Source organism: Patiriisocius sp., assembly GCF_051252435.1.
Classification (GTDB): domain Bacteria; phylum Bacteroidota; class Bacteroidia; order Flavobacteriales; family Flavobacteriaceae; genus Patiriisocius.
Genome location: NZ_JBPOFW010000001.1, coordinates 115,343 through 173,013 on the forward strand (window position 1 = coordinate 115,343; position 57,671 = coordinate 173,013).

Sequence of the window (57,671 nt, forward strand, 5' to 3'; positions counted from 1 at the left end):
TTCATGTTCATATTCGAAAACAGGACCACTAACTCCACTATCATAAACAGGACTCCCAGAATCATCGTTTCCAACGAAAACTTGGAAATTTATTCTAGTTGTGTTACCTGCTTGTCCTGGGTTATTGATGATTTTAAATTCAAATATTGTTGTTGTGGTAATTGAAATTCCAACCCCATCAACACCTATTGGGCCAACAGATGTATAATTTGAATTACATGGGTCTCCACCAACATTTATTATTCCTGGAACATCTTCATAGAACAAAACGAATAACTCTTCTTCGTTTTCAGGCATATTTACTGTAACAAAGAAGCACTTTCCACAAAATCCTAAGCCAGTTGTACCTATACCAGAACCATAATCTCCTATAGTAACATCAGTTTCACAATCACAATCAGGAGGATTAGGACATTCGTTTGCACAAGGGTCCCAGTCATCCACTTCCACTTCTACTGTTGCTTGGCTACAATTAAATTGAGATTGACTATCGCAAATCTCATACGTTATTAAGTAGGTTCCTGGAGGTGTGTTAATATCTATATTTACGGTGCCATTGGAATTTACGGTTAGTGGTCCACTTGAATTTGGAATATCAATAGTTACATTACCTACTGCACTACCCCCATTAAAAGTATCATTGTTCAAAATATTTGAAACAAACGTTCCACTTTCTCCTGCTTGTGCTGTTACCGTATAATAATCGTTATTTGCTATTACTATATTAGGGTCCGGTGGATCTGTACAGTCTGGGTCTATATAATTGGATGTATAGCAATCGTCCTCATAACTTCTTGTTATGGAGGTTTCTCCGGTTACCGCTAGGCTACTTCGCCCACTGTGTGCGGTCGTATTATCCGGAAGTGCTGTACTACTATAAAAACTAAAATGGGCATCCGGGTCTTGCTGGTTAGGATTTTCATATTCATAATCTTCAAAACCGTCAAACCCCATTTCCCTATACTGGCTATTAGAAGCAACTGCTACCGGCAATGTGCTGTTATAACCGTACTGCGCAGACGAATAACGGTTTAAGGCATCCTTATTTTCTAATTCTGCACCGTAAGGGCTGTATTGTGTTACTTCACTCGCTGAAGTCCAATTACTTGTGTCTATCTGCCAACCGCCACTATTGTTATGTTGGTAAAAAGGTTGAAACGCTTTAAAAAATCCTTCGTAACGGGGAGAGGCATCGCTATTAGTTAGGGAGGCTCTCCCTGTTAAATATGCATACGATTGTTGTGCTCTCCACTCGCCCCTCACATTATACAAATATGGATTGAAGCCATAACTTTGCGGAGGTATTGGGTTCGAGTTAGGGTTTGCGTAATCTATGTTATTAAACAAGTCGTTCAATGCGTGGGGAAAAGGGGGTAATCCTTCTTCCCATTGCATTCCCCAAGCTTCTCTATATTGAATAGCGCTTGCGTTTACAATACGCGGGTTTTCATTAGAACTCCCCTCAGCAAATTGATATGATTCTGTAATGCTACTACCATTAATAGGGTTCACCATTCCAGTAACAGAAGCCATTGAAGCATTCTGCTGGTTTCTAAATCCAGACCGTACAACTTTGAAATTAATCGTACTTGGATTACAATCATCATTAAGTAACTCCCCATCACTATTCATCAATACAACGTTAGTATTAGATACACTGGCTACCCAAGCTTTTCTTGAACCAAAAAATCTATTTCCAGTAATCAAAAGCTCATCACCAACAGTTAATAGTGAGGTTACGTTGCTGCCACTACCACTTAGTGTATATTCATGTAAATCGACCTGTTTTGATAAAGTGCCTTGAACACCTATGTTATTGGTAGCCAAACCCATCCCATCATAGTACCAATAACTAGGATAGTTAAAATTATAATAATAATCATCATATTCATTAATGGTTTCAGTGAGTAAAACCTGTCCAGTTACTGCATCCCAAGCTAAATTTTTTGTTGTCACTTTTGAACCTAAGTCAAAGGCTGTTTTTTCTGTCATGACAACAGATCTATTTATAACTTTTGTTGTGGAAGCTGTTCTTAATTTTGTCTCGTGATACGCCAAAGTAGGAATGGGCATCGGTATAATTACAGGTATTACAAATATTACAAATCCGGCTGTGTTAAAATCAAAACCTACTGTTCTCGAATCTGAGTAATTTTCTCTAAAATCATTATAGACATCATAGGTAAGGCCCATTTCGCTATCTGTTCTTACAACACTATTTTTATCGATAGTTGTAATTTGATTTGATAAGTTTCCTTCGTCATCGATATTATATTTATAATCTACCCCAGATATAAAAGCATCTTGGTCTTCAGGATATACTCGTGTTGATTTTGGCCTTCCATCCATGTCGTTGGTTTCTACAACAAATCCTTGTGAAAATGTAAGATGGTTTTTTACTGAAATATCAAGAATATTGGCAAGTGTTCCAGGAGGATCGAAATTCATGGAGATATCAGTATAATCGGTCTTTGTTGGAAAGTCTTTTGATGTGTAGAATTCGTTGACTACCTTTCCTGTTGCGTGTTTCTTTACAACCTCTCCATTTTCTTCTCGTTCTAGGTTTTTTACTTCCACTCTGCTGTAGGTGATTTTTGCCGCAGGGAAAAAAGATTCTCCTATCGGCTTTTCTACGTAGTTGGATTCTTTAGGAGCTACTAATTTATCTTTTGCTGTGTCTGCTGTATCATAAAAGGGTTCTACAAAAGGGTTTTCTTTACTCGAATTAGGTTCAAATGTAGCTACACCACTAGAGGTCATTTTTTCATCATCGAGCACATAACTATATTCTTGACCATAAAAGTTATTGTAAAGTGGGTTATCTGTATAGCTTGAACCTAGATGCATAGCACCCCATTGGTCAAACATCTGAATTTTCTTTACCCTACTTCCACCACCATATTTTCTTCCGTCTGGATTTTCTAGTCGTACCCAAGATTTATTGGCAATGATATTTCTCGCACATTGTCTTTCCTGTAGTTTGAGATTAGGACCTGTAAAAATGTCAAAAACTCCACTAATACTAGATACTAAATCATTTACTATTGACCCGAAATCATCATTGGTATTATCACCACTAATACTGTAGACCACCCTGTTTAAATTTGTCCTTCCAAAATACCAACCTGCCTTTGCGATAGGATTAACATCGCCTCCTCCGGGAATCCACCCACCTTCTGCTTCGAGCATGAGTAATGGTATGGAAACATAGGTTCCTGTAGAATTTGCCTCAACACTAAAATCATCTCCCGTAATGCCTCCATCTTTAGGGTCTATCTCAAAATATCCAGAAACATAATCATATTGTGTATTGGTATTTTTAACCATATTCAACAAAGCCCTAAAATAAATGGGCTTATGCGCATTTTCTTTTAGGTAGTCATTTAAGAAATTGCTGCCAGTATAGCTACTGCCATTAATAGAATCTAGATTTTCATTACTTATTTTAATATTAATATATTCCTTGTGGTCACCGCCATTATAAAGTGTAGTACTTTGCCCAAGGGGGTCAGGTGGTGTATCTGAGAAACCGGAAACCTCAAACATTTGCATTGCCTTTCTATCTTGAACAAATTGATAATCATCTGATTCTGTTTCAATCTCTAATCTCCCTCCAGAAGGTAAATCAATAGACGTAAGTGCCCAAGCGGCTGTATTAACATCTGCTATTTCCTTGTTCTGCTCAACAAATGGAAATTCAGAAGTGGTTAATGCACCATTGATATCGTTACAATTTACATCCCCTTTATTCTCTTTATAATTTCCCCAAATATCATAACCTTTAATATTATAAGACGGGTTATTATCTATGGTTCCGTTTTCATCAAAATCTTTTTCATAGTTAAATGTGTAGGGGTTATACCTACCCATTTTTGAATCTCTGTATGTAAAGTAAAGCGTTTTTAGAGTAAGTTTTCCTTCTCCTTCTATGGAAGTGTTTTGTATTCCCCTACATAATTCATTACTGTAATTAAAGTGAGCCGTTTTAATAGCGTATGAAGACAATATATTCTCATCCTCATCTTCAAGATTTTCTTCGCCTCCAATTTGGTCTACCAATTTATTAAATTCAGGTCTGGTAAATAAATATATGTTATCGATTTGCTTGGTATGGTGGCCTACTCCACCTTTGGCCTCAAGACCATCTTGTCTCGATGATAATTTGAAATAAGCTACGTGTGTTTTTGTTTCAATGGTCCTTAAGTACTTTAGTTCCTTTTTTCCTCTAATAATACTTCCCTTTTGATCATTGTCAACAGATTTTAATCCTTCATTAAAATTTGCAACTCCCGCATCACTGTTTTTACTGTAAGGTGTTCTCCAATTATATTCTGGTATATAATGGTCTTCATCCTCACCATATTTAAAGAGGGTATATGAACCCAAATCATCAATCGAAGGTCCGTCTTGACTTATATCTTCATAATCTGATGACAAAATTGAACTTAACAAGAAAGTATGCGCATATGCTGGGGTTATGATTCTGTTTAAATATCTATCACTACTATTACTTGATGCTACTTCACCGTTATTATCAACCAGGCCCGTTGAGCAATCTGATGTGTTAGTTGCACCAGTCACATCTACTGTAACCTCTTCTTTACTCCAGTTATATGCTGTCTCACCATATATATAAGTACTTCCATCAGTAGAAATAGATTTGATACCAGCTGTATGATGTGGCTTTATAATTTCTGGAGCACCTGCTCTGTTTGAAATAAATTTATCATCTTCAGACTCGGCATGCGTAACTTTAATGATTGCGGAGTTTCTAACATCTCTTTTACTCCTCTTTATTTTTGACGAAATAGAAGCTATTTCATTATAATTGGGAACACCGTTGTTATCATAATTTTTTAATTGATAGCTTTGTTCTAGCTTCCTATTGAAATTGCTACCACCCAATAGAAATCTCATGGGTGTGTTACCATGTACTTTGGTATTGAAAATCTCTTCTTCCGGATCTATATTTAATTCCCCTACTTTTTTAAAGTATGTTTTTTCATATAGAGCTGGGGTATTTTCGGTACTACTTTCTTCAAATCGACTTAACGCATAATTGTTATCTTCCCAGCCCCCAGAATAACTATAAGATGAAGATATTCTCGTGTCGGCCCCTACATGGACATTCCATCCAAGACCTAATTCTCCGCCCAAATTTCCCCCATCACCATTATCCGAAACTTTATTATCTATCATATAACCAACTTGACTTCTATGCGGTCTGAACATACCTGATATTCCTTGACCATTAATGGCATAAATATCATACGTTTGATTCACTATCGGCAGTACTGTTGTGTTTTTTGTAAAAGTCCTGTCCTTCTCTCTATTAAAATCAAGAATACTGTTTCCTTTGTTTGCATATTCATCAAAGTCGTAACCAAAAGACGGCACACTTTTGATTTTCTCATCATTCCTTATTTGTTGGTAAGAACCGTATCCATAAATATGACCATCAAGTTCGACACTTAAAACCTCTGCCCCAATTGCCGCATTAAACGAAAAGTTTCCATTAACAATACCAGCTCTTTTTTGAGGAGTATATAGATTATTAGTGTTGAAAGAAATCGCACCACCAGTACCTGCAGTACTGGAGCTGGATCTTGTTGCACCAGTAACATCTCTCTTGGTTATGGCAGTCGAAGTTGATGTTGACATAGAAAAACTTTCGAGTCCCTTTCTAGAGTTTGTAGTCAAACCAAAGCCAATCCCCATACTTCTATCTCCTTCTTTTACATCTTGCTTTCTATTATTAAAATTCACCCTTGGAGATGCTGTTGCCCCTTCTGCCGTAGACGAAGAGATATTCATTCCAACCTGCACATTATCGCTAATCCCAAATGAAACTCCAAAAGAGGGTTTAAATGTAATTCCCTCATAATTGTTGTATTGCACACCCATACCCATATTTAATCCAAGCCCTACTGGAAAACCTGCCAATGCAGCTCCAACGCCTACATTAGTCCCAACGGTAATATTTCTTTTCATATCATTTTCATAAATGATTTCATCACCTTTAAAATCATCAGGAATCCCTCTAACTTGGCGATTAATTTGCCCAACATTTAAGTTCCATCCTAAACCCACCCAAGAAGCTTCTTGGTCCATAGTTACACCAGAGTCATAGGATAAGTTTAATGGATAGCCCCCAACATCCATGATAGGGATATTATAGTTAAAATCTCCCGTGGCGAGATTCACCATATCTGATGTGCCAATAGGTGTAAATGAGTTGAACTCAGGCTGGGATGGCCCACTTGTCAACGCATAGATGCTGCTAGGTTGTATGGTTGTCAAAACCATTTGTATAGCCAAATAACTGGCGATAACTTTTGATACTTTACTGTTTTTGATGGTACGGATCATATTCAAAAAAGGATTACATTTTTAATGGTGTTTCTTCAAATTTAAATTTGAAGATTCCATTATTAAATAGTTGGTCTTGGTATATCAATTGGATTGTTTCATCTGGGTCGATACCGTTGAAATAGAGTAAAACCCTTTTAAAAGGACTTATCTTAAAATGGCGTTCAAAATGTACCCCAGCGCAGGGAATGGTATCGTTTGCGGAAGTAATGACCTTGAAATCTTTCTCTATCTTAAATGCCATATATTCCACAGCTTTATCATAATCGAGCGCAGTAAATTCTTCCGTCAAAAGATCATATTCGTTAAAATGCTCAAATTCAAATTCAATAATCCTCTCTTTCTCGCTTGCTTTCATTATAGAGTCAAATGACTTTCCTAACACATCCTTCTGCTTTAATAGATAATATGCGTTTGGTACCTCTGAAGCCCTATAGTATATATCATTTGAAAAATGAGTCCTAACCTTTGACTTCCATTGCTGTCCTTCTAGATTATATGTTTTGGCTGAGGATCGACCAGCATTCTCACTTCCCTTATTACAGGAAGCAAGTATGCAACTCATGAACAAACAAATACCATATATCAATATCTTATTCACCTTCATATTTTTTATTTGCAAATGCCAAAAATGCCTCTGTCACATCGAGTGAATTTTTTGCGTACATCAAATTTCCATTACCTGTGGTTCCCAAGATCATTTGATAATCATTTTGTTCCCCAAATTCTTTTGTATATTCATTGATACGAGACCATATTTGATAATTTGCTTGATTTGATATTTCTTCGCTCATCCTTTTTAAGTTCTCATTTGCAGATACAAACTCACGTTGAAGAGCCTCTTTTTTTGTGTCATTTATTTCCTGTTGAAGAAGATTGACAATACTATCCACCCTTTTTTTCTGAATGGTAATTGTGTTCATTCCTTGTTGAGACAATTCTTTTGAATAATTGAACTCTGAAAAAACTTTGGCGTTGTCAAAATGGACAATTTCTTGTTTATCTTTTTTCCATAAGAAATGAATAGAAATTATTATCGCTAAACATAGCAGGAGAATAATGTTGATGATTACGAGAAGGTTTCTTTTTAACATTTGGCATTATCGTTTAACAAATAATTGGCTCAAATCTAAATCACATTAATTTGAACGCCAACATTAATAACTGATTATTAGATACTTAAAGGTCTTTGTTCTCGAACAAAGACCTAATACTTGAATAACATACTTATTATAAGCCTATTACGATTTGGTTTGATTTTGATACTTTTAAGAGAGTAAACTCCCCCTTTACTACTAAATCAAAAACTTTTTAGATCATCCACATATAGTGTTCACTCATTATAAATTTTAATAGTGGTATTTGACGGATAGATTTGACTGAAACACATAATATTCTATGTGATTTTTAATATTTGGTTGAATAAAAGATTTAGAGTATCTATTTAATATTAATAATCAAGCCCTCGGAAAATGCAGTTTACATCCCTAAACGGAGTTTATCTTAGTATAAACCATTGTAATTCGTTACATAAAGCGAATAACCAAAAACCAATTACTAACCCTTTTAAAATCAATGGCGGGAACGTGAGCGCAGATTCTCTCTATATGGATCCAAACCTACTATTAATAGTTTCGCTGCTGCTGTTTGCTATACTTTTGATCTGTCTAACAATATTCCTAATTCGATATATTGTTAAAACAAAACCCGACACCGTAACAATCCAAGCGTTAAAAGCAAATAATGATTTGTTGATTTCAAGAATGATAACAGAAGTTTCAATCATAAACAATAATGATTTAATCCCAAAAGAAAAGAAAGAGACCAGAAAAAAAGAAATAAAAATTCCATCGAGAATTGTATCAAGACTAAAAAAACAATTAGATCAATTTGAAAAAAAAGAAGATTACTTAAATCCAGAAATAAAATTGACCAATCTGTCGGAGCGTTTTGATACAAATACAAAATACCTAGCCAGGATAATTTTAAATGAAAAGGGCAAGAATTTCAAAGCTTACATACGAGACCTGAAAATAGCATATGCCAAAGAAAAAATTGACAGTAATAGAAAATTCAGAAGGTATAAAATTGAAGTAATCGCTGTTGAATGTGGTTTCAAAACAGCCGAGTCATTTTCCAAAGCATTTAATAACATGTATGATATCTATCCCTCTAAATATATTAGAGATATTGAAAATGGAAAAGGTTAATACGCAGTTCTTGAAAAGGTCTTAAGCTCTTTACCTCTTTTTAAAATAATAGAATCATTATACACTTCTTTAAAAAATATATCTTCTATTCTCTTGCCTTTTCGCACTCTATTTAATTCTCCGTTAACTTTAACAATTATAAGGGGGTTTTCTTTTTTTTGGTTTTTGACAAATCCAAAAAATTCTATACTCGGCCAATTTTTTGATTTCTTTGGTTGAACAACTGCCTTCTTAGAACTGGGCTTCGATTTAATGGATGAAGCATTTAGAGGTCTATCTAAAAATGGATCTCTATTCGAATCAACAAATTCAAGTTCCTTTTTATTTGGATAATCAAAACCTGTCCCACTATATTTTTCAACGGCATGGAGATTGTCATTCCCTTTTGCATTCTTTCGAACGAGGCGGTATCCTATTGCAGACCAAATAAAGACCAACAGAAAAATCAAAATGAGATTTAATCTTTTCTTATTCATTAACGATCAACTTTCCACTGGCATTAAATCCACCAATATTTCCTACTTCATCTTCTGCTCTTACCCTCCAATAATATGTTCCAATTTCCTGGAATCCATAAGTAAAACTCGTTATTGTTGTAGATTCTGAAACAAGTATATCTGTAAAATCTGAATCACGAGCAATCTCGTAATAACTGTTTACAGGACTCATTACATTTCCCGAATCCTGCCCCAATTCCCAAGAAAATAAAATAAGATCGGTCAAAATAAATTCCTCTTCAAAAGTGGGTGTTACGAGTATGGGAGGCTGTGGTGCTATTGTGTCAATAAATAAAGTTCTTGAAAAAAACTGTGTTTCACTCGTCTCATTCAAAGCCTTTACAGACCAAGTATACTCGGTATCACCGTCCAGGGTTGTTGCGTCTAAAAACAATGAGGTGTCAACAATATCGTTTTCAACTAAAATAATTACGCTTCCTGATGTAGACACCCTACTCAGTTCAAATTGATATGTTATGGCAAATGGCACTGAGTTCCACACGAACAATATTTCCTGGTCATTTGTATACAAATTATCACTGGGACTATTTAAAACAACTGTTTGGTTTGTCAAATCTTCCGTTTCTGTGACTGAAAAATTGATCGGGAAATTAAATGGTGTCTCGTAACCATTATTCTGCGCTTTGATTCTCCATTCATATTCTCCAGTAGCCAAAACCCTTGTATATTGATTTGTTGTTATAACCGTATCTTCAACAAGTGTATTTGTATCGTATACCTGGAGCGTATAGTCTTTAGCCCCTTCCAAACTATTCCAAAGAAAATCGACGGTATTCCCTTCAACTATAGCTCCGTTTAAAGGGGTTATTGTATCAACTTCTAAACCTGAAATATCTTCTTCAAATATATCATCACACCCTTTAATGCAGAGGGCAGTAATCACTATCAGCATAATCTTAATCAATCTTTTCATAATTCTGAAATATTATTTTTGTGAACAATTCTTTTTCTCTTGTTTTTCGGTTCTTTTCAGTATAAAATTTAATATTTGCTATTCGTGCATACTCAAATTTTGTTTCAAAATCGTATACAGCTTTTGATAGAGCATTATAGTTTCCTTCTAATATTAGTGTGTTTGAATAAATCCTGAAATATTCATCTTCCGAAACATGTATTTTATCAATGTTAGCCACTCTAATCTTTGAATCCGAATCACTCAAAAAAGCTAAAATTTCATTTTGAACTAACTCTGGTTTTTCGACTTGCTTCCCAATACTTATATCTAACTCCTCTGTTTTTCTTGAAAATTCTCTTAGCTCCTGTGCCACTTCGTCAGTATTTCCTATCATCTGTTTTGCTGAAATATATTCAGCTATCGTATTGTAGGTAGGTTTAAATGACTTCATGAATGCCAATATCAACAGTATGAAGATTCCAATAACAACTGCATTAAATTTTTTCTTTTCTGATAAATTGCTAAACATCATTCTAAAAAAATTTTGAGCGTAAAATTGAATTCTCCTGAATTCGAATCAAATGTTTCAATTTCAATTTTATGAATCCACGATATGTCATTCAATATTTCGATCCACCGATTTAAACCATACTGCATTTTAGTGACCCCATCTACACGTATAAAATCTGTATTCACTGTTATTTTGTTCTTATTCTTTCCGTCCTCTTCTAAGGGCGAAATTTCGAATGTACTTATGTTGATTTCCTCTGGAGTTTTATGGAGCACATCTACAATATATTGACTCATGAAGAATTGATTATCCAACGCATTTGACTTGATAACTTTTTGTTTATAATCAATACCCTTTTTTACCTCGTCCCTTTTATTGACAAGAGCGTTATGATCTTTTAGTGATGCATCTATTGCAATACGTTTGTCACCATAGAAATTTGAAAGTAGATAACTTATAACCATCAAAGTAAAAACCGCCAAAACTCCTGCATAACCCAATACTTTTATGCTTTTTCTATAAACATAATCTTCTTCAAGACTATGGGCATATCGATCATAATTTTTGGTGGAGTGATCTTTTATAAGAAATGAAATAAAGCTCGCAAAACACAACAAAAAATGGCTGTCTACATTTTCGGTAAGAACCTGAACTTCTTTCGATTCAAATTCATCTTGATGGTATGACAACACATTCGATACAAAGTTATATTGGTAAAATTTTGTGTTCAATGTTGTGATGTCAGGGTCTATTTGTCTTAAATCGTCAAGTATAAATGCCCCAATATTAAAATCTATAACTTGAATTTTTTTTTCAGCGAGTATCTTCAAAAAAACATCAATATTGGATCTTCTCGTGACTGAGACCAACATTTGATTTTCTAATTTTCTTTCAGAAATATAGAATTCGTCCACATCCTTATTGAATAGGATCTTCGATAAGTATCCATCTTCCGCAGTTACATTCTTTTCGATTACAGTAGCGCCACTAAAATTTATTATACAAGGAATCGATTTGTCAATTTCAACAAGTAAGGAATCTAACGATACAAAAAAATTACTGCTTTCAATCTCTAAAGCGTTATTCTTGTTTTTAATAACAAGGACATGGCACTCCTCTCCTTCTGAGGAGATATGGATATTAACAGCATTAAACCGTTTGAGCAATCTTTTATGTAAAAATTTATAGACCATTAATAGACGATAGTTGGCTTGATAAAAACATGCAATTTGGATTTTGACTTTGCCTTTCGCTTACTACTGAAAAACCATTTTATTATTGGTATTCGCGACAAAAATGGAGTCCCTGTTCCAGAATTCTGTCTGTCAAGTTCGTCAAGGCCTCCCAGCAATATCATTTCGTTATTCCTTACCCTAACAAGGGATTCAAATTTTTGGGTAGCCTTGTCAGGCGGTGCATTTTCTCCGGCCCTACCTAAAAAGGCACTTTTTTCAACACTGATCTCTAACGTGACTTGCTCATCCTTTGAAACAAAAGGCTTTATAAATACCCCTAGATTTGCTTCGGTAGGTTTCCATTGTCCAGACTGTAATATATTATCGTTTACTCCTGTGTTTATAAGCCTATTGGTCTGTTCAAAATAATAATTAGTTTCTCCAATGGATATGCTGGCCTCGTGCCCATTGAGTGTAGCGATCTTTGGCGTTGATTGTATATTTACGATTGAATTGCTTTCCATTGCTGTTAAGTTTGCATAGAAATCCTTTGTCACTTTTCCAAGATTAAAAATCCCGAACCCATTAAAGCTCTCTATCAAATCGTTAATGGTGTTTGAATTTACCACAACATCTGTTGTTGGGAAAATAACACCTCCCGTTTTTACATCGGCACCCTGTTCGCCCAGTATTGCTTGTAATCCTGTCTGTATATCGTATGATTTTTGATATTGAACAATAAGCACCTCTATTTGAATCATGGGTACGACTTTATCAATTTCGCGTATATAAGCTTTCACTTCTGCCAATCTCCTTTTAGAACCTGAGACCATAATCCCATTTAACTCTAGGATTTGCTTCACATCCAGTCCTTCAATTAAATCTTTAGGTAATGTTTCCAGGACCAATTCAACAGTCCTGTTCTCAAGTTGGATAAGTTCCGTCACCCTTAGGCCCTCGGTATTCTGCTTGCCTAAAAAGTATAGGTCATCGACTTTGTTATATGCGAAATCTTTTCCCTTAAATGCATTTTCCAATAGTCCGTCAAAGTCGATTTCCTTTGCGAACAATGTTGTTATCTCGTCCTTTGGCTTATCGTAGAAGAAGTAGTTGATATTTAATTTTTCCGCAGCTTCCATAATGAGACTTGTAAGATCTGTTTCATAGGCCTGCACGTTTAAATATCCATTTTCATTTACCGAGATTTGAAGTTGCCCCTTACTTTTGGGAACCGAAACTTTACCATTATTTCTCTTAGTGTCATTTTTGAGGGCGGCAGTTTCTACCGTCATCTTCTCTAGAAAGTAAAAATCGTTTTCGTCCCTTGTTACGATAAGGTCGTTCGATTTCGCCAACATCTCAATGACCTGATCAAATGGTCTATTCAACATATAGCCGGAAACGTTCATTGTCTTTATATCTGGTGACAAAACAACATTCTTATTTGAAACCTCTGTAATTTTTTTTGCTACCAGTGGTAAAGAATCATTTTTTAATTTTAATGACAGAAAATCATTTTGTGGGTTATAATTGATGTCGATTGTTTTAACAACGGGAGGGGGGGGCTTGACTTCTTCAGGTTTTTTTCTAGAGAACGATATGATTCCATTAATGATTTCAACATCCAAGTCATATTTACGTATGAGGAACAAAAAAACATCTTTGACGTTCACATCAAAAAAATTGCTGGATACAACATCGTTTAGTGATGAATCCACGCTTACATTCAACTCATGTTCCTCTGCAATTGCAGAGATAAAATCATATAGTGTTAATCCAGAGATATCGATACGAATAGCTTCGTTGAGACCTTTTCTACTCTCAGCAATCTGTTCAAATCTAGAAGTTATTGTCTCTTCATTGCTCTGAGCCAGGATTTGGAACGAGATCAAAAATGTGATTAATACAAAAATTAATTTATTCATAGTTTATTGTTCTATCAAAATAGGATATACTTCCTCAAATGTAGTTTTGCCTTGTTGCACAAGCAATAAAGCCTGTGCGGCTAGCGTCTGAAAATCTTTCTCTCCAAACTTGTCCATTCTTCCCTGTTTGATCTGATCTACAATCGCTTCGGTAATTGGTATCATTTCATAAATAGCCGTTCTTCCAGAATACCCAGTATGAAAACAATTGTTACACCCGTTGGCCTGATAATGCGTCGATATATTTCCGAATTTCTGAAACCGAACCTCTACCTTATCTGACTTTATTTTACATTTCTTACATAATTTTCTAACGAGTCTTTGTGCAACAGAAATCTTGAGGGTTTCAGCAATCAAGAAAGACGGGACACCCATATCCAATAATCTAGATATTGTACCAATTGCAGAATTAGTATGTATCGTAGACAACACCAAGTGTCCTGTCAGACTTGCTCTAATTGCCATCTGTGCTGTTTTTTCATCTCTTATCTCACCAAGCATGATAATATCAGGGTCTTGACGAAGGAATGTCTTTAATGCACTTGTAAAGGTTAGCCCTATATCTTCTCTCAATTGTACCTGATTGATTCCCTTTAATGTGTATTCAATGGGGTCTTCAATTGTTAGTATGTTTGTTTTTATTTCATTGAGCAGTTTTAAGGTAGCATATAATGTTGTTGTCTTGCCCGAACCTGTGGGTCCGCTAATAAGTATTATCCCCCTTGAGGCATGGATTGCCTTTAGATAAATTTCTTCTTGATCAGCTTTCATTCCCAAAGCTTCAATGCTTAGGTTTGAAGTATCCTTTCCTAAAATTCGCATCACGATTTTCTCTCCGTGCAACGTGGGTAATATTGAAACCCTTATATCAAAATCCTCATAATTTATCCTACCATCCTGCGGAAGTCTTTTTTCTGAAATATTAAGGTTTGCCTCTATTTTTATTTTATTGACCAACTCGGGAAAATCTTCTTTATCAATGACATATCTTTCTATCAAATGTCCATCGATCCGGAAGCGTACCCTTGCCGTATCTTTAAAAATTTCAAAATGGATGTCACTGCTCCCTATGCTTTTTGCATCCCATATTAACTCTTTGAGAAAATCATTTTCAAGCAAAAACTCCTTCCCCTTTTCCGTATTGTTGCCACTTGCCCTGTAATACGTTGAGAAGGCTCTTTCAATAGAATTTTTGGATGTTCTTACAAAAGAGATTTTTTTATCTAAGACCAATGAAAGTTCTTCAAAAAAAGAGGGATGACTCAATTCTTCATCGATATACACCGTAAGTACATTTTCTTGAATACATTTTGGGACTATCCCATAATGGAAGGCTATATCTGCATTTACTAATTGTAGTGCGTCTTTATCTACCTCTATAAGTGTTTCAGTTTTCATCTTTTAGAGCTTGAGTAAATTAGAGCAGAACACATTACTATCCATGCTCAAATTAACAATACATATTATCATTAGATACCCGGCTAACATACCTGCAAAGGGTATTGAATCTTTATGAATAAATCGTTGTAATATCAGCGTTCCTATAAGCGTTAGAACAATACCACTCACAAAAAAGAACATGAAATTAGAAATATGGAACAAAGGGCTTACCGCGAGAATAAATAGGATGTCCCCAAGCCCAATATATTTTTTACAGGGATTAATAATGGCATTGTTTTTAATACAGAGATATCCCCATAATACCGTAAATAGTATCACCGTATAAATAAGCGTTGGCTTATTGAATACCATACCTGTCCTTAAATAAAAAATCGCAGTCGTAAGTATAGAAATTGCAATCAGAAGAAATATGTGTACCGCACGATATTTAAAATCCTGTAATACGATTGCCCCTAAAAAAGACACTAACAGTATGTTGAATAGTAAACCCATATTTTAATCCTTGACCACTTCCTTAAGTTCCTTTTCTTCATTGATCTCCCAAACATTGTATATCCCATCACCATCAAAGTCCGATAGAGAAGTTGCCCTGGCTACAAAGCTATTGCTGGCTGCTTCAGTAATGCTAATTTCATAAACCGCTTGCCCTCCGTCGTTTATAGACTTCTGTGATTGAAACCCAATATCCTCTAAACTGTTTGAATATTTTGAAAATTTATAAAAGTGACTCTTCTCTAAAGCGAAAACCTGATTTAGCATACTTTGGGCCTCGATCGCCTTGGCCTGACCTACTACTGCACTTTGGTCAGGAACGACCAATAAATACAATATACCTATTATGCATAGTACAATGAGTATCTCTGTCATTGAGTAGGCTTTTAAATACCAAATTTTCGTTTTACTATTATTGCTTAATTTTATTTTCATCATCTGTTGAATTAACCATTACCTATTACTTTACTTAGATCAAACATTGGAGCGTACATCGCAACCATAATAACTCCAACAATGCAGCCTATAAAGACAATGAGTAAAGGTTCTATGATTGTACCCATTACCTTTGTTTTGTGTTCTACCTCTTGGTCATATTGATTTGCCAAATTCAGGAACATGGAATCTAATTGATTCACTCTTTCTGCGACCTGCACCATGGACACTAGGTTGCCGTCAAAGACCTTGAATTTTGACAAAGAATCTCCCAAGGTTTTTCCCTTCACTATATTCTCAGAAACTTCATTCAATGCTATCTCAATAGGGTAAAATCCGATCATTTTCTCGATCAACTTTATAGAAGCTACCAAGGATGTCTTTGAAACCAATAACAGGGCCATGGACTGACAGAATCTGGTAAGATATATTTCTCTAACAAGCTTGGAAAAAAATGGGATTTTCAATATAAATCGTGAAGTAATATTCCTGAATTTTATAGTGTGCCTTACTTTCTGAATAAATAAATAGAGCAATACCAGCACCCCGATAAAGATCGCCAACAACATATTGAAATTGTCCGAAAGTTTGATTATGTATTTTGTCAGTACGGGAAGATCTTTACCGAATTGATTGAAGACAGTTTCAAACAAAGGAACAACGTACGTAAGCATAAAATATAGAGTACCAAAGGTAAGGATCAATATAAAGGCTGGATAGGTCAAAATCGAGACAATCTGTTTTCTTAATTTTACTTTTCGTTGAAAATAGTGTTCGAGCTCATTACTGATAACATCAAGTTTTCTTGTGTTCTCTCCTATTTCAATACTGAATATTTCATAAGGAGAGAAAGCCCCTGTATTTTTCATCGCTTGATGTAGTGACTTTCCGCTAATGACTTGGATAAGGATTCTATCTAAAATTTCCTTGATATGCTTATTGGGTTGCTGGTCTCTAATGATGGTGAGTGCGGTCTTAAAGTCAATACCTGCTTTTAACAATACATTTAAATCTTTATAAAATATTGTCTTTTTTTTATCATCCATTTTTTTGGACACAAAGATATCTTTCAGAAAAAATGAAGATGTTTTTTTTTCTTTCAGGGCTATTTGAGCTTTGTTGTTCTGAATATGTGTTATATCTATCCCCATCTTTATCACCAAATTCTTGAATAATAATCTTTAAAAACATACAAGGGAATGTCTTTTCCAAAGAGAGTTGCATTTATAGAAATCCTAGATATAATTGACTTTTCAATTTCTTCCTGTCCTTTAACAAAACCTAAAACAATTTCCTTGACCAAAATAGAGTCTCGTTGTTCATCTTTAATTCTAAACAAATAGTCGCCAGAATGTTGATAATTGATGTTGGAACCGTTATAAAATATAACAGAAAACTTATTGGGACCAGTACTTGTTAATTTATCCGCATCATAAACGTCTTTCCGAAGTAAAGACTGAAATTGTTGTAGACCGACATCTTCTTGTGTCAAATTCATATAATCCCTAGTGTTCTTTGACATATGATCAAAAATGACATATACCATGCTAATGATCATGCTCATCAATAACAAGGTTATGACCATTTCTAAAATCGTAAAGGCACCTACCTTCATATTGCTTCTTTCTTTACAAATAAAGGAGTGACAAAGGTATCTTGCCCTGATGTCACGATAATCTGTATATACTCTAATCCATTCCGTTTATTGATTACCTTAGTTTGTATCTCAAATGATTTAAAAGTCTCCTTGGTCTCATTTATATCACTCGTGAGAATGATTTTCTCTAATGACTTTTCAGTTTCTGCTTGATAATTATATCGAACCACTGGAGGAATGGTTTTAATTATACTGCCATAAATTAAAGTGCCCACTAGAGTGCACAACGTAACTATACTCATTGCCATAACGGTTTCGATCATTGAAGCTCCTTTTAAATAGAATAAATTTTTCATAATTGTTTAATAGCTATCAAGTTGCTATCGCTAAAAAAATCTGCTATTGACAACTCAAAAAAATCATCTGGTAATTTATTGGCAACTATCTTCCCACCATATATTAAGTTTGAATATGTGGCGGTTTTGGTTTCATGTTTAAAACTTGAGGCTACGATACTTCCTTCCACGGTACCATATACTGATAATTCCCCATCACAATAAACATCTCCCCTAACCAAGGCATCCTTATCAATGACAAGTTTTTTATTCTGCTCTGAAATGAGACCGTTACCATCCATTATGACCACTCCCTCGACCAAAGCTCTTTCCCTGATCTCAATGGATGACTTTTCATCAATATTTCCAGCTACAAACAAGACCGACGGGTATTGAAGGTGTGCGTCTTTTTCTATCAGAATTTCGGATGTAGCAAAAGACTGGGTGTTTCCCATAAATCCAGATTCGTAAATTATTTTAGGCGCAATTATTATGACATCTTCTAAGTAGGCTGTCTTTTTAATAAACAACGTATCGTTTGACCTCACTATAAGATTTCCCTTCATGGTAATATCGGCAATCGAATTGGTAGCATTGATCATAATAGTCTCATTACTAAAATCATTAAAAACATTAATCTCCTTGATCTTATCATAATCCAGATCGGTAATGACTTCGGGCGCTTTGAAAAAAGATAGGTCAAGTGATGGAAGTTGCTTATTGGATTTAAGGATTTTTCCGCTATGCTTAGGATTATTCGTGATAGAATTACCTCCTATGTTCACTTTCGAAATACCCATTTCTGAAATATAAATATCCCCATCTATCAAGGTCTCTCCTGAAATCTTTAACGCCTCGTCATTGTTCCTGAGATATAAAACTGGTTTATTGTTTGATTGACCTCTTCCTATCAATAAACACTTTGAAACCGTATCGTTCTTGATAGTAGATTCTACACAACTAATGGAAAAAAGCCCCCACATTTTGTTTCTATGTGTTGTTTTCAATAAAGAGTTGCCATCGCTCAATTCAGCGCCATTCACAATGTGACTAATAGCAGATCGATTGTATTGAATCAAATCATTCTGTGTGTTGAAATGTGTATCCAAATTCAACTTAAAGTTGAATATCAGCAATACCCCAAGACACAAAATCGAAATAAAGAGCGCTATGAAAATAGCATATAAAAGTGATGCTGCTTTAACCATTATCTTTTTCTGCTCTTTTTTTCTTCGAAAAGAATCTTTTGATAAAACCTGGTCTCTTTTTATTTTTGGTAGAGGGTCTCTTCGAGAAAATTCTTTTAAGCAAGAATTTCTTTCCTTTAATAGAATCCTCCCGCTTTTTTAGATTCCTTGGATTTTCATTAAAAGGAACACCCCTTTTGTACCAGGTCGTATCATTTGTTTTATAATTGATCCATGTTCCATGTGGTGTATTGGACTTAAAATATCCTTTTACCTCTAAAGCACCATTCTCATCGTAGGCTGAATACATACCATATTTATTCCCTTTGTTATATTTTTTTATATCTTTTAACTTCCCATTTTTATACCAGGTTTTCCATTTACCGGTCTTAACACCATAATCAAAATTCCCTTTCTCCGCAATTTGATTGTTATTATAATACTTAACAAATTCCTTATGGAGGAGCTGTCCTCCGGCATCACCAAATGAATTGTGGACCTCACCTGATTTATACCAATGGTACATTTTATCTTTTGTGGTATTTCTATTTTTCATAGAAACAAAAAAATAGAGATCAAAATCTTTGGTACGTATTATTTTCTTTTGAATTGAACTATTCACAAACGCCGTAGAAACGATCAAAGAGACAGCCAAGAAGAATAATTTTAAAAAACCTTTCATTTTCATACCATGATCTTTTTTCATAAAAGTAAGTGAATGACCCTAGGCTATAAAGTTTATGAAGTCGTCGTTCGTGAAATGAATAGTTCAAATGATTTTTTAGTGCTGATTTTTAGGACCTTATAATCTTCACAATATTTGTAATTCCCTTGATGAGTAATGTGGGATATTTAATGCAACCTAATTATGGCTCAAAAAAAATCTCTCTATGAAAACCATCTGGGATAATATATATCCATAAAGAATTAATCATATGGGTAAATCAAGAAAAGACAAATTAGAAAGTTTTCTCAAGGATATCAAAAGCTTCGGCACAAAAAGTATATCAATCAAAAGTTTCTCAATAGAGGAATTTGAGCAGGGACAGAAAAAGATCAGAAACCGAAATGAAGGTAAAAATAAATAGGTATTATAATGGAGAAAGAGTATTTTCTATGTGGGAGCTTTCGGAAATACTCTTTCTCCCTAAATACGAAATCAAGAACAACATAAACTCTTATAATCTAAAACCAACTATCATCGAGAATAGGGTTGGATACTATGGGGTTTCAAATTTGTGTGAGTTTATTGAATACCTTATTCTAAAAGAAAATTTGAGATTGATAAAATACCGTATCAAAAAGTCTCAGACCTAAAATTGAAAATATGTCCATATTTCTTGTTGCAATATTCCATGCACGCTGGAAGGTCTTCTGTACGAACCAATAAACTGTCATGGATTGTCAAACAGAAGCCTAAATTAATATTTGATAGTAAGTCATCTATAAAGATTTTTGATTCCATACGGGTGATTATTTCACATATTTTTTTATGCCCTTTTGTCTTTTTTATTTTCCGTATGTAATCAGTAGAAATCTTAAAGAAATTCTCAAAATTACCCTCAGTATCATGATATCTTCCATTCTGCCATTTAGTATATCTTGATTTAGCGTCATTTCTATCAATTGACAAACCCATATCAGCTAAATATTGGTAAAAATCAAGATTGTTTTCAAATGGATAATTGAAATTAGGGTCAATTACTCCTTTTGTTTTTAATTGTTCATACATTATTGTTGGTTGACAACAACTAGCATCAACCACGGCATAATTTCCTTTAAAAAAATTTCTTAAATATTCTTTATAACTTTTAATTTCAATTGATGATTTTTCAGTTTCTATTTTGGCACCAATATTCATTGTGACCCTAGTGTGTAATCTTCTGCCAAAACCATCCCTCTTTATTATTCCATCAAGACCGAGTTCCTTTAACGAATCACGGGTGATTTTGTACCAATTCTTATTGTGGCTTGACTTTAGATTTAAAAAATTTTGATTTTCACTTTGATCAATATCAATTAAAAATCGATACTTTATACATTGGTTGTTATTGGTATCATAGTAAGGAATTCTATCTATGACATCATCTTCAAAAAGATTTCTTTCTATTATCCTTTCATTCTTTGAGTAGTAGTCTATAATTTTATTTTCCAACAATATATTTACATATTGCTTATATCTTGAATTGGTTCCTTTTAAATAATCTGAGGGAGCATCGAAATATGAGTAACGGGATAATCCTCTCTTAGAGAACTTCCATTCGGGTTTGGTCTTCTTTAGAAATACTAATGAGTTAAAAACTTCAATTAGAGATTTTTTAAAAGTCTTGTTTCTATTAATTGAGTTTATTAGGTTTTCAATTTCTATCGGTAAAATTGTTTCTTGTTTCATTTTTCATTTTTGTTTTTTTAGTCTTGAAATCTTAAAAAGTTTAATTTTTTAAGATTTAAATGACGATTAATTTATTTTTTATAATATTTAATTATTATATATATCATGTTTCTCTCGCTCACTTTTTAGAAAATTGATAGTGACAGACTAAAAAATTAATTATAAAATGGAAAAACTCGACCAAATATTGAATAGAATTTCACGAAATAAGAAGTCATTTCAAAAGCTTCAAAAAAAGGTAAAAGGGGTTTTCTTGGGGAGTCAACTATATCTCATAGAAGAAAATCTTTATGATGTAGATTTCGTATTTGAAAAATTTCTTGAAGTTGATGGAACTTGGATTTCAGATATTTCAATTAACCATCCTGATAAAGTGAAGAAAGCCATTTTCGACAATGACCTGAAAGAATTAGTAAATGAAAGAATTTTCGAGGTATTGATTCAACTAACCAAGACCGAAAATGTATTCAAAATTATCAATCGATATTAATTGTAATTTCCCTCATAAATTGAAAAATCAATTAATTTTTTGGCAAGATTAGGTATTCATAGTTGGATATATTCCAGAAATACGGATTATATCCTTAACTTTGTGTTCGGCTAAAATTCTATTTTATGGAAATTGATTACGATCATTTGCTAAATTCGGTGATTAATAGTATCGAAAATCACCAGAGAACATTCAGACAACTGGAAAAAGAAATAAAACATATTCTTGTTTTTTCTGTGCAAGAACCATCTCCATTTTTAGGAGAACCTCCCATAGAGGTTAATTTTCACTTTAATGGATTTAGAAAAAGTAGAATTAAAATCAACCATTGGGATTTCAAATTCTACATGTATTCCAAAGAAAGAGGGATGAGATATATACCAAGACATGAACACTATCCAGAACTAATTAAAAGTTTATATGAGAAAATTCAGGATATTGCTCGTGTGGATCAGACTATGAGGATAATTAATTCTTAACTCAATAAATCGTAGGTAAACACTTCGTTTGTTTCTCTCACTTGATCGTGTAATATTTTATCATCAATACCTTTTAAATAGCTCTGGGTTGTTTTAATGTTTTTGTGTCCCAAGAGGTTCATAATATGTATTAAATTCATATTAGATTTTACACACTTATGAGCAAAGGTATGTCGAGCAGTGTGACTACTTATAGTGATACCTGAGTTCATTAATTCATCCAGATTTTTTAAAGACTTATTGTAGGGTACCTGACGACTTTCAAATTGAGATCTTTGGCTTTTAGTAAATGTTCTTTTCATATCAAATTCAACATTTTCAAACACTTCATTATCTAAAAAATCTAAAATAAAATTATTTAGATTAGATTTTCTTTTCTTTTTAAAACATCTAATTTGTCTCTCGTAAATATCTTTATAAACATTCTTTAATTTTTCCTTAATCCAAATATTTCCCTCGTCTTTTGAAGAATCTCCTGTTGTTGATATGGAATAAAATAAATTCTCTAAACCACTAATTGACATTGATCCCAAATTCGTTTCAATAGGTTTTTCATCATAATAGATTTTATAGAATTCATCTTTATCAACAAAATAAAATAGATACTTTAATAATTCTTTTATAATATGTATTCTAAGTGGCGTCTTTGTTTTAAATTGAATAATGTCTATTTTATCACCTTTCTCATCAAAGAGTAAATTTTTATACCTAATTGTCATCAAATCACTAATTCTTATTCCCTGAGCAAAAATTTGAACAAGAAATCTAATACGAGTATTTTCAATTTTTGAACCTCTTTCAAAACAATTAAAATTTAATCCTTGAATATGACTGATAGTTAAATACTCTTTTATACTCTCACCATTAGGGATTTTGTAAATATTGTAAGGATCTTTTTTTGGAATAAATAGGTATCTTTTTACCGCCCTCCTGTAAATTGATTTTTGAGATTTTATATATTTATTTTGAGTGGTCAAAGACAATTCTTTTGATAATAAATGATCTTCGAAATCCTCCAAAAACTGAAAATCTATTTCATCGAAATATAGGTTTGTTTTACCTTTTTCTTTTAATAAAGACTTTAATTGGTTAAATGAAGAATTATAGCTTTTTTTAGTTCCCCTCTTTTTTCGTTGTTCATATTTATCTATCCAAGTCTGAAAGTAATCTACAAAGGACATTTTTTTATTAGTTACATTTTTTTCGTTTTCGGAAGTTTCATTTTTTAACTGATTAATTTTAGATTCAATCATATTATTTAATTCAACACTCCGAGGATGATTTGCTCTTACTTCTCTTTTGTTTTTATTCCAAAACTTAACTTCAATCGTTTCAATTTGATTGTCACTGATATTATCGTATGAATAAGTTCTATTATTGTTGTAATATTGAACTTTTAAATTTCCTATTTTTTTATTTCTTTGATTTACTCTTAAAAATCCTTTCATAACTGAGTGTTTTGAGAATTTATAAAGATATGTGTAAAACATGTGTAAAACAATTTTATAAAGTGATAATAAAAACAACCATATAAGTCGTTATAAAACAGGAGTTAATATATATAAATCAAGGACTTGGGTTTTTAAAGTGGTTCTGGAGGTACCACAAAAACCCACTATCTCACGATTGTGGGTTTTTTGTTTGATTTCTTTTTACATATCAACTATGAAAAAATCGAATTTTAAAATATTAATCTGGTTCACTCTTTCTAGCTTTATTATTAATGCTCAAGAAGACCTTGATATTGATACAGATATTGATTCTGTTTACTTCAAAGACGGCTCAGTAGAAACCGGAGAAGTATATTTTAAAGAATACATATTAGAAATTGATATGTTTGACGAACCTACAAAAAGGTTTGACTTAAATAAAGTCGAGAGAATTGTTAAAAGAAGACGAGGTGAAGAGACAACTTTCGAAGTTATTTATTATGAGAAAAGAGACAGATATTTAGTTTTACAAAAAGTACTTGAAGGTTATATGACGCTCTATAGAACTACAATAGATTACACTACCAATATTATTGGATTTGGAAATACTTCATCCACCTCAGTAATTTATTATTACAAGAAAAAAAACGAACAGAATCTGGAGCACATTGATCTAAAGGGATTTATAGGCATGGGGATAAGCGTAAAAAAATCCGTTGCTTTTTTTAAAGATTGCCCTAAACTTGTTTCAAAAATTAACAATGATGGGTTTGGAGATAATTCAATTGTCAAGTTTGTTGTTTTCTACAACAACAATTGCAACTAATGCATCTATTTTTATAATTTTACTACCAAAACCCAAGCATGGTTTTGAATACAAAAACACTTTATTTTTTACTCTTTTCTTGTTTAAGCTTCTATTCTGTTTCCGCACAAATCCTCAACGCAGAATCCCTTCGTAAAGTAACCGACACCTCTGGATACTCTGGCGCGGCGAGTTTAAATTTTGCGTTAAAAAGAAATACAAACGATTTCATTACACTTTCAAACAACATTCATCTACAATACAAGATGAACAAACATTTGGTGTTGTTTAAAAATGACATTGCATTTCAGAAAATAGAAGGAGATGATTTTGAAAACAGCGGCATACAGCACCTGCGCTACAACTACAAATTAGTGCCTAAAATTGCTTGGGAAGCTTTTGCACAGGCGCAATACAATAAAATAAACAAAATAAAATTTAGAGGATTGTTGGGGACCGGGCCGAGGTTTAAAATTACAGATTCAGATAAATACCGATTTTATCTTGGCACACTCGCAATGCTCGAATATGAAGAAGTAGACGATGGCGCGACACCTTTGCAAAGAGATTTTAGAGGAAGTACGTATCTCTCTTTTAGTTTGTATCCTGCCGAAAATATTTCAATCGTGAGCACTACGTATTTCCAACCATTGCTGAGCGATATTTCAGACTATCGCATTTCGAGTCAAAGTGCGCTTTTGGTTTCGGTGTTTAAAAATTTCGGCTTAAAGATTTCTTATACTTTTATATATGACGAACGGCCGGCGATAGGGATTCCAAATTCGCAATACGATTTTACCACAGGTATTAATTATTCTTTTGATTGAAATGACAATTAAAAAGACGGCGCAGCAAATTTCTGCGGAAATGTAACTGCATCTATTTTCTCTTTGATTCTAATAAAAAGGGGGTAAACCAATCCCAAGAAATTCCAAAAGACATTCTAGGAAAACTATCCACAAATCGATAATTATAATCATCGAAACCAAAATCAAACTGACCAAAAAATCCCAAATCTGTATTCCAAGGATGTACAATCATCCTAGTCTGGGAACGATATGGCGTCACTGAAGGATGCGCACCCAATTGAAGAAAAACATCCTGTCCTGCCGCAACTCGCATACCTTTCCAATAAAATGTAAACTCATATTGCGCCTCAATACGATGACGGCCGTAGATGCCAATATCCTCTGGATTGTAGCCTCCAAAATCAATAAATCCAAAAAACTTATCGTGATATAATTGATAACTCAATGTATATGAGTGAATGCGTTTAGGGATAACCTCATCTGTAAATTTGTTTTGGCGATAGTTGAAAGAAATTCGAGTGAGGTTTGTTGAAAAATTACCCGTTCTCCTATTTAAAATTTCCGAAAGGTCTGTATCATCATTTATAGTTTCGTAAACCGCTTGTCCTTCTTCACTACCATCTTCAAATGCATCACTAAAGGCACTATTGGATTGACCATTTGAATAATGACCAGACTCTACAGCAAGCGTTAAAAAATTGTTGTTTGTGGTAACTATAATTGGTTGCCAACCCGCTAAAATTTTATAAGAAGGGGTTTTAACAGGTTTTGACTCTTCATTATAAATCCTAAACTGTGGTTGAAAACTCAAATAAACCGCATAGCCCGGAGTTCGCTCATCTGCAGTTACAGATTCTCTAATGTCATTATAAAAACTATAATATACGGAGGGTTTTGCATCTAGAAGTATTTGTTCATATTCATTATTACCAAATCCACCCGACAAATAAGAGCGCTGTGCAATGGGATAATATTCTTTAAATGATGAAGGCGTTTTAGGGGTTTTGTCCGTTTGAGCGTACGCGTTTTGTAAGCTACCCAAAAAAACAAGTAGACTAAAAAATGCTCGGAACACAATAGAAATATTCATTAAAAATTTTTACTGCAAAAATACGAGATTGCTCCTTTAGCCCAACCCGTTACACCTTATTTAACAAAGGTTTACAATAAAGACTCTATCCTACAGTAAGTCCTCCATCAATAACGTATGTTGCACCTGTTGTATATCTTGCTTTATCGCTCAAAAGAAAAAACACAGTATCTGCAATTTCATCTTCTTGAGCATACCGTCCTAAAGGCACTTGACTTTTAAAACTTTCTTTTACTGCATTTTGATCATCTCCAAGTCCTTTTTCAAGCGAATCCATCATACGACTATCCACTACTCCCGGATGTACTGTATTTACTCTAATTGAGTTAGGCGCACCCTCTAAAGCAGCAGTTCTCATTATTCCCACTACAGCGTGTTTACTAGTAATATATGGCAACATACCCGCTGTTCCTTGAAGTCCAGCCACAGAAGATGAAATAACGATGGAGCCACCCTTTTTTTCCATTGCCTTCATAACGTGTTTCATTCCGTAGTAAACACCATATACATTTACTTGCATTACGGAATCGAAATCGTTCGCTGCCAAATCTGTAATTGGGGTCACCCCACCCTCAATACCTGCGTTGTTAAAAAACATGTCAATTGTTTTAAATTTTTTTACCGTAAAATCAACATATTTTTTAACCTCAAGCTCATCGGTAACATCTGCCGCAAAAATTTCAACGTTCTTTCCGCCTAGAGATTTTTTCGCTTTTTCAAGTGCTTCTTGATTTAAATCAACGAGCACCACATTACTTTCGGCAGCTACAAATAATTTTGCTGTAGCCATTCCTATTTCGCCAGCGCCACCTGTTATAATAATTGTTTTGTCTTTCATAGTTTTCATATTTGTTTTTTTATTAAAAATAGTGATAGACTTATGTTATAATAGTTAATCGGTTGTTAAATGATGTAAGCATTTTGTTAATCCCACAACTACTTTGTTATATTTACGGACTTATACAATCGAATTGAAAACCAAAACGTCGTTCAATTCGTACTTTTTATATATCATTTTATGGCATCAAACAATTATTACGACCCAGCAGATTTGAGAAAATTCGGTAAAATCACCGAATGGAGTGAAGAATTAGGTACCAAGTTTTTCGATTACTACGGAAAAGTATTTGAAGAAGGCGCTTTGACAGCAAGAGAAAAAGCATTAATCGCATTGGCAGTGGCGCACACCGAACAATGCCCTTATTGCATCGATGCGTACACAAAAGACACCCTGCAAAGAGGCGTGACCAAAGAACAAATGATGGAAGCCATACACGTAGGTGCAGCCATAAAAAGCGGCGCAACCTTAGTACACGGAACCATGATGATGAACAAAGTAAACAAGTTGGAAATGTGAGTTGGACGTTAGTTTTGCATAACAAAACTGTACGTAGCACTCATCCCGCCTTTTTTGTGGGATACATCCAAAATTAAATTGAAAAGAAATTAACTCAAATTCAATATTTCTTCGGAAATTTTAAAAATTTGAGAATTGAATTTGACAAAAAAACATGTTTGAAACCAAAAAGAAGAAACAACAATCCCTTCAAAAACGAGACAACGAACTTGCAAACGCAAAACGTCAAGTCGAAATTTTAAGTAATGGGATTTTCGCAAATGGTGAACTTCCCACATTTGCAAAAAAAATAAAAGAAACAAATCAACTTCCTCTAAGACCAAAAAAACTTGAAATCCTTCAAATCAACGTTGGGTATATGTGCAACCAAGTTTGCGAGCATTGCCACGTAGATGCAGGACCTGACCGTAAAGAAATTATGACATGGGAAACCATGGAATTAGCACTTGAAGTAATAAAAAATACCGAAGCACATACGCTCGATTTAACAGGTGGTGCACCAGAGATGAATCCTCATTTTCGTCGTTTTGTAGAAGAAGCAAGCAAAGCTGGAATTAAAGACTTTATCGTTCGTAGTAATCTAACAATAATTAGAGCCAATAAAAAGTATCACGACTTACCTCAATTTTTCAAAAAGCACAATGTCCACGTAGTGAGTTCAATGCCCCACTGGACAAAAGGAAAAACCGACAAGCAACGTGGCGAAGGAGTTTTTGACATGTCCATTACCGCACTCCAGGAATTGAATGCAGTGGGCTATGGAATGCCAGATAGCAGTTTGCGTTTAGACTTGGTGTACAATCCCAACGGAGCGTATTTACCAGGCGACCAAGCCAGCATGGAAAAAGAATTTAAGCACGCATTAATGGAAGATTTCGGAATTCAATTCCATAACCTTTTTGCCATTACAAACTTGCCAATTGCACGTTTTCTAGACTATTTAATTGCCAGTGAAAACTACGAGGATTATATGTATCAACTAGTAGAAGCATACAATCCTGCCGCGGTTAAAAATGTAATGTGTACAAATACTATTTCAATAAGTTGGGATGGATATTTGTATGATTGCGATTTCAACCAAATGCTCAAATTACCCGTTGCCAGTAAAGTAAAGCACTTAAAAGATTACAACGAAGATTTATTGAACGATAGAAATATAGTAATTTCACAACATTGCTATGGTTGCACGGCAGGCGCAGGAAGCAGTTGCCAAGGTGCAGTAGCAGAATAAAAAAATTGACTAATAAAACAGCCATATTAATCTTTGCCAATTCGGCAACTCGCGAAGGGGAAATCAAATCCTTTCGGGAATCGGCCGGATTATTTGATGCTCTTAATGAACAAGTAATCAATAAGGTTGAAAAAACGGGACTTCCCTATTTTCATATTTCCGAAGCCCAACAAAAAGGGGCTACCTTTGGTGAACGCTACACAAATGCCATTGAACAAGTCTATTTAAAGGGCTTTGATAATGTGATTACTATCGGGAATGACACGCCTCTTTTAAAAACAAGCCAACTCATTAAAGCCGCTGCGCAGCTTGAGGAAAACAAGATTGTTTTGGGACCTTCTATTGACGGTGGATATTATTTATTGGGTCTCAATAAATCGCAATTCAACAAAGAGAAATTTTTACAACTCCCGTGGCAAACTTCAGCATTGACAAGTAGTTTGACGCGATTGCTCTCGTTTAAGAAAATCGAAGTTTGTTTCTTAAAAACGCTTCGGGATATTGACTCGATTACAGATGTCAAAAAATTGATTGACGGTTTTAAAAATCTTTCAGAAAAACTACTAAAAATAATACTTGCTATTTTCTCTTCGGAAATAGTAATCATTTTAAACATAAGCCTTTTCATTTCCTCTTTTCAGAAGAAAAACTGCTTCAATAAAGGCTCCCCTATTTTGCTTCAATAGTCGATTTTAATGACGCTTCACATTTCCGAAGAAATCAAAACTCCGGAAACCTTTAAGCTGTCAAATCCATTTTATTTCATTTAAAAACCAATCATTAATGAAGCAATTATATATTGCCTTATTGCTGTGTTTCACGGTCGTAGGGTATTCACAAACCAGTATTTCGGGGAACGTAAAAAACGCAGAGAACAACGAACCCATTCCGTTTGTAAACGTAGTGGTAGCTGGAACTACCACAGGAACCACGACCGATTTGGACGGAAATTTTTCTATGGTCGCCCCACCCGCCGGTACCGTTTTAGAGTTTTCGTCTATTGGGTTTACGCCTTTAAAATACACATTTAATAATGAGACCTCCATTTTCGTTCAACTCATACCATCTGCAGAAGGACTGGACGAAATAGTAGTGACCGCCCTTGGTATTAAACGCGAAGAACGCGAGTTGGGCTATACCGTACAGACCATAAAGGCCGAAGAAGTAAACGAGGTAAAAGCGGTCAATTTTTTAGATAATCTTTCGGGTAAATTAGCTGGAGTGACTATCTCGCAGGGAGCCACGGGTGTGGGTTCTTCGTCAAAAATAACCATTCGTGGCGAAGCATCTTTTAGCAATAACAATCCGTTATTTGTTGTTGACGGAACTCCTATTAACAATGAAACGGTATTCAATTTTACCAATGAAGCTGCGGCAGGATTTCAGGAAATTGACTTCGGAAACGGAGCCATGGAAGTCAATCCGGACGATATTGAAAGCGTAACAGTCCTAAAAGGCCCAAGTGCCGCGGCACTCTACGGAACGCGTGCATCAAACGGTGTAATTGTTATCGAAACTAAAAATGGCCAAAATAAAAAAGGACTCGGCATTAGCATCAACACTTCGTTATTTGTGGATAGCGCTTTTAGGTTGCCAGATTTTCAAAATGAATATGGACAAGGAAACTCGGGAGAATTTGAATATGTTGACGGTCTTGGTGGCGGTATCAACGATAACATTACCTATTCGTGGGGCCCTCGGCTGGATATTGGTTTATTGATTCCGCAATACGACAGTCCAGTGACATTGGCAGATGGAACGATTGTTCGGGGTGGAGATACAGCGCTTTATAATGGCCTGCCCATTGAAGGAACTCCCTTTAACAGCAATCCAGACAATTTAAAAGATTTCTATCGCACCGGCTATACGACCATCAATAACGCAAGCGTTGCTGATGGCTTCGGAAATGGTAATTACCGACTATCCTTCACAGATTTAAGAAGCGAATCTATCATTCCAGGTGTCAATTTAGACCGCCAAACCGTTGCCGCAAAATTACATTTTGAACCTTCGGAAAAAACCGAAATCAACACCTCGATAAACTACGTAAATTCTCGTAGTGACAACCGCCCCTCAAACGGCTACGGTAGTGAAAATGTAAATTACTCACTCGTAGCTTGGGGACCGCGCTCTTTAAACATTGATAATTTGCGCGATTACTGGCAACCTGGATTGGAGGGAATTCAACAATATTCATTCAACTATACATTTTTTGACAATCCTTATTTTATTCTTTACGAGAATAGAAATAGTTTTGATAGAGATCGTGTCTTCGGAAATATTAGTTTGAAACACCAATTTACACCAGAATTTAGTGTGTCGCTAAGAACAGGAATGGATTATTCTTCTGAAACGAGACAGTTGAGAAGAGCCTTTAGCAGTAACCGTTTTAGCAACGGAGCTTATGCAGAGCATGATGTGATGTACCGAGAAAACAACACCGATTTTTTAATGAATTACAAAAAAGACTTGGGTGATATTTCGGTTGATATTTCGGCAGGGGGAAATAGATTGGACCAAATAGCTTCCACAAAACAATCGCAAACAGTCAACCTCGCCCAACCCGGAATTTATAATTTAAACAACGCAGCTTCACCCATTGAAGTTTTTCAATTCAACTCTCAAAAAAGAATAAACTCTTTTTATGGAGTGGCAAAAATTGGGTACAAAGACTTTCTGTATTTAGATATTACTGGACGTAACGATTGGTCAAGTGCTTTGGCTACGCCATTTTCGGTGGATAATACATCGTTCTTTTATCCTTCGGTTTCCACGAGTTTTATTTTGAGCGAGGTGGCTTCATTGCCAGCTCTTTTCAGCTTTGCTAAAATAAGAGCGAGTTACGCACAAGTGGGGAACGACACTGGAGCTTACCAAACAAGTGGTGCATTTGTATCACAAACGCCTTTCTTGGGGCAGCCAACTTTCAGCAATCAAAACTTTATCCCAAATGCAAATTTGAGACCCGAAAAAGTAACTAACTACGAAGCTGGATTTGATGTGCGATTATTTAAAAGCAGATTAAATTTTGACTTTACCTATTACAATGCTTTGACCGAAGACCAGATTATTTCATTGCCAATCGCAATATCTTCGGGATACAATGAACAAGTTGTGAACGGAGGAAAAGTGAGAACCCAAGGAATTGAAGTCGTTACCGGAATTACTCCTATTAAAAATGAAAACTTTACTTGGAATTCTACGCTTAATTTCAGCACAAATAAATCTATTGTCGAAGATTTACCGCAGACAGATGGAAGATTAACGCTCGCATACAGTCGTATTTATGACAGTGCCAATCAAACAGTTTGGTTTCAAGTGGAAGAAGGTGGACAAGTGGGCGATATTTATGGAACTGGATATTTAAAAAATGAAAACGGTGATTATATTATTACTGATGACGGAAAATATATAGCCGATAATGAACTCCAATTACTAGGGAATTACAATCCAGATTTTATGCTAAGTTGGAATAATCAATTTCAATATAAAAATTGGGATTTAAGTTTTTTGTTTGATTGGAGACAAGGTGGCGAAATAGTTTCAAGAACCAGAGCACTTGGTAATGTGGGCGGACAACTTGCCGAAACAAGTTTTAGACCCGAAGAGGGAATCATCGCCGAAGGTGTTGTAAACACTGGGACAGCAGAAAACCCAAATTACGTCCCTAACACAACGGCAGTTTCTGCAGAGAGTTATTACCGGCAATTCTATGACCGCAACCACGAAGAAAATAATATATACGATGCAAGTTTTTTAAAACTACGCCAGTTTGCCATTGGGTATTCCTTTGATACAAAAAATGGATTTTTAGGACTTGAAGAAGGTGCTACAATATCATGCAGCATCATTGGCCGCAACCTGTTTGTGATTACAGAAAACCCACACTTTGACCCAGAACAATTAGCGGTTCAAGGAAATGGATTTGTGAGCGGTGTGGAGGATATGAGTTATGCGACTACTAGAAGTTTTGGTTTTAAAGCGGGGATTAATTTTTAGTCCCCCTTCTAACCTCCACCGATGGGTGAGGAACAAATAGATGATAAAATAACAAATAATTTTCCCAGCTCATTTTCTCCTAACAAGATAATGAGCTCCCCTCCCTCGGAGGGGTTGGGAGAGGAGAAAATATTAAAATATGAAAACAACACTAAAAATATATGGCCTGCTTCTCATTTTAATAATGAGCAGCTGCACGAAAGATTTTGAAGAAATAAACACAAATCCTAATGCCCCAAACTCGGTACAACCTAGTTTATTGTTGCGACAGGTTATTTATGATTTTGGAGAGCAAATGAGCTACGAAGGTTTTGTCGCTGGCGATTTATTATCACAACACCGCACAGCATTGGACTTTAATTTGTTCGACCGCCACGCATTAAAATCGCCTCAATTAGGCGGAAATCCATGGCCTATTTTCTATACAAATTTGCGTGATAATGAAATTATTTTAACACAATCCCGCGAGACAGAAACTTTTGCAGTTTATGAAGGGCCTGCGTTAATTTTAAAAGCATATATGACGGCTGGATTGACAGACCTATTTGGCGATGTGCCATATAGCGAGGCTTTCAACGGTGTGGATGGCACCGTGACTCCCAAATATGATTTGCAAGAAAACATCTATCAAGCCGAAAATGGAATCCTCGACAACCTCAACAAAGGGATTGCTGCCATCCAAGCGTATGACGATGTGATTCCGTTAGAAGGTGATATTTTGTTCGGCGGAAATTTAGAGGGGTGGATAACGTTTGCAAATTCATTAAAGATCAAACATCTATTACGGATTTCAAACAAAGTGGACGTTTCCGAAGAACTACAGAATATTTTCAATAATGGAAACTATTTTACATCCAACAGCCAAAATGCCATTTTCAACTTTACAAACACAGACCCAAACAGTTTTAGACTGGCGCAATTGAGAGTGGGAGATTTTAACAATTTTGTACTTTCTGAAACGATGGAAACCGTTTTAAAAGATTTAAACGATACTCGAATAGGAACATTTTTTAGACCTACTGAAAATTCCAATGGTACCGAATTTGGTGGATTGATTAATGGAATCGACGCATCAAACACATCGCTTGAACTTGCCGAACTATCACTCGCAGGAACTGTTTTTAGAGAAGACACCTCAACATTGGACGCCAACTATTTAACAGCTTGGGAAACCTATTTCAACCTTGCCGAAGCTGCCCAACGCGGCTTAATCCAAGCTGATGCACGTACCTTATATGAAACTGGCGTAACGCTAGCCTTTGAATATTGGCAAACAGATTTGCCGGCAGATTACTTATCAGGACCAGCGTCTTTTGATGCAGTAGGAACAACGCCAATTCAACAGATTGTCACGCAAAAATGGATTGCCAACATTATCAATGGTTATGAAGGCTGGGTAGAATGGAGACGTACAGGTTTTCCAGAATTTATGGACGTTCAAGCTAGTTTAAACAACGGGTTGATTCCAGTAAGAATGCCATATCCAGCAGAGGAAGAAGCATTAAATAATGAAAACTATCAACAAGCTGCAAATGCCACAAATGGCAATAGTATTGATGCAGCGGTGTGGTGGGATGAATAAACCCACTAGCCCCCGAAGGGGAACAATAAAAAAGATACTTGATGTACTATTTTAAAAACTTACAATATTAATCGCTAAGCTCCCTTCTCAGAAGGAGAAAGGCTGGAGATAAGGGAAAACGAAACTTTAAGTCCCTCTAGCCCTCGAAGTGGGGGAACTAAAAAAAGTCCCCCTCGGGGATTGAGGGAGACAGCGAAAAAGAAACACTAAAATATGAATGTAGAATTCTGGCAATGGGGATTGATAATAGTATCTAGTTTGATACTGTTTTTCCTGTCTCCATTAGCAAAACATAAAGATGAATTTTTCAAAGCTACGCACAATAAAAAAGCACCCTCTGCCCTATGGCTTACTGGGAGTTTGATTATTTCGTGGATTTTCGCGAAGAGTATCACAAATGCAGCAAATCTAGGACTTAGTTTTGGGATTGTGGGTGGCGTAGCGTATGCGGGTTATTATTTGTCTTTTGCCGTTGCTGGGGTTTTAATTTATCAACTACGAGTAAAAGGCGGATTTCAAAGTATCCATCATTTTTTGACAACAAAATTTGGAAGAAGTGCCATGGCATTATTCTCCATTTTAATTTCAATAAGGCTTTTCAATGAAGTTTGGAGCAACACGATGGTAATTGGAAGTTACTTTGGAGAAAGCGGAAGCACTTCGTATTATTGGGCCATTTTAGTGTTTACCGCTTTAACGTTAGCCTATGCCATTAAAGGAGGTTTAAGTAGTTCTATTTTTACCGATGTCATCCAAATGGTATTATTCTCGGTCTTACTTATTGTCATTTTGGGTGCCATATTTTCAACCGATAATTTTACAGTTTCTGAAGCGGTAACTTCTGGTAGCTGGACTTTTGAAATGGGACTTAATTTGTTATTTGCAGCGCTTTTACAATCGTTCAGTTATCCATTTCACGACCCGGTTTTGACAGACCGTGCTTTTTTAAGTTCGCCAAAAGTAACACGCCGAAGTTTTCTGTGGGCTAGTGTTTTAGGAGCAATGTGCATTGTACTTTTTAGTTTGATTGGGGTTTACGCGCAAAGCCAAGGAATGGAAGGACAAGCTGCGGTTGAAGTAGGAAAAGCCTTTGGTGTAGTCATTTTATTGGTCATTAATTTTATAATGATTACAAGTGCTGCGTCCACATTGGACTCTACATTTTCATCTTTTTCAAAACTATTGGCAGTAGATTTAAAGTTGGGAGACAACCTCACTTTTGGTCGTCTTTCCATGGCAGTTATCGCAATTTTAGGTACCATTCCCGTTTTTTTAAATGCTGAAATTTTAAGTGCGACGACTATTTCGGGAACCATGGTCATTGGATTGACGCCGGTTTTTATTTTTTGGAATAAAAATGTGCCTAAAATAAGTTTTCATTTAAGTGTAGCCTGCGGTATCATTTTCGGGTTATTGCTTGTTTTCAATATATTTCCGAAGCCACTCATATTCACCCAAGGAAAATACGCAGACCTCCTATGGGTAAATGTCTGGGGTATTTTAAGTTGCACCCTTTTATACCTCGCCCCATCATGGATAAAAAAATAGAACAATTAGGCACATTGACTGGCAAAGTGCTACTTTTTGGTGGTGTGTATAGCAATTTACAAGCGCTAGAATCCATAAAACGTATTGCCGAAAAACATCACATTTCAGCAGAAAATTGCATAAATACTGGTGACCTTGTTGGTTATTGCGCGCAACCCGAAGAAACGGTCCAACTATTTAAACTTTGGGGAGCAAAGAGTATTGTGGGTAATGTTGAAATTCAATTGCGAGATGGCGCAGATGATTGCGGCTGTGATTTTAGAGAAGGATCGCGTTGTGATGGATTTTCGCAATTATGGTACCCTTTTGCACAAAGTAAATTGACAAAAAACTCTTTAGCGTATTTAGAAACTTTGCCAGATCATATTCAGTTTAAATATGCCGAAAAAAATGTAACGGTGGTGCATGGTGCTTATAACAATATATCGCAATTTATTTACAAAAGTACCCCTTGGAAATTTAAGGAACCTTCATTCACCGCGACTAAAAGTGACGTTATTATTGCTGGACATTGCGGCCTGCCTTTTTATCATCAAAATGATGAAAAATTATGGTTAAATCCAGGAGTCATTGGTATGCCAGCCAATGATGGAAGTCCGCAAGTGTGGTATTGTATATTGGATGATGCAAAAGGAAAATTCAATTTTAAACATCATTCACTAGACTATAATCACCAATTGGCGAGCCAGCTCATGCGTAATGGATTGTTACCCGAAGAATATGCCCGAACCATCATCACTGGTATTTGGGATAATACTGAAATTTTACCTCCAATTGAAAGCGGTTTGCAAGGGTTTGGAATTTCATTTTGATAGGAGCCAACTTAAAAATATGGTATAAAATTTGACTAAATTTACATTGTGGAAAAAACATTTATTTTATTCGTCGTTTTATTGATTTCAGCCTCCAGTTTTGCTCAAAAAACGCTGGACGAGTTACTTCAACAATATAACACACGCAGCATTCCTTACATTTCGGTGGAAGAGTTGAGAATGAAACAGATTAATGGAGATGTGATAATTTTAGATGCTCGAGAGGAAAACGAATACCAAGTAAGCCACATCGAAGGTGCAAAATTTATTGGTTTCAACACCTTTTCTTCAGAAAGTGTACGAGCCGAAATCCCCGAAAAAGAAACTCCCATCATTGTGTATTGCTCTTTAGGAATTCGTTCCGAAGAAATTGGCGAGAAACTTAAAAAAGCAGGGTTTACGAATGTACAAAACCTCTACGGTGGTATTTTTGAGTGGAGTAATAATGAATACCCAGTTATCAACCAACAAGAAAAAGAAACAGATAGCATTCATGTTTTTTCCAAAGCTTGGGGAAAATGGTTGCTGAAAGGAGAAAAAGTATATTAAAAAATAAAGATTTAAAATGGCCATTTTAGGACTTAAAAGCACCGACGGAAACGAAAACTCAAAAGAGATTTTTCACTTCCCTACTTCAAAAAATGCCTTGATTATCTTTACTCGAAATCCAGAGTTAGGCAAATGTAAAACGCGACTTGCGGCAAAAGTGGGCGATGAAGCTGCATTGGAAATCTATAAATTTTTATTGCAACATACGGTGAAAATCACGACACCTTTAAAAGCAGATAAATTTGTGTATTATTCAGTGGAACATCGTGAACATGATGGTTGGGATAATTCCATTTTCAGCAAAAAAGTACAAAATGGAGAAGATTTAGGGACACGCATGCAACAAGCATTTTCTGAAATTTTTAAACTCGGTTATGAGCGTGCCATCATTATTGGTAGCGATATGTATGACATGGATACGCAAGACATCCAAAACGCATTTACTGCACTTGAAACCCATGACGCCGTTATAGGTCCAGCTGAAGATGGTGGTTATTATTTATTGGGAATGAAAGCTGTCCACGAGGCAGTATTTAAAAATAAAACTTGGGGAACGGATACCGTTTTAGCGGCAACGTTACATGATTTAAAGGATTTGAAAGTTGCAAAATTAGAGGAGAAAAACGATGTTGATTATTACGAGGACATTCAAGATATTGAAGTCTTTCAACAGTTTTTCCCTTCGGAATTAAAAAAGATTAAATACACATGAAAAAATTTATAAAAGAAGCAGTACAGTTTTTACAAAGTAGAGGTTTTGGGGAGCCAGAAGTGGGTATCATTTTAGGTACTGGTCTCGGCAAAATTATAGACGATGTTACCATTGAAGCCGAAATGAGCTACAACCACATCCCTAACTTTCCAACAGCAACCGTAGAGTTTCACAAAGGGAAATTGATTTATGGCGAATTGGCTGGAAAAAAAGTGGTGTTAATGCAAGGGCGATTCCATGTGTATGAAGGGTATTCGTTACTTGACGTTACATTTCCGGTACGGGTGATGAAACATTTGGGAATTTCAAAATTACTCGTGAGCAATGCATCTGGCGCAATTAATACTAGCTTCAAAAAAGGCGAAATCATGTTGATTGATGACCACATTAATCTGCAAGGGGATTCTCCTTTAGCATTTAAAGGCGTTGAAAAATTGGGTGAACGTTTTGTAGACATGAGCGCTCCCTATGACGCTGAAATGAATTCTAAAATTGAAAAGATTGCCAGAGAACACAACATCAATTTGCACAAAGGGGTCTATGCCAGCGTAGTTGGCCCTCAATTGGAAACTAGAGCTGAGTACCGTTATTTAAAAATAATTGGGGCAGATGCAGTGGGCATGAGTACCGTGCCAGAAATCATTGTGGCAAACCATTTAAAATTACCTGTGGTTGCTTTGTCAGTTTTGACAGATGAATGCGACCCAGACAACCTAAAACCTGTGGACATTCCAGATATTATTGCACAAGCTGGAAAAGCAGAACCACAAATGATTACCCTGTTTACCGAATTAATAAAAAGTCTCTAAAAATGGACAAAATTTTATCTTTTTTACTGGTGGGTGTCGGTCTTTATAAAGTTGTATATTCATTCATCGAAAATTTAGAAGTTGGATTACTTTTTGGAACAGAAATAAACATTTGGCTGTACCGAATTATTTGGACTTCGGTTATAGTTTTAGGTGTAATTTCGATTATTAAGAAGTCAAAACAGAAGCAACAGTAGTAAAGGAATTAAAATTTCCGAAGCTAGAAAAACATAAAATAATTAAACAAAAAGTGGTTGATAACCACAAAAAACTATGAGTTATTTAGATACAACACACGACGTTTATAAAGAAGCCGCATTAACACCAGATGTAGGATTATGTTGCACGACAAACCCTATTTGGGAATTACCCGGTTTGAAAATCCCTAAAATCATGCAAGAAATGAATTATGGCTGCGGAAGCACTGTGCATGCGCGCGACTTATCAAACAATCCAAAAATGCTGTACGTGGGCGTAGGTGGAGGAATGGAATTACTGCAATTTTCATATTTCAACCGTCAAAAAAATGGCGTGGTTGGTATTGATGTTGTGGATGAAATGCTAGAGGCTTCGCGTAAAAACTTCAAGATTGCCGAGGAGCAGAACGACTGGTTTAAAAGTGAATTTGTTGACCTCAAAAAAGGAGATGCGCTTAATTTACCCGTGGATGATAACTCAATTGATGTGGCAGCCCAAAATTGTCTTTTCAATATTTTTAAGGCTGAAGATTTAAAAAAGGCGATTGAAGAAATGTACCGCGTTTTAAAACCTCATGGAAAGTTGGTAATGAGCGACCCAACGTGTGAACAACCCATGAATGAAACTTTACGTAACGACGACAGACTTCGCGCACTGTGCCTTAGCGGAAGTTTACCCATCGCAGAATATGTAAAAGCATTGACAGATGTAGGTTTTGGAACTATTGAAATTAGAGCCAGAAAACCGTACAGAATTCTCGATCCAAAAAATTACCCAACTGATGAGTTGATTTACATTGAGTCTATCGAAGTGGCCGCTATTAAGGATCCAATGCCAGAAGATGGCCCATGTATTTTTACGGGAAAGGCCGCTATTTATTATGGTGACCAAGATTTCTTTGACGACAATAAAGGACACGTTTTATTGAAGAATCAACCGTTGGCGGTTTGCGATAAAACTGCGGGAGCATTAAAAGCTTTGGGCAGAGACGATATTTATTTTAGTGAATCGACATACCATTATGATGGTGGTGGCTGTTGTTAAATAATACGGTTCCTTTGGGACAATTTAATGGAAAAATACACAAACATATTTAAGGACTCGTACGCAGGATATTTTAATTATCTACTGCAAGAAATCACTACGTTTCATTGGGAAAATTATTTCTATGGATTGATTTTAGTATCGCTTGTAGTTTGGGGATTAGAAGTAGCATTCCCGTGGCGGAAAGACCAAAAAATTTTTAGAAAAGACTTTTGGCTGGATACCTTTTATATGTTCTTTAATTTCTTTTTGCTGAATTTAATTGTTCTCATTTTCCTTTCAAATGCTTCCGAAGCACTCTTTAACGACTTACTCGGTTTTGCAGGAATTAAATTGGAAGATTTTCAATTAGTAAATCTCAATGCTCTTCCCTACGGACTGGGATTGTTCGTATTTTTCATTGTGTCAGATTTTGTACAATGGAACACACATCGTCTTTTGCACAGAGTGCCATTTCTTTGGAATTTCCACAAATTGCACCACTCTGTAAAAGAGATGGGGTTTGCGGCCCACTTGCGATATCACTGGATGGAGCCCATTGTTTACAAATCACTTTTATATATTCCATTAGCCATTATTGGAGGATTTAATGTGGCCGATGTTGCGATAGTTCATTTCTTCGCATTGACCGTTGGGCACTTAAATCATGCCAACTTAGGCTGGGACTACTGGCTGCTGAAATATGTTTTCAACAACCCAAAAATGCACATTTGGCATCACGCTAAAGAACTTCCAGAAAACCATAAATACGGTGTAAATTATGGTTTGACCTTGAGCATATGGGATTATATTTTTAAAACAAATCACATCCCTTATGAAGGTAGAGATATTGAATTAGGATTTGAAGGTGATGAAGATTTTCCTAAAAGCTTTTTAAAACAAGAAGGCTATCCGATGACTAAATAACTGCAGAAATAGTAATGGTTTTAATCGCTTTATAAATTCTTGGAACAACTATTGCTTCTTCTGAAATGTTACTTCACCAAAACCGACCAACACTTAAAACAACAACGTATGAAATCAATAGTCCAAATAGTTCTTTTCAGTTTTATAATTAGCAGCTGTTCTGGAACGAAGAAAATTTCAGAAGAAAAACCTGTGAACAATATTGTCATTCACGATACAATGGAAATCCCTGAAAAACCAGAGGCGCCAATGGTTGGGACTGGAACTAAAGTTACAACAACAATCCCTGTGCGCGATATGCCTACAATTCCAGAGAAAGAAATCCCTGTGGAAGAATTTGTTGAAGTAAATCCGCAACAATTTACACCACCAACAAATAACCCTAAAACTATTGAACCTGTAGTTCCCAAAGTAGTTGTCACCTTTGACCACACACCATTTGACAATTTATTGAAAAGTAACGTAACGGCGAAAGGAAATGTAAACTATGCCGATTTTGCAAAAGACAAAAATAAATTACGAAATTATATCGCCAGTTTAGGAAAAAATATGCCAACTGAGGATTGGAAAACCGAAGACAAATTAGCCTATTGGATGAATGCTTACAATGCGATGACGGTAGATTTAATTTTAAGAAATATGCCATTGGAAAGCATTAAGGATATAAAAAATCCTTGGGATCAAAGGCTATGGAAATTAGATGAAAAATGGTACAATCTTGATGAAATTGAACATCAAATTTTAAGAAAAATGGGCGACCCGAGAATTCATTTTGGAATCAATTGTGCCTCATTTTCTTGTCCGCCATTATTGAATGAAGCATTTACAGCAGCTAAGGTCAACAGCCAATTAGATTTTCTAGTAAAGCGATTTATCAATGATAACTCTAGAAATACAATTGGAAAAGATGCTGTTGAAATTTCAAAAATATTCGATTGGTTTTCTAAAGATTTCAAACAAAACGGAAGCGTTATTGACTACCTCAACAAATATTCAAATTTAAAGATTGATAGCAATGCCCGCGTGCGCTACAAAGACTATAACTGGGAGTTGAATAAATAGCTAAAGTTTTACTAAAGCTGGCACAACCTAGCGTTAATGAAGCCACTATGCACCAATGATTTGAGTATTTTTAAATCAAAATAATTTTTATGAATTTTTTAAAATATCCGATATCAATATTGGTAATCGCTTTCACGCTACAAAGTTGTAACTTATTGTCAGCAGCAGGCATTGGTAGCCAAGCACAACCTGTTAAACAAGTGGACCAACCATTAACAAGCACAACGGCAAATTCAGCTGTGAACATAAACCATGAGCAATGGACGGGATTACTTAAAACGTATGTGAACAGCAAAGGTTTAGTGGATTACAAAGGGTTTAAAAAAAATGAGCAAGAGCTCGATGAATATCTAGACATGCTCGCTTCTCAAGACCCAAACAACGAGTGGAGCCCTCAAGAATTATTAGCATTTTATATCAATTTATATAATGCGCAAACCGTTAAATTAATTGTTGAAAATTATCCGGTTGAAAGTATTAAAGATATTAGTGGCGCTTGGACAAAAGGACGTGCTCGTGTTGACGGAAGAGAATTATCACTCGGAGGAATCGAAAACGGAATCCTTAGAAAAATGAACGAACCCCGCATTCATTTTGCTATAAATTGTGCATCTATTTCTTGCCCTAAACTTTTAAATGAAGCTTACACGGCCTCAAAAATTAATGAGCAATTAGATAAAGTGACAAAGGATTTTATCAATAGCGATAAAAATGAAATCAGCCCCAAAAACCCTAAAATATCAAGCATATTCTCATTTTACCCAAAAGATTTTGAAGTAAATGGCACACCTGATATCGCTGGGTACATTAACAAATACAGCAAGACCAAAATTGATGCTGGCGCTCCTTTGACTTACTTAGAATACAATTGGAATTTAAACGAACAATAATTTTCGCCCTCCAAATTTAAACCAATGACGTTACTTAGTAATTTCATTGGTTTTTTAATGTTTAAAATCAAAACCACAACGTTTAGTTTTTCGTAAGTTTACACCTATGCTTAGCATCATTATCCCAGTTCTCAACGAAGCCAAAAACATCACGAATGTTCTCCAACATCTCGTTACAAATGCTTCGGAAATAAACAAAATTCAAGTGATTATTGTTGATGGTGGCAGTAGTGATAATACAGCAACACTCGTTACTTCATATGCTGAAATTTCAAAAGCGAACATCATCTTAATTCCTTCGGATAAGGGACGCGCAAGACAAATGAATGCTGGCGCACGAAAGGCAACCGGAAAGATTCTATATTTTCTGCACGCAGATTCGTTTCCGCCGAAAAGTTATGATGACCTTATCATTCAAGAAATAGCAAAAGGAAACCCAGCAGGATGCTTTAAAATGAAATTTGATAGCAGCCATTGGTGGCTCAAACTTGCCAGTTGGTTCACTCAATTTTCATGGCGAGCCTGTCGTGGTGGTGACCAAAGTCAATTTATCACTCGTCAACTTTTTAATGAAATTGGTGGTTTTGACGAAACCTATACTATTTATGAAGACAATATTTTGATCAGCGAATTGTATGAACGTAACAAATTTGTTGTCATTCAAGAATGGATTATAAGTTCGGCACGTCTTTATGAACAGCACGGTGTTTGGAATTTACAATATCACTTTTTTACCATTTATTTTAAAAAATGGATGGGCGCAGATGCAGATGAATTGTACGCATATTATCTAAAAAACATCAAACAACAGCGCGCGGCTAAAGTTGAAGAAACAGCCGCTGAACCTATTAAGGTTTTTAGCGATAAATAAAACTTTAAGATTTCTACAACACAATTTTATTCGCTTCGGTTGTAACTTCGAGTTCCAACAAAAAAACGAACTATGAATATTTTTGAAGCCATTAGAGCAGACCACGACATACAACGCGAACTTCTTGACCAAGCACTTGCAACCTCTGGAGAAAGCAAAGAGCGTAAACAGATTTGGAAAAAACTAAAAGTTGAATTAAAAGGTCACGAGGTTGCAGAAGAACGTAATTTTTACAAGCAATTAATGGATAACGACATGATGGTCGAGCATACTCGTCACGGCATTGCAGAGCATCATGAAATTGATGAGTTGATTGAAAAAGTGGAAGAATCTGACATGGACACTTCAGCTTGGTTAGCTAATTTAAAAGCATTGGACCACCAAGTACGTCATCATCTTGAAGATGAAGAAAAAGCATTTTTCCAGTTAGCTGGAAAAGTATTTAGTGAAGCTCAAAAAACGAGTTTGGCGAAAGAATACAACAAAGAAATGGAAGCGCAAAGAGCGTAATTTTTCATTTCAATAAACAATACTTAACCTCTAAAACATTTTTAGTTTTAGAGGTTTTATTTGTCATTACTTCTAGAAAAATGTTGTTTGATAATCTTTTCCACGGGTTTATTCTGCGGTGTAAATTGCGAATCCAACTCACCTCCCACTTTTGAATGGTCAATAAACCATTTCCAGATAAAACCTCCTGCAAACCAAGGCTCATCGTATAAAACATCAAATAGACCTTTTGTTAAATTTGTCTGCGCTTCTAGATTTACATCAATCATTTCCCGGCTGCTCAACCAAGGTTCTTTTCCTGCAAAATTCACACTTCGATAGCCGTATTCTGTAAACAAAATGGGCCTTTTATTGGCTTCGGAAATTTCTTTCATTTCAGCTTTCCATTGTTGCCAACCCAATTTTGCCTCCTCAACGGTTGGCGTCTTGCTCTCTGAAATGGGGAAATAAGCATCCACACCTATATAATCGAGTTGACCCCAAAAAGGTACACGTTTGTATTCGTCCCAATTGGCAGCGTAGGTCAATATGCCTTTATATACTTTTTTGACTTCGGAAATGAGATGATCCCAAAATTTGGGTCGCTCGATGATAAATTGTTCTAATTCTGTTCCAATGCAAAACATTTCAGTATTCATTTCAGCAGCTAATCTCGCGTAGATTAAAATAAAATCGAGATAACTTTCTTCCAAATTTTTCCAATTTTCTTCACTATTCATTTTTAAATAGCCTGTAAACTCGCCTCGCCAAATCCAAATTTGCGGTTTTATCATTACTGCAATGTTGTTTTTATGGAGCATTTCAACATATTGTTGTACTCCTTCGGCACGTTCGCCAAACCATTGGCGCTCTGTATTATATTGCAATGTGGGGGTTTCTAAATCTCTAATAAAACCAAAAGGCATTACCGCAGCGTAATTAGCATGCAAGTTTACCACCGCATCTAAATGTTCTTGAGTAGTAGCCTCTCCCGAAGCCACAAAACTAATTCCATTGATTTTTTTCGACGGTTGACTTGAGCAATTCTGAAATAATAAAAAACAACAAACAAGTCTAAATAATAATTTCATCGATACGAAGATTGAATGTGGAAGATAATTAAAATGAACATTATAGATAGTTAAAAATTTCAAGGGATTTAAAATTTCCGAAGCTAAAAGTTTCAAAAAGCTATATCTCCATTTGTGTAAAGTTTGTACCTTGAAATGCGACTCATTAAAATACCTGTCAAAAATTAATTTCAGACTCCTCGATAAAATTTATGAAACATATTGTCATTATTGGAAATGGAATTGCTGGAGTCACTGCAGCACGCCATATTAGAAAATTAAGCGATTATAAGATAACTATTATCAGTGCCGAGACAGACTACTTTTTCTCGCGTACTGCTTTGATGTATGTGTATATGGGGCACATGAAGTTTGAGCACACCAAACCCTACGAAGATTATTTCTGGAAGAAAAATCGCATCGATTTGATGAACGCTTACGTCACGCAAGTACTCCCCGAAGAAAAAGAAGTGGTCACAAAAAATGGCGAACGCATAAAATATGACTCTTTGATATTGGCAACGGGTTCGAAGCCGAATAAATTTGGTTGGCCGGGACAGGAATTAGATGGCGTTCAAGGATTATATTCATTTCAAGACCTACAAGCACTCGAAAAAAACGCACCCAATAAAGAGGTTTGCAATAGAGCTGTCATTGTTGGTGGTGGTTTAATAGGAATTGAAATGGCTGAAATGCTTCGCACACGTGATATTCCCGTTACTTTTTTAGTGAGAGAAAAGAGTTTTTGGAACGGAGTTTTACCGAGTGGTGAAAGCGAAATGATCAACAAACACATTAAAAGTCATCACATTGATTTAAGATTAAACACCAATCTCAAAGAAATTTTAGCGGACGAAAACGGCAGAGCAAGGGCAGTTATTATTGAAGAAACGGGCGAAGAATTACCGTGTAATGTGGTGGGGTTAACGGCTGGTGTAACTCCAAATATTGACTTTTTAAAAGAAACTCCAATTGAATTAGATAAGGGAATTAAAGTAAACCGCTTGCTTGAAACAAACATTAAAGACATCTACGCCATAGGCGATTGCGCAGAACAACACGAAGCCATTGGCAACCGTCGCCCTGTTGAAGCCGTCTGGTACACAGGTAGAATGATGGGCGAAACGGTAGCGCAAACCATTTGTGGAAACCCCATGGAATATAATCCTGGACATTGGTTTAATAGCGCTAAATTTTTGGACATTGAATATCAAACGTATGGCTGGGTTTATAGTGAAAGAAATAAAAAAGAAAGTGAGCAGCATTTTCATTGGCAGCATCAAGATGGCACAAAATGTATCACAATTGCCTTTCACAATAATACTAGAGAGTTTTTAGGCATAAACACCTTTGGTATTAGAATGAAACACGAAGTTTTTGATAGGTGGCTCACTGAAAAAAGGGATGTGGATTATGTGATGGAACACCTTAAAAAAGCCAATTTTGACCCAGAATTTTACACTCATTTTGAGAAAGAAATTCTTGAACATTTTAAAAATACCGAAAAAATTACTGCTTAAAAATTTATAGCAATAAACACATTTATGAGCACAATACAAAGAGACATGTCCCTCACGGGTCAACCGCCCAAAAGTATTAACACCACTCAAAAGACAGGAACACTAATTGGAATGTTTGGGTTAATCATTATTACCCTAGCTGGATTTAATATAAATTTTCCCGATAAAGGATTGTGGCTCACCATTTCATTAATTGCGATATTATCAGGGATAATCATATTTACCCTTGGCGCTTATAGCTCAAAAATGGAAGGTATAAAAAATGATGGGGTGTGGTTTAAATCAATAACAAGTAGAGGATATCTCGCTTGGTTATTGGGAATAGCACTTACAGGATTTTATGTAATTCTATATTTCTTTCCGCAGTATTTGGGTTTGGTAAAAGAAGGCGAAAACACAGGCATCATTGCACTTTTTGACCCTTTGAGCAAGCTTTTGAGCGGTAACCCAGCTAGCCAGTGGTTTGTGTACGGCACCTTATATACGATTGCCATTTTTGCTTTTGGTATTAAATTTTTCTACAAATACCGTCATAATACCTACGAGAAAATTAGAACTGTGAGTGTCATGTTTTTTCAAACTTCGTTTGCCTTTTTAATCCCAGAGTTTATGTCGCGCCTTAACAGCGACAGTTTTTCATTACCCTACTACGATTTAAAAAACATCTGGCCACTCAACTATTATAACTTTGAACAGTACCGTGTTGACTCCTTTATTTCTGCGGGAGATATTGGTCTTGGTCTATTGCTGTTTGGTATCGCCTCTATCTTTATCATTACACCTATTCTCACTTACAAATATGGAAAACGCTGGTATTGCAGCTGGGTTTGTGGATGCGGCGGCCTCGCAGAGACAGCAGGAGACCCCTTTAGGCATTTGAGCGATAAAAGAATGGTCGCTTGGAAAATAGAACGCTGGGTAATCCACAGTGTCTTAGTATTTGTAGTAGTAATGACTACAGCCGTTATTCACTCTTATTTGGGAGAGGATGCTTCAAAATACTGGCTCACTAAAGATACCTTCCTCATAGGAGTTGCCGTTTTTTTAACACTATTATTTTTAGGAATTTGGATATTTAAACGAGAAGAACTTGCCAAAGACGCCCGTTTAGGAGCCATTGGTTATTTTGTAATTGTAATTGCTCTCATTGGAATGCATTACGCAACAGGCAAAAATGTTTTTTTGTTCGAAGCAGAAACGCTCCGACAAACCTACGGATTTTTATTAGGCGCTATATTCTCTGGCGTAATTGGGACAGGTTTTTACCCCATTTTTGGAAACCGTGTTTGGTGTCGCATGGGATGTCCCATGGCAGCGATATTAGGAATGCAACAGCGACTTTTCTCAAAATTTAGGATTACCACAAACGGCGGTCAATGCATCTCTTGCGGTAATTGCTCCACCTATTGCGAAATGGGAATCGACGTGCGTGCTTACGCTCAAAAGGGAGAAAATATTGTGCGTAGCTCTTGTGTGGGTTGTGGAATTTGTTCGGCAGTTTGCCCACGTGGTGTACTAAAGCTTGAAAACGGCCCTCTCGAAGGTCGCATAGATAGCAACGAGATTTTATTGGGTAACGATGTAGATTTAATGAAATTGATAAACAATAAATAATAGAAATTTAGAGAAAAAACGTTAGTTTTAAAAACTATCAACGTCTATTAGCTCACTATTTTCTTCGGAAATTTCAAAGCCATTACTATGATTGTTTTGAATGAATTTCGCGTGGTTTCGGAACGTATTATTTCCGAAGCTGAAACATTTATTCAACCATCCATTTGGAATTGCGAATATATCAAAGGAAAACCCCTTATTAATAACGATATTGCGACCAGAAATCGAAGCAAATTTCCGAAGGAAAAAGAATACTTTTAAATTTTCAAGAGTGCTAAAACGGCCACTATTTTAATGAACCCCATCATAAAAGTCATCATTCCAGCCTACAACGAAGCTGACTCCATAGGCCTTGTAATTAAAGACATTCCGTCCATCGTGGACGAAATAATTGTGGTGAGCAACGCCTCGACCGATGCTACTGAAATTGTTGCCTCAAATGCTGGAGCAACGGTTTTGCGGGAAGAAAATATGGGATACGGCTATTCTTGTCTTAAAGGTATGAGGCATATTGCTAGTTCAAAAAACAAAGCCGATATCGTTGTATTCTTGGATGGCGATTACAGCGATTTCCCGGAACAACTTACCGAACTTGTCGCTCCAATTATTGAAAAAAATATTGATTTTGTTATTGGTGCGCGTGTTGCCCACTTGAGAGAAAATGGTTCTATGACGGTTCCACAAAAATTTGGGAATTGGCTGGCAACTTCATTAATGGGTTTGTTTTTTGGCTCAAAATTTACAGATTTAGGTCCGTTTAGAGCTATCAAATATGACAAACTTTTATCTCTTGAAATGGAAGATAAAACCTACGGCTGGACCGTAGAAATGCAATTGAAAACATTGAAAAAAAAATACACATACGTTGAAATCCCTATGAAATATAGAAACAGGATAGGTGAATCTAAAGTTTCAGGCACAGTAAAAGGTGCTATATTTGCAGGCATTAAAATATTAGGTTGGATATTTAAATACTCGTTCAAAAAATGATTCTTGAAACCATCATCATGGTTATTTATTCGGTTGCGCTCATTCTTATCTTGATGTATGCTTTGGCCCAACTCAACCTGCTATTTAATTATTTACGTTCCAAGAAAAATCAAGAGGTTTGTGAAACGTTCGATTTTTCTAATTCTGATGAAATTCCTTATGTGACCATCCAACTGCCTGTGTACAACGAAATGTATGTGATGGAAAGGCTTTTGGATAACATCGCTACATTGGAATATCCCATTGATAAGTTAGAGATACAAGTACTCGATGATTCTACGGATGAGTCTTTAGAAACTACAGCAACACAGATTTCTTCCCTTAAAAAAAGAGGACTTGATATTCAGCACATCACCAGAAAAGACCGTTCAGGTTTTAAAGCGGGCGCATTAAAAGAAGGTTTAAAAACTGCAAATGGAGAATATATTGCCATTTTTGATGCTGATTTTCTTCCTAAAAAAGATTGGTTGAAAAAGACGATTCTGTACTTTAAAAATCCAGAAATTGGTGTAGTGCAAACACGATGGGGCCATATTAATCGTGACTATTCCATACTTACCAAGGTACAAGCATTTGCCTTAGACGCGCACTTTACGTTAGAACAAGTGGGACGGAATAGTGAAGGGCATTTTATCAACTTTAATGGGACTGCTGGGGTTTGGCGTAAAGAATGTATTCTGGACGCTGGAAATTGGGAAGGCGATACATTAACCGAAGACCTCGATTTGAGTTACCGCGCACAATTGAAAAACTGGAAATTTAAATACCTGGAAGAAGTAGAAACTCCGGCGGAACTACCCGTTGTCATTAGTGCCGCACGTTCGCAGCAATTTAGATGGAACAAAGGAGGCGCTGAGAATTTCCAAAAAATGATGGGTCGCGTATTGAAAAGTGATACTATTTCTGGTAAGACAAAAATTCATAGTCTATTGCATTTGCTAAATAGCACTATGTTTTTGAATATTTTTTTAGTGGCGGTATTGAGTATTCCCATGTTGTGGATAAAAAACGAATACGAGCATTTAAAAATGTACTTTGTAGTGATGAGCTTCTTCGTTATCAGCACTGTAATATTTTTTGTTTGCTATTGGTTTATGTTCAAAAATATTTACGGTGGAGGAATCAAGAAATTTTTGCGATATACAGGAATGTTCTTTACATTTTTCTCTATCGCGATGGGGTTTTCATTTCATAATACCATTGCTGTCATTGAAGGTCATATAGGAAAGAAAAGTGAGTTTGTACGCACACCAAAATTCAACATCAACAACTTAAAAGACAAATGGAAAGGCAATAAATACTTGAAAAAGAACATCTCCATCAATGTTATTTTTGAAGGTTTACTGATGCTTTATTTCGCATTTGGAATGTACTCCGCATTTATCGTTGGGGACCAAGGTGGCGATTTTGGATTGTTCCCCTTTCATTTAATGCTTTTTATAGGTTTTGGTTTTGTCTTTTTTAAGAGTTTGACGAGTAAGGTTTAAGGTCTCAGAGATATCCTAAATTGCTGTGGGGTCATGAATTCTAATTTTTTGAACTGCCTATTAAAATAACTCACATTATTGAATCCAGAATTAAAAGCAATTTCAGAAATCAACATTTTTCTGTGATGCTTCATTAATTTCTTAGCAAATTTTATTTTTTCAGAATTGACAAAATCAATTGGAGAAATACCTAAAGTGTTTTTAAATTTTTTATGAAAATTAGAAGTACTCATATAGGCCTTCTCTGCCAATTGATCTATGGTTATACTTTTGTCGGTTAAGTTTTCACGTATATATTTTACTACATATCCTATTCGGGTATCACTAAAAATATGCAAATCATCATTTAAGATACTCTGTTTCGCTTTTGTTTGTAATAGCCTCACTATTAATTCTTGTATCATCAAGTCTAAGAGCACATCCTTTGACGCTGTATTTTTTGTAAAAGTATTTACCAGTCTTTCTAATAAATAATTCACCTCTACTTGATGTGTTAAATGAGATGCAATTCCTTTTTCAAGTGTCCAAATTTCTTTTTCATCTTTTAATAAAACTGCTTCATTAAATTTGTTAGCTACTTCATGAATTTTTTCTGAATCAATACCTAAAGCTAAACACTGTGTAGGATTTTCTTTGCTAGCTATAGGAAAGTCAATTATCATTTCTTGGTTTGATGGCATCACTACAGATTCACCGGGTAAAAAATCAAAAGATTTCTTCTCCTTTAAATGCATTATTTTTTTTCCAGTAAGCATACTGGCAATTACAGGAAAATTAAAAGTGAGCGAAACTTGTTCTGCAATAGTGTGTGTCTCAAATATATTTAGTTCAGAATACGCAGCATTGTAAGTAGTACGATTCTCTACTAATGTATAGAGTTTTCTAGAAGCTTTATGCATTGATAACGAGTGATTCATGCTCAATAATACGATAATTAGCGTTATTAATAAAAGGTTTATAGAAACGTACTATCTTTCTATAGGATTGTTCAAGTTAATGAATTATTAATAAAATACATTTATCATCATTACGTATTTAACAATCAAATTATTAATTATTTATCATTATGAGTAATATAGCAACACAATCTGGAACAGCAATTGAACATCCAAAATTTAAGAGTCAATATGATAACTTTATTGGAGGTAAATGGGTAGCACCAAAAAAGGGAGAATATTTTGAATGTATCTCTCCGGTAGATGGAAATTCTTTTACAAAAATTGCACGTTCAACTAAAGAAGATATAGATTTTGCAGTTGAGGAAGCTTGGAAATCTGCTCCTCACTGGAATAACACGTCAGTAACCGAACGTAGTAATATTCTATTAAAGATAGCAGATATCATTGAAAAAAACATTGAAGTATTAGCTAAAGCTGAAACGTGGGATAATGGAAAACCTATTAGAGAAACTATGAATGCTGATCTTCCTTTAGCTGTAGATCATTTTAGATACTTTGCTGGTGTAATAAGAGCAGAAGAAGGTGGAGCAAGTGAACTTGACGAAAATACATTGTCATTAAACATTTGGGAACCTTTAGGTGTTGTAGGACAGATTATCCCATGGAACTTCCCGCTGTTAATGGCCACTTGGAAATTAGCCCCAGCTCTAGCTGCAGGAAATTGCGTAGTGCTCAAACCAGCAGAACAAACTCCGGTTGGCATTATGATATTAGCAGATTTAATTAAGGATGTAGTTCCAAACGGGGTATTAAACATAGTAAATGGTTATGGATTAGAAGCTGGAAAACCTCTCGCCTCTCACCCAAAAATAAACAAGATTGCATTTACAGGCGAGACTACAACGGGACAACTTATTATGCAGTACGCTTCAAAGAACATCATACCCGTAACGCTTGAACTTGGTGGGAAATCTCCAAATATCTTCTTTAAAAGTATTATGGACGCAGATGATGATTTCTTTGATAAAGCTATTGAAGGAGCAGTAATGTTTGCCTTTAACCAAGGAGAAGTATGTACGAGCCCCTCTAGGATTTTAGTAGAAGAGAGCATTTACGATGATTTTATGAAACGAGTGGTCGAGCGCACTAAAGCTATAAAAATAGGACATCCCCTAGATCCTGAAACTATGATGGGGGCACAAGCTTCAAATGATCAATTTGAAAAAATACTTAACTATATAAATATAGGAAAAGAAGAAGGTTGCGAAGTGTTAACTGGCGGAGAAGCAGCTTACAATGAAGGACTTGAAGGCGGTTATTATATACAACCTACAATCTTAAAAGGAAATAATAAAATGAGGGTTTTTCAAGAAGAAATATTTGGCCCTGTAGTTTGCGTTACAACTTTTAAAGATGAAGAAGAAGCTGTTGAAATTGCAAACGATACGTTGTATGGATTAGGCGCAGGTGTATGGACGCGAGACACACATCAGGCTTATCAAGTTGCCCGTAAAGTAAAGGCAGGTCGTGTTTGGGTAAATAATTACCACGCTTATCCTGCACATGCTCCATTTGGCGGTTATAAAAAATCTGGAATAGGTAGAGAAAACCATAAAATGATGTTAGACCACTACAGACAGACTAAAAATATGCTAATCTCTTATGACAAGAAAAAACTAGGCTTCTTCTAAAATTTTAAAATAAAAAAAAGGGTCGAATTTTAACTATTTCGACCCTTTTAAAATTTATAGTGTATGGAAAAATCAAGAGTGGACATTACTGAAAAAGCAACAGATATTGTTGTTCAATTACAAGAGAAACATGGCGAATTAATATTTCATCAAAGTGGTGGATGTTGCGATGGTTCTTCTCCTATGCTATTGCTAAAAGAGGATTTATATCTCGACGAAAGTGATGTCCTTTTAGGCCATGTCGCTGATGTTCCTTTTTATATGAATATAGATCAATAAAAATATTGGAAACATACGCATTTAACAATTGATATCGTCAAAGGAATTGGATCCAGCTTTTCTATTGAAATCCCATTAGGTATTCGTTTTTTAATAAAATCAAGACTACTAACTGAAGAAGAAAACGCTTATTTTAAAATTTCTGAAAAAGAATCTTAAAAAGTAACCTCAACAACAACCATTTCCCCATCACGATTTACAGTTACCATCGCACGTTGCCCTTCTTCAAACGTTGCAAGTGCTTTCATATAACTCATCATATCTGTAGTTTCTAAATCACCTAATTTAACAACAATATCCCCTTTTTGCAATCCTGCTTTTTGCGCGGCCTTGTCCTCACTCACACCATCAATTCGCATTCCTTCACCGCTATATAAATAATCTGGAACTACGCCAAGAGCCACCTTAAACATAGGTACTTCTTCACTTTCATTTTTTGTCTTTCTGAAATTTAACTTCCCTGCATCATCGAGGTCTTTAATGACATTTAAAATATAATTGGCAATTTTATCCATGCCCTCGTAATTCAACTTCTCCGCGTCATCACTTGGTTTGTGATAATCCTCATGCTGACCCGTAAAAAAATGAAGCACTGGAATATCAGCTAAATAAAACGAAGTATGATCACTTGGCCCTACACCACTAACATGTTCTGCAATATTTAATCCTTGGTCGTTGTTCGCAAATAATGTTTGTTTAAAAATAGGAGACGTTCCCACACCGTGAACTGCGACAGTATTTTCATCATTCAATTTTCCAACCATGTCCATATTGATCATATATGAAACTGCTTTGGTGTCAATCGTTGGATTCTTTACAAAATAATTAGACCCTAATAATCCCATTTCTTCTCCAGAAAATGCAATAAAAAGATAATTATTATTTTTGGCAGTTGCTTCGTTTTTTATCATTTCCGAAGCCAATTTAAGCATCACAGCCACTCCACTTGCATTATCATCTGCGCCATTGTGTATCGCTTCGCCCTCGCGATATAGAGAACCCTCGCCTCCCATACCCAAATGGTCATAATGCGCTCCTATAACAACCGTTGTTGGCGCGCGATTATCAATATACCCCAGCACATTTGTTCCCGTTAACGTTCCATCAGCATTTTTTGTGGCAAAGCCGGCTTGCTCATGCGGATTTGAACTTGGCTTAAAGTTAAAAGTCTGTGTATATTGACCGTTCATTCCTTTTGGTTGGAGTCCGATTTCCTTAAATCTTTTTGCAATATATTCAGCTGCTTGGAGTTCGCCGGGAGTACCTGTTTCTCTGCCTTTAAAGGCATCATCAGCCAAAGCAAAGACATCTTCTTTCATTGTTACGACCGTTTTTTTTGTTTCTTGTTTACAAGAAATTGCAATGAAAACAGCGAATAGTATTACAATTGAGCGCATAATCTTATTTTTGCACAAAATTACTAGAATTATGAGACTATTTGCTTGCCTATTTGCGATTTGTATGTTGTTCTCTTGTAAGAATGATGGAAAGAAAAGCACTTCTGAAATATTAAATTCGGAAACCGTTTCCGAAGAAAAATCAATGAGAGAGGCATTTCTTGATAAAAACACGAATGACACGTTAATTTACCCCGAAGAAATTCATCTTAAAAATATTCGCCAAGTGACTTTTGGAGGTGATAATGCCGAAGCGTATTGGAGTTTTAATGACAAGCAATTGGTATTTCAATCCAACTTTAAAGATTGGGGGGTTAATTGCGACCAGATGTTTTTAATGAACGCAGACCAAACATTTAACGGGAAGCAACCACCTATGATTTCGACTGGAATGGGGCGCACCACATGCGCTTATTTTCTCCCAGACAATAAACATTTTGTTTACGGAAGCACGCACTTAGCAGACAAAGAATGTCCAGAAGTACCGCTTAGAAAAAACGGAAATTACGTTTGGCCGGTGTATGATAGCTTTGATATTTTCGTTTCAGACTTAGAAGGAAATATTACGGGTCAATTGACCAATCAACCTGGTTATGATGCAGAAGCAACGGTGTCCCCCAAAGGTGATAAAATTGTTTTTACCTCAACCAGAAGTGGCGATTTAGAGCTTTACACCATGAATATTGACGGTAGTGATGTCAAACAAATCACAAACGAATTGGGCTACGACGGAGGCGCTTTTTTCTCTCCAGACGGAACAAAACTAATCTTTCGTTCTTCACGCCCAAAAACGGAAGCCGAAATTAAAAAGTACAAAGACTTACTTGCTGAAGGCTTGGTGGAACCTGTTGATATGGAACTCTACATTTGTAATGCAGATGGAAGCGATTTAAGACAATTGACTAATCTTGGTAATGCAAATTGGAGTCCGTTTTTTCATCCAAGCGGAGAGAAAATATTGTTCTCAAGTAATTTTGAAGCAGAGCGCGGTTTCCCTTTCAATTTATATTTAATAGATATCGACGGAAAGAATTTAAAGAGAGTAACTCACGGAGAAACGTTTGACGCATTCCCTGTATTCAGTAATGATGGTAAATATTTAGCCTTCTCTTCAAACCGAAATAATGGTGGCGGAAGAGACACTAATTTGTTTATTGCCGAGTGGCAGGATTAGCCAAGGAATCTGTGATAAAACCTAAAAAAATGTGAACGCTTCAATTAAAGAAAACTATTCATCACTACTACTCATTCTCTTGAGTGTTGCGGGATATTTTTATTTTGGACATTCACTGGAACGTACCGAATTTTTAAAACTCTTATTTCTTTATTCTGGATTGTTTTTTTGTGCTTGGCGCCTTATCAAACAGAGCAAGTTTAACTTTTGGGTACTTGCTGGAATAGGTGTTTTTTTTAGGCTCCTTTTTTTACCAGCAATCCCAAATTTAAGTCAGGATTTTTATCGATTTATTTGGGATGGGCGTATTTTGTTGGAAGGTTTTAACCCCTATTTATTTACTCCAGATGTATACTTTATAGACCTCTCGACTGCGCTCGGAGAGACAAAACCAATCATTGATCAAGCTACGCAGCTTAGGGCTGGAATGGGAGACCTCAACGCAAGTCATTACAGTAATTATCCGCCCGTTAACCAACTCTTATTTACTGTTGCCGCTTTGTTTGCCGGAAAGAGTATTTTGAGCTCAGCTATTGTTTTACGGATTTTAATTATTCTGGCTGATGTTGGAATTCTCTATTTTGGGAAAAAACTTTTGGAGCGATTACAACTTCCCGTTAAAAATATTTTTTGGTATTTCTTAAACCCGTTTATTATTATTGAGCTTACAGGAAATCTTCATTTTGAGGGAGTCATGTTGCTTTTTGTTGTATGGTCGCTGTATTTATTACAAAAAGGAAAATGGTTTTGGGCTGCTGTTTTATTAGGAATTTCGGTTTCCGTTAAGTTGTTACCGTTGATGTTTTTGCCTTTGTTTTTTAAAAGGTTTTATAAAAAAGAGATTTCGACTGCACTCAACCTTACATCTTCATTTAAATTTTATGCAATAGTCATAGGAACTGTGCTATTAACGTTTGCTCCCTTTTTATCAGGAGCGTTTATCTCA

General features: G+C 35.6%; 54 protein-coding genes and 1 pseudogene (2 of these 55 running past the window's edge). 32 read left to right on the top strand and 23 right to left on the bottom strand.

Annotated elements, in window-relative coordinates; all coding sequences use genetic code 11:
• The 3 genes in view from ACSHW7_RS00505 to ACSHW7_RS00515 are tightly spaced (at most 13 nt apart) and all read right to left on the bottom strand, a layout consistent with a single transcriptional unit that may run on beyond the window.
• Positions 1-6,369, bottom strand: the 5' portion of a protein-coding gene (locus ACSHW7_RS00505; protein ID WP_435677356.1) for a hypothetical protein. It extends 15 nt beyond the left edge of the window; only the first 6,369 of its 6,384 coding nucleotides appear in the window; it begins with the start codon at positions 6,367-6,369; its stop codon lies beyond the left edge, outside the window.
• 13 nt (positions 6,370-6,382) lie between these two features.
• Positions 6,383-6,976 (bottom strand): hypothetical protein, encoded by a 594-nt coding sequence (locus tag ACSHW7_RS00510; protein WP_435677357.1) that lies wholly within the window; start codon positions 6,974-6,976, stop codon positions 6,383-6,385.
• Positions 6,963-7,463, bottom strand: a complete 501-nt coding sequence (locus ACSHW7_RS00515) for an OmpH family outer membrane protein (protein ID WP_435677358.1) — start codon at positions 7,461-7,463, stop codon at positions 6,963-6,965. Before ACSHW7_RS00515 ends, ACSHW7_RS00510 begins: the two co-directional genes overlap by 14 nt.
• Positions 7,464-7,841: 378 nt before the next feature.
• On the opposite strand from ACSHW7_RS00515, the gene ACSHW7_RS00520 reads away from it, so the two are divergent.
• Positions 7,842-8,579 carry a helix-turn-helix domain-containing protein gene (locus tag ACSHW7_RS00520; RefSeq protein WP_435677359.1) on the top strand — a complete coding sequence of 246 codons (738 nt, stop codon included), beginning with the start codon at positions 7,842-7,844 and terminating at the stop codon, positions 8,577-8,579.
• On the opposite strand, the gene ACSHW7_RS00525 is transcribed toward ACSHW7_RS00520, so the two are convergent.
• From ACSHW7_RS00525 to ACSHW7_RS00585, 13 genes are read right to left on the bottom strand one after another with little or no spacing between them, the layout of a single operon-like run.
• The gene (locus tag ACSHW7_RS00525) at positions 8,576-9,055 is read right to left on the bottom strand and encodes a hypothetical protein (RefSeq protein WP_435677360.1); all 480 of its coding nucleotides are present in this window, start codon (positions 9,053-9,055) and stop codon (positions 8,576-8,578) included. The two genes, ACSHW7_RS00520 and ACSHW7_RS00525, sit on opposite strands and share 4 nt — an antisense overlap.
• Positions 9,048-10,010, bottom strand: coding sequence for a hypothetical protein (locus tag ACSHW7_RS00530; protein ID WP_435677361.1), 963 nt, complete (start codon positions 10,008-10,010; stop codon positions 9,048-9,050). Before ACSHW7_RS00530 ends, ACSHW7_RS00525 begins: the two co-directional genes overlap by 8 nt.
• Complete coding sequence (locus tag ACSHW7_RS00535; RefSeq protein WP_435677362.1) at positions 9,994-10,524, bottom strand: hypothetical protein; 531 nt, start codon at positions 10,522-10,524, stop codon at positions 9,994-9,996. Before ACSHW7_RS00535 ends, ACSHW7_RS00530 begins: the two co-directional genes overlap by 17 nt.
• Positions 10,521-11,696 carry a hypothetical protein gene (locus tag ACSHW7_RS00540; protein WP_435677363.1) on the bottom strand — a complete coding sequence of 392 codons (1,176 nt, stop codon included), beginning with the start codon at positions 11,694-11,696 and terminating at the stop codon, positions 10,521-10,523. The genes ACSHW7_RS00535 and ACSHW7_RS00540 overlap by 4 nt, the downstream gene beginning before the upstream one ends.
• The gene (locus ACSHW7_RS00545; protein WP_435677364.1) at positions 11,696-13,570 is read right to left on the bottom strand and encodes a type II secretion system protein GspD; all 1,875 of its coding nucleotides are present in this window, start codon (positions 13,568-13,570) and stop codon (positions 11,696-11,698) included. Before ACSHW7_RS00545 ends, ACSHW7_RS00540 begins: the two co-directional genes overlap by 1 nt.
• 36 nt (positions 13,571-13,606) lie before the next feature.
• Positions 13,607-15,001: a GspE/PulE family protein gene (locus tag ACSHW7_RS00550; protein WP_435677365.1), complete on the bottom strand. Its 1,395-nt coding sequence runs from the start codon at positions 14,999-15,001 to the stop codon at positions 13,607-13,609.
• Between the two features lie 3 nt (positions 15,002-15,004).
• A complete protein-coding gene (locus ACSHW7_RS00555) occupies positions 15,005-15,496 on the bottom strand; it encodes a hypothetical protein (RefSeq protein ID WP_435677366.1) in 492 nt (163 codons plus the stop codon).
• Between the two features lie 3 nt (positions 15,497-15,499).
• A complete protein-coding gene (locus tag ACSHW7_RS00560; RefSeq protein ID WP_435677367.1) occupies positions 15,500-15,934 on the bottom strand; it encodes a type IV pilin protein in 435 nt (144 codons plus the stop codon).
• 8 nt (positions 15,935-15,942) lie between these two features.
• Positions 15,943-17,082 (bottom strand): type II secretion system F family protein, encoded by a 1,140-nt coding sequence (locus ACSHW7_RS00565; RefSeq protein WP_435677368.1) that lies wholly within the window; start codon positions 17,080-17,082, stop codon positions 15,943-15,945.
• A 5-nt stretch (positions 17,083-17,087) separates the two neighbouring features.
• Positions 17,088-17,546 carry a PulJ/GspJ family protein gene (locus ACSHW7_RS00570; protein WP_435677369.1) on the bottom strand — a complete coding sequence of 153 codons (459 nt, stop codon included), beginning with the start codon at positions 17,544-17,546 and terminating at the stop codon, positions 17,088-17,090.
• Positions 17,543-17,851 (bottom strand): hypothetical protein, encoded by a 309-nt coding sequence (locus ACSHW7_RS00575; RefSeq protein WP_435677370.1) that lies wholly within the window; start codon positions 17,849-17,851, stop codon positions 17,543-17,545. The genes ACSHW7_RS00570 and ACSHW7_RS00575 overlap by 4 nt, the downstream gene beginning before the upstream one ends.
• Positions 17,852-17,880: 29 nt before the next feature.
• The gene (locus ACSHW7_RS00580; protein ID WP_435677371.1) at positions 17,881-19,071 is read right to left on the bottom strand and encodes a hypothetical protein; all 1,191 of its coding nucleotides are present in this window, start codon (positions 19,069-19,071) and stop codon (positions 17,881-17,883) included.
• Entirely contained in the window at positions 19,064-19,756 is a 693-nt protein-coding gene (locus tag ACSHW7_RS00585; RefSeq protein ID WP_435677372.1) for a toxin-antitoxin system YwqK family antitoxin, read from the bottom strand. The genes ACSHW7_RS00580 and ACSHW7_RS00585 overlap by 8 nt, the downstream gene beginning before the upstream one ends.
• Positions 19,757-20,118: 362 nt before the next feature.
• On the opposite strand from ACSHW7_RS00585, the gene ACSHW7_RS00590 reads away from it, so the two are divergent.
• Positions 20,119-20,367 (top strand): hypothetical protein, encoded by a 249-nt coding sequence (locus ACSHW7_RS00590; RefSeq protein WP_435677373.1) that lies wholly within the window; start codon positions 20,119-20,121, stop codon positions 20,365-20,367.
• Here ACSHW7_RS00590 and ACSHW7_RS00595 read toward each other — a convergent pair.
• Complete coding sequence (locus ACSHW7_RS00595) at positions 20,348-21,442, bottom strand: hypothetical protein (RefSeq protein ID WP_435677374.1); 1,095 nt, start codon at positions 21,440-21,442, stop codon at positions 20,348-20,350. The genes ACSHW7_RS00590 and ACSHW7_RS00595 overlap by 20 nt on opposite strands.
• A 166-nt stretch (positions 21,443-21,608) precedes the next feature.
• On the opposite strand from ACSHW7_RS00595, the gene ACSHW7_RS00600 reads away from it, so the two are divergent.
• Both ACSHW7_RS00600 and ACSHW7_RS00605 read left to right on the top strand, forming a co-directional pair.
• Complete coding sequence (locus ACSHW7_RS00600) at positions 21,609-21,932, top strand: hypothetical protein (protein WP_435677375.1); 324 nt, start codon at positions 21,609-21,611, stop codon at positions 21,930-21,932.
• 125 nt (positions 21,933-22,057) lie between these two features.
• Complete coding sequence (locus ACSHW7_RS00605; protein ID WP_435677376.1) at positions 22,058-22,411, top strand: hypothetical protein; 354 nt, start codon at positions 22,058-22,060, stop codon at positions 22,409-22,411.
• Here the strand turns inward: ACSHW7_RS00605 and ACSHW7_RS00610 are convergent.
• A complete protein-coding gene (locus ACSHW7_RS00610; protein WP_435677377.1) occupies positions 22,408-23,859 on the bottom strand; it encodes a tyrosine-type recombinase/integrase in 1,452 nt (483 codons plus the stop codon). The genes ACSHW7_RS00605 and ACSHW7_RS00610 overlap by 4 nt on opposite strands.
• 217 nt (positions 23,860-24,076) lie before the next feature.
• Here ACSHW7_RS00610 and ACSHW7_RS00615 point away from each other — a divergent pair, with 217 nt between their 5' ends.
• Both ACSHW7_RS00615 and ACSHW7_RS00620 read left to right on the top strand, forming a co-directional pair.
• Positions 24,077-24,667: a hypothetical protein gene (locus ACSHW7_RS00615; RefSeq protein ID WP_435677378.1), complete on the top strand. Its 591-nt coding sequence runs from the start codon at positions 24,077-24,079 to the stop codon at positions 24,665-24,667.
• 38 nt (positions 24,668-24,705) lie between these two features.
• On the top strand, positions 24,706-25,473 hold the full coding sequence (locus tag ACSHW7_RS00620) for a DUF481 domain-containing protein (RefSeq protein ID WP_435677379.1): 768 nt from the start codon (positions 24,706-24,708) through the stop codon (positions 25,471-25,473).
• Between the two features lie 52 nt (positions 25,474-25,525).
• On the opposite strand, the gene ACSHW7_RS00625 is transcribed toward ACSHW7_RS00620, so the two are convergent.
• Both ACSHW7_RS00625 and ACSHW7_RS00630 read right to left on the bottom strand, forming a co-directional pair.
• Positions 25,526-26,545, bottom strand: a complete 1,020-nt coding sequence (locus ACSHW7_RS00625) for a hypothetical protein (RefSeq protein ID WP_435677380.1) — start codon at positions 26,543-26,545, stop codon at positions 25,526-25,528.
• 85 nt (positions 26,546-26,630) lie between these two features.
• A complete protein-coding gene (locus ACSHW7_RS00630) occupies positions 26,631-27,383 on the bottom strand; it encodes an SDR family NAD(P)-dependent oxidoreductase (protein ID WP_435677381.1) in 753 nt (250 codons plus the stop codon).
• Between the two features lie 180 nt (positions 27,384-27,563).
• Here ACSHW7_RS00630 and ACSHW7_RS00635 point away from each other — a divergent pair, with 180 nt between their 5' ends.
• The 17 genes from ACSHW7_RS00635 to ACSHW7_RS00715 all read left to right on the top strand — a co-directional run bounded on the left by ACSHW7_RS00635 (position 27,564) and on the right by ACSHW7_RS00715 (position 44,625).
• Entirely contained in the window at positions 27,564-27,902 is a 339-nt protein-coding gene (locus tag ACSHW7_RS00635; protein WP_099644740.1) for an arsenosugar biosynthesis-associated peroxidase-like protein, read from the top strand.
• Positions 27,903-28,056: 154 nt separating this feature from the next.
• A complete protein-coding gene (gene arsS / locus ACSHW7_RS00640) occupies positions 28,057-29,133 on the top strand; it encodes an arsenosugar biosynthesis radical SAM (seleno)protein ArsS (protein WP_435677382.1) in 1,077 nt (358 codons plus the stop codon).
• A gap of 5 nt (positions 29,134-29,138) precedes the next feature.
• On the top strand, positions 29,139-29,819 hold the full coding sequence (locus tag ACSHW7_RS00645) for a TIGR04282 family arsenosugar biosynthesis glycosyltransferase (protein ID WP_435677383.1): 681 nt from the start codon (positions 29,139-29,141) through the stop codon (positions 29,817-29,819).
• Positions 29,820-29,916: 97 nt separating this feature from the next.
• Positions 29,917-33,132 carry a SusC/RagA family TonB-linked outer membrane protein gene (locus ACSHW7_RS00650; protein WP_435677384.1) on the top strand — a complete coding sequence of 1,072 codons (3,216 nt, stop codon included), beginning with the start codon at positions 29,917-29,919 and terminating at the stop codon, positions 33,130-33,132.
• Positions 33,133-33,271: 139 nt separating this feature from the next.
• Positions 33,272-34,714: a SusD/RagB family nutrient-binding outer membrane lipoprotein gene (locus ACSHW7_RS00655; protein ID WP_435677385.1), complete on the top strand. Its 1,443-nt coding sequence runs from the start codon at positions 33,272-33,274 to the stop codon at positions 34,712-34,714.
• Between the two features lie 213 nt (positions 34,715-34,927).
• Entirely contained in the window at positions 34,928-36,262 is a 1,335-nt protein-coding gene (locus ACSHW7_RS00660; RefSeq protein ID WP_435677386.1) for a sodium:solute symporter family transporter, read from the top strand.
• Positions 36,247-37,074, top strand: a complete 828-nt coding sequence (locus tag ACSHW7_RS00665) for a metallophosphoesterase family protein (RefSeq protein WP_435677387.1) — start codon at positions 36,247-36,249, stop codon at positions 37,072-37,074. The genes ACSHW7_RS00660 and ACSHW7_RS00665 overlap by 16 nt, the downstream gene beginning before the upstream one ends.
• A gap of 48 nt (positions 37,075-37,122) precedes the next feature.
• Positions 37,123-37,623, top strand: a complete 501-nt coding sequence (locus ACSHW7_RS00670; protein ID WP_435677388.1) for a rhodanese-like domain-containing protein — start codon at positions 37,123-37,125, stop codon at positions 37,621-37,623.
• A gap of 16 nt (positions 37,624-37,639) precedes the next feature.
• On the top strand, positions 37,640-38,335 hold the full coding sequence (locus ACSHW7_RS00675) for a TIGR04282 family arsenosugar biosynthesis glycosyltransferase (RefSeq protein WP_435677389.1): 696 nt from the start codon (positions 37,640-37,642) through the stop codon (positions 38,333-38,335).
• Entirely contained in the window at positions 38,332-39,144 is an 813-nt protein-coding gene (locus tag ACSHW7_RS00680) for a purine-nucleoside phosphorylase (RefSeq protein ID WP_435677390.1), read from the top strand. Before ACSHW7_RS00675 ends, ACSHW7_RS00680 begins: the two co-directional genes overlap by 4 nt.
• A 2-nt stretch (positions 39,145-39,146) precedes the next feature.
• Positions 39,147-39,341 (top strand): hypothetical protein, encoded by a 195-nt coding sequence (locus ACSHW7_RS00685; protein ID WP_435677391.1) that lies wholly within the window; start codon positions 39,147-39,149, stop codon positions 39,339-39,341.
• Between the two features lie 76 nt (positions 39,342-39,417).
• Positions 39,418-40,386, top strand: coding sequence for an arsenosugar biosynthesis arsenite methyltransferase ArsM (arsM, locus tag ACSHW7_RS00690; RefSeq protein ID WP_435677392.1), 969 nt, complete (start codon positions 39,418-39,420; stop codon positions 40,384-40,386).
• A 27-nt stretch (positions 40,387-40,413) separates the two neighbouring features.
• Positions 40,414-41,292 (top strand): sterol desaturase family protein, encoded by an 879-nt coding sequence (locus tag ACSHW7_RS00695; protein ID WP_435677393.1) that lies wholly within the window; start codon positions 40,414-40,416, stop codon positions 41,290-41,292.
• A 108-nt stretch (positions 41,293-41,400) separates the two neighbouring features.
• A complete protein-coding gene (locus ACSHW7_RS00700; protein WP_435677394.1) occupies positions 41,401-42,354 on the top strand; it encodes a DUF547 domain-containing protein in 954 nt (317 codons plus the stop codon).
• 89 nt (positions 42,355-42,443) lie between these two features.
• On the top strand, positions 42,444-43,244 hold the full coding sequence (locus ACSHW7_RS00705) for a DUF547 domain-containing protein (RefSeq protein ID WP_435677395.1): 801 nt from the start codon (positions 42,444-42,446) through the stop codon (positions 43,242-43,244).
• 106 nt (positions 43,245-43,350) lie between these two features.
• Positions 43,351-44,115, top strand: coding sequence for a TIGR04283 family arsenosugar biosynthesis glycosyltransferase (locus ACSHW7_RS00710; RefSeq protein WP_435677396.1), 765 nt, complete (start codon positions 43,351-43,353; stop codon positions 44,113-44,115).
• 72 nt (positions 44,116-44,187) lie between these two features.
• A complete protein-coding gene (locus ACSHW7_RS00715; protein WP_435677397.1) occupies positions 44,188-44,625 on the top strand; it encodes a hemerythrin domain-containing protein in 438 nt (145 codons plus the stop codon).
• A 56-nt stretch (positions 44,626-44,681) separates the two neighbouring features.
• Here the strand turns inward: ACSHW7_RS00715 and ACSHW7_RS00720 are convergent, their stop codons facing one another.
• The gene (locus tag ACSHW7_RS00720) at positions 44,682-45,695 is read right to left on the bottom strand and encodes a glycoside hydrolase family 113 (RefSeq protein WP_435677398.1); all 1,014 of its coding nucleotides are present in this window, start codon (positions 45,693-45,695) and stop codon (positions 44,682-44,684) included.
• A gap of 191 nt (positions 45,696-45,886) precedes the next feature.
• Here ACSHW7_RS00720 and ACSHW7_RS00725 point away from each other — a divergent pair, with 191 nt between their 5' ends.
• The 5 genes from ACSHW7_RS00725 to ACSHW7_RS00745 all read left to right on the top strand — a co-directional run bounded on the left by ACSHW7_RS00725 (position 45,887) and on the right by ACSHW7_RS00745 (position 51,285).
• Complete coding sequence (locus ACSHW7_RS00725) at positions 45,887-47,194, top strand: NAD(P)/FAD-dependent oxidoreductase (RefSeq protein ID WP_435677399.1); 1,308 nt, start codon at positions 45,887-45,889, stop codon at positions 47,192-47,194.
• A gap of 24 nt (positions 47,195-47,218) precedes the next feature.
• Positions 47,219-48,808, top strand: coding sequence for a 4Fe-4S binding protein (locus ACSHW7_RS00730; RefSeq protein WP_435677400.1), 1,590 nt, complete (start codon positions 47,219-47,221; stop codon positions 48,806-48,808).
• Between the two features lie 87 nt (positions 48,809-48,895).
• Positions 48,896-49,069: a hypothetical protein gene (locus ACSHW7_RS00735; RefSeq protein WP_435677401.1), complete on the top strand. Its 174-nt coding sequence runs from the start codon at positions 48,896-48,898 to the stop codon at positions 49,067-49,069.
• A gap of 33 nt (positions 49,070-49,102) precedes the next feature.
• Complete coding sequence (locus tag ACSHW7_RS00740; protein WP_435677402.1) at positions 49,103-49,798, top strand: glycosyltransferase family 2 protein; 696 nt, start codon at positions 49,103-49,105, stop codon at positions 49,796-49,798.
• Entirely contained in the window at positions 49,795-51,285 is a 1,491-nt protein-coding gene (locus ACSHW7_RS00745; protein WP_435677403.1) for a cellulose synthase family protein, read from the top strand. Before ACSHW7_RS00740 ends, ACSHW7_RS00745 begins: the two co-directional genes overlap by 4 nt.
• Here ACSHW7_RS00745 and ACSHW7_RS00750 read toward each other — a convergent pair.
• Positions 51,282-52,184 carry an AraC family transcriptional regulator gene (locus ACSHW7_RS00750; RefSeq protein ID WP_435677404.1) on the bottom strand — a complete coding sequence of 301 codons (903 nt, stop codon included), beginning with the start codon at positions 52,182-52,184 and terminating at the stop codon, positions 51,282-51,284. The genes ACSHW7_RS00745 and ACSHW7_RS00750 overlap by 4 nt on opposite strands.
• Before the next feature lie 167 nt (positions 52,185-52,351).
• Between ACSHW7_RS00750 and ACSHW7_RS00755 the strand changes: the two genes are divergently transcribed.
• Both ACSHW7_RS00755 and ACSHW7_RS00760 read left to right on the top strand, forming a co-directional pair.
• A complete protein-coding gene (locus tag ACSHW7_RS00755; RefSeq protein ID WP_435677405.1) occupies positions 52,352-53,875 on the top strand; it encodes an aldehyde dehydrogenase family protein in 1,524 nt (507 codons plus the stop codon).
• Between the two features lie 63 nt (positions 53,876-53,938).
• A pseudogene (locus tag ACSHW7_RS00760) lies at positions 53,939-54,313 on the top strand (DUF779 domain-containing protein).
• Here the strand turns inward: ACSHW7_RS00760 and ACSHW7_RS00765 are convergent.
• The gene (locus ACSHW7_RS00765; protein ID WP_435677406.1) at positions 54,310-55,551 is read right to left on the bottom strand and encodes a M20/M25/M40 family metallo-hydrolase; all 1,242 of its coding nucleotides are present in this window, start codon (positions 55,549-55,551) and stop codon (positions 54,310-54,312) included. The pseudogene ACSHW7_RS00760 and the gene ACSHW7_RS00765 overlap by 4 nt on opposite strands.
• A gap of 31 nt (positions 55,552-55,582) precedes the next feature.
• Here ACSHW7_RS00765 and ACSHW7_RS00770 point away from each other — a divergent pair, with 31 nt between their 5' ends.
• A complete protein-coding gene (locus tag ACSHW7_RS00770) occupies positions 55,583-56,725 on the top strand; it encodes a TolB family protein (protein WP_435677407.1) in 1,143 nt (380 codons plus the stop codon).
• Positions 56,726-56,756: 31 nt separating this feature from the next.
• A protein-coding gene (locus ACSHW7_RS00775; RefSeq protein ID WP_435677408.1) for a glycosyltransferase 87 family protein crosses the window boundary here: on the top strand, positions 56,757-57,671 show its 5' portion. Its footprint extends 480 nt past the window's final position; 915 of the gene's 1,395 nt are visible here — the first part of the coding sequence; its start codon is at positions 56,757-56,759; the stop codon falls past the right edge of the window.

Coding starts and splice junctions, on each gene's coding strand:
- ACSHW7_RS00510 (WP_435677357.1), bottom strand. CDS start 6,976: ATGAAGGTGAATAAGATATTGATATATGGTATTTGTTTGTTCATGAGT.
- ACSHW7_RS00515 (WP_435677358.1), bottom strand. CDS start 7,463: ATGTTAAAAAGAAACCTTCTCGTAATCATCAACATTATTCTCCTGCTA.
- ACSHW7_RS00520 (WP_435677359.1), top strand. CDS start 7,842: ATGCAGTTTACATCCCTAAACGGAGTTTATCTTAGTATAAACCATTGT.
- ACSHW7_RS00525 (WP_435677360.1), bottom strand. CDS start 9,055: ATGAATAAGAAAAGATTAAATCTCATTTTGATTTTTCTGTTGGTCTTT.
- ACSHW7_RS00530 (WP_435677361.1), bottom strand. CDS start 10,010: ATGAAAAGATTGATTAAGATTATGCTGATAGTGATTACTGCCCTCTGC.
- ACSHW7_RS00535 (WP_435677362.1), bottom strand. CDS start 10,524: ATGATGTTTAGCAATTTATCAGAAAAGAAAAAATTTAATGCAGTTGTT.
- ACSHW7_RS00540 (WP_435677363.1), bottom strand. CDS start 11,696: ATGGTCTATAAATTTTTACATAAAAGATTGCTCAAACGGTTTAATGCT.
- ACSHW7_RS00550 (WP_435677365.1), bottom strand. CDS start 15,001: ATGAAAACTGAAACACTTATAGAGGTAGATAAAGACGCACTACAATTA.
- ACSHW7_RS00555 (WP_435677366.1), bottom strand. CDS start 15,496: ATGGGTTTACTATTCAACATACTGTTAGTGTCTTTTTTAGGGGCAATC.
- ACSHW7_RS00560 (WP_435677367.1), bottom strand. CDS start 15,934: ATGATGAAAATAAAATTAAGCAATAATAGTAAAACGAAAATTTGGTAT.
- ACSHW7_RS00565 (WP_435677368.1), bottom strand. CDS start 17,082: ATGGGGATAGATATAACACATATTCAGAACAACAAAGCTCAAATAGCC.
- ACSHW7_RS00570 (WP_435677369.1), bottom strand. CDS start 17,546: ATGAAGGTAGGTGCCTTTACGATTTTAGAAATGGTCATAACCTTGTTA.
- ACSHW7_RS00575 (WP_435677370.1), bottom strand. CDS start 17,851: ATGATCGAAACCGTTATGGCAATGAGTATAGTTACGTTGTGCACTCTA.
- ACSHW7_RS00580 (WP_435677371.1), bottom strand. CDS start 19,071: ATGGTTAAAGCAGCATCACTTTTATATGCTATTTTCATAGCGCTCTTT.
- ACSHW7_RS00585 (WP_435677372.1), bottom strand. CDS start 19,756: ATGAAAAAAGATCATGGTATGAAAATGAAAGGTTTTTTAAAATTATTC.
- ACSHW7_RS00590 (WP_435677373.1), top strand. CDS start 20,119: ATGAAGGTAAAAATAAATAGGTATTATAATGGAGAAAGAGTATTTTCT.
- ACSHW7_RS00595 (WP_435677374.1), bottom strand. CDS start 21,442: ATGAAACAAGAAACAATTTTACCGATAGAAATTGAAAACCTAATAAAC.
- ACSHW7_RS00600 (WP_435677375.1), top strand. CDS start 21,609: ATGGAAAAACTCGACCAAATATTGAATAGAATTTCACGAAATAAGAAG.
- ACSHW7_RS00605 (WP_435677376.1), top strand. CDS start 22,058: ATGGAAATTGATTACGATCATTTGCTAAATTCGGTGATTAATAGTATC.
- ACSHW7_RS00610 (WP_435677377.1), bottom strand. CDS start 23,859: ATGAAAGGATTTTTAAGAGTAAATCAAAGAAATAAAAAAATAGGAAAT.
- ACSHW7_RS00615 (WP_435677378.1), top strand. CDS start 24,077: ATGAAAAAATCGAATTTTAAAATATTAATCTGGTTCACTCTTTCTAGC.
- ACSHW7_RS00620 (WP_435677379.1), top strand. CDS start 24,706: ATGGTTTTGAATACAAAAACACTTTATTTTTTACTCTTTTCTTGTTTA.
- ACSHW7_RS00625 (WP_435677380.1), bottom strand. CDS start 26,545: ATGAATATTTCTATTGTGTTCCGAGCATTTTTTAGTCTACTTGTTTTT.
- ACSHW7_RS00630 (WP_435677381.1), bottom strand. CDS start 27,383: ATGAAAGACAAAACAATTATTATAACAGGTGGCGCTGGCGAAATAGGA.
- ACSHW7_RS00635 (WP_099644740.1), top strand. CDS start 27,564: ATGGCATCAAACAATTATTACGACCCAGCAGATTTGAGAAAATTCGGT.
- arsS (WP_435677382.1), top strand. CDS start 28,057: ATGTTTGAAACCAAAAAGAAGAAACAACAATCCCTTCAAAAACGAGAC.
- ACSHW7_RS00650 (WP_435677384.1), top strand. CDS start 29,917: ATGAAGCAATTATATATTGCCTTATTGCTGTGTTTCACGGTCGTAGGG.
- ACSHW7_RS00655 (WP_435677385.1), top strand. CDS start 33,272: ATGAAAACAACACTAAAAATATATGGCCTGCTTCTCATTTTAATAATG.
- ACSHW7_RS00660 (WP_435677386.1), top strand. CDS start 34,928: ATGAATGTAGAATTCTGGCAATGGGGATTGATAATAGTATCTAGTTTG.
- ACSHW7_RS00665 (WP_435677387.1), top strand. CDS start 36,247: ATGGATAAAAAAATAGAACAATTAGGCACATTGACTGGCAAAGTGCTA.
- ACSHW7_RS00675 (WP_435677389.1), top strand. CDS start 37,640: ATGGCCATTTTAGGACTTAAAAGCACCGACGGAAACGAAAACTCAAAA.
- ACSHW7_RS00680 (WP_435677390.1), top strand. CDS start 38,332: ATGAAAAAATTTATAAAAGAAGCAGTACAGTTTTTACAAAGTAGAGGT.
- ACSHW7_RS00685 (WP_435677391.1), top strand. CDS start 39,147: ATGGACAAAATTTTATCTTTTTTACTGGTGGGTGTCGGTCTTTATAAA.
- arsM (WP_435677392.1), top strand. CDS start 39,418: ATGAGTTATTTAGATACAACACACGACGTTTATAAAGAAGCCGCATTA.
- ACSHW7_RS00695 (WP_435677393.1), top strand. CDS start 40,414: ATGGAAAAATACACAAACATATTTAAGGACTCGTACGCAGGATATTTT.
- ACSHW7_RS00700 (WP_435677394.1), top strand. CDS start 41,401: ATGAAATCAATAGTCCAAATAGTTCTTTTCAGTTTTATAATTAGCAGC.
- ACSHW7_RS00705 (WP_435677395.1), top strand. CDS start 42,444: ATGAATTTTTTAAAATATCCGATATCAATATTGGTAATCGCTTTCACG.
- ACSHW7_RS00710 (WP_435677396.1), top strand. CDS start 43,351: ATGCTTAGCATCATTATCCCAGTTCTCAACGAAGCCAAAAACATCACG.
- ACSHW7_RS00715 (WP_435677397.1), top strand. CDS start 44,188: ATGAATATTTTTGAAGCCATTAGAGCAGACCACGACATACAACGCGAA.
- ACSHW7_RS00720 (WP_435677398.1), bottom strand. CDS start 45,695: ATGAAATTATTATTTAGACTTGTTTGTTGTTTTTTATTATTTCAGAAT.
- ACSHW7_RS00725 (WP_435677399.1), top strand. CDS start 45,887: ATGAAACATATTGTCATTATTGGAAATGGAATTGCTGGAGTCACTGCA.
- ACSHW7_RS00730 (WP_435677400.1), top strand. CDS start 47,219: ATGAGCACAATACAAAGAGACATGTCCCTCACGGGTCAACCGCCCAAA.
- ACSHW7_RS00735 (WP_435677401.1), top strand. CDS start 48,896: ATGATTGTTTTGAATGAATTTCGCGTGGTTTCGGAACGTATTATTTCC.
- ACSHW7_RS00740 (WP_435677402.1), top strand. CDS start 49,103: ATGAACCCCATCATAAAAGTCATCATTCCAGCCTACAACGAAGCTGAC.
- ACSHW7_RS00745 (WP_435677403.1), top strand. CDS start 49,795: ATGATTCTTGAAACCATCATCATGGTTATTTATTCGGTTGCGCTCATT.
- ACSHW7_RS00750 (WP_435677404.1), bottom strand. CDS start 52,184: ATGCATAAAGCTTCTAGAAAACTCTATACATTAGTAGAGAATCGTACT.
- ACSHW7_RS00755 (WP_435677405.1), top strand. CDS start 52,352: ATGAGTAATATAGCAACACAATCTGGAACAGCAATTGAACATCCAAAA.
- ACSHW7_RS00765 (WP_435677406.1), bottom strand. CDS start 55,551: ATGCGCTCAATTGTAATACTATTCGCTGTTTTCATTGCAATTTCTTGT.
- ACSHW7_RS00770 (WP_435677407.1), top strand. CDS start 55,583: ATGAGACTATTTGCTTGCCTATTTGCGATTTGTATGTTGTTCTCTTGT.